The sequence below is a fragment of the Paenibacillus sp. FSL P4-0113 genome (genome assembly GCF_038009305.1).
Classification (GTDB): Bacteria; Bacillota; Bacilli; order Paenibacillales; family Paenibacillaceae; genus Paenibacillus; species Paenibacillus polymyxa_D.
The window spans coordinates 115,343-173,013 of sequence record NZ_JBBPAZ010000002.1; the positions used below are offsets into that span (position 1 = coordinate 115,343).

The window sequence follows — 57,671 nt, forward strand, 5'->3', positions numbered from 1 at the left end:
CGGATAATTATAAAGAGGCCAAGACCAAAGCTGAGCAAATTGGAACCCGGATGAAGCTTGTTCCGGTTCGCAAACTTGGCGATGCGCTGAATTATATGGAAAAGCTGCCCATCAAACCATAATGGGCGGTCGCAAGTAATCAGCATACATGTCGCGGATGGCGGGGCGTGGCATCCCGGCTGCATGTATGGCGGCTGCGGCTGTATCCCAGTCCAGATGAGGATGTGATCCGGTAGACAGCTTGACCCATACCGGAAGGGTAGCTGTCTGCTTCATACGTGCCAGCAGTTCGCGTCCAGCCCTGTTAAAGCCAAGCACGCGGATATAGCCCGGACCTTTCGCCAGCTCAGCCGGAGTCATATCGGCTTTGGCATGATTCAGCAAAATATGTGCACACATCCGCTGAAGCTTCGTACGAGTATAGCGCCTTGTCTTGATCGCGGCGAGCAGGGCCTCCACAGAGGGCTGGGGCAGCGTGTACAGCGATTGTCGCAGACGATGCTCCAGCCCTTCGGTGACCTCGTGCAGCTCCGCCAGCTGCTGCGAGCTACGTGTGATCAGGGCGTTCAGCAGCGGCTGGCTGAACGCTTCCCAATGCAGCGGTGCGCGTCCGGCTTGCCACTCGCGCCGCAAAATCCCCAGTGTCGCCGCAGGTATGTATGGCGACGCGGCCTCCGGCCCGCCGTCCAGCAGCAGACGGCGAATGGCCGTGGCACTGGCGATGACTCCGTCCGCAGGGGCCACGGCTTCATGGTAGCCCGATCCCGTGCGGGCTACCGTGAAGGGCTTGATTGTGCTGCCCAGCCGTTCCAGCGCAATCAAGTAATGCAGCCCCAACGTATTGTTGGGCTGCTGCATGAGGGCGGCGAGCGCAGCGCCGTCCGCTCCTTCGGCCGCGAGCGCGGCTGCGGCTCCCGCGTAGGCAGCGGGATAGCTCGCGCCGCTACTCAGGCGCTGCGCGATGCCGGCCTTGAGCTCGGCCGGCTCTGCCGCCAGCACGCGGGCCAGCGCGCGCAGCGGGGCGATGTCTCCGCTCTCGCTGCCGAAGCAGAGCGCGTCTACGATGCCTGTCGCATGGAGCAGGGCGATTGCTCCGCGGGCAAACCATTCTGCAGGCTGGACGGCATAGGCCACAGGCAGCTCCAGAACGAGGTCCACACCCATGGCGAGTGCCATTTCGGTGCGGGACCATTTGTCTGTAATCGCGGGTTCACCTCGCTGAAGGAAAGGACCACTCATCACAGCCACTGTGCGCTGTGCACCAGTGATGCGAAGAGATTCCTCCCAGTGATGGACATGTCCGTTATGCAGGGGATTGTACTCTACAATCATACCGAGTGTTTTCAAGACCGTATGTCGGCTCCTTTCTTATAGTAGCTTATTGGATAACTATTTTGACAATAATGGTTAAGTACCCGTGAATGATTGTTTTCAGGGCAGCTATACTGATTTTTCAGCATCGGCATGAACAAGACCATTGAGACCTGGACGAAAAAGCTTTATACTCGCATTATTGTACACGAAGAGTGGCGGGGGTACGAATACTCATCAGTACATGTTTAGCACAATGCATTTTTGCTTCTGCATAAAACTTGTCGAACCATTGGAAAACCGGTGGATTTGTGAGTGGTGTAAAGTGAAAGGTGTTGACAAACGACTCGATCAGTCGGTATAATAATTTTTGTTTGTTTGGAGTGATAGTGATGCAACTATTTTTTCGCAAAGTAGCAACAAGTGACGGTCCTTTTCCTATCCGTGAATCTCTTAATGTGAGTGAATTGGTGGATGATCGTGCTGATGTTACGGCCGTTTCCCCGCTGGAGGCCGACTTGGTCGCCGTTAGTCTGGGTCAAGGGTTGATGAGCGTGGAAGGCACGTTGACCGCAGGTCTGGACATGCTCTGCTCACGCTGTTTAAGCCCGATGCACGAGGATTTAAAGATTGAATTCCGTGAACGGTTCAAGCAAACCTCTTCGAGTGTTGAAGAGGAGGATGAAGATGGCGATTTTATCGCAGTGACGGAGGACTCCTTCGACATTGCACCGTATTGTGAAGAACTGTTTGTACTGCATGTGCCGTTTGCGCCTTTGTGCAGTGAGGATTGTCAGGGAATCGCACCAAAGACCGGACAAAACTGGAGTATTGGCTCCGATGACAGTAGCGATGGCGATACGGAAAAGATTGATCCGCGTCTGGCAGGGCTTAAGGATTTTTTTAAATGAGAATTGAGTTCAATTCTGAAAAATCATCATCCGCTTGTGCCGGAAAGTTACAGAACCGATGCGTGGATGTTGCAGGCTTGATTCACCGGCTGTAAGATAATTGCTTCTGGCATTTTCTTCAGTCTTGAATGAGATAAGAAGTCATACCCGTTATGCGGGGTTGATCTGGTTAAGGAGGTGGGAATAATGGCAGTACCTCAACGGAGAACATCCAAAACTCGTCGCGACAAACGTCGTACTCACTTTAAACTGGCAGTACCAGGTATGGTGAAATGCTCCGAATGCGGCGAATTGAAACTTGCTCACCATGTGTGCAAAGTTTGCGGAACGTACAAAGCTAGAGAGATCATCTCTCAATAATGTCCGATAAGCGGATTCTTTGGAATCTTCGCAGAAAAAGTAGCGCTTCACTTCAGTGAGGCGCTACTTTTTTTGTCTGCATGCTTCCTTTTTACGTCAGCATGCTATATACTGTTTTAGTACCAGGTTCTAAGAAAGAAGGGCCGAAGGGGTTCCTTTATACATACAAGAAGACAAATCGGCTTGAAGTTTCGCCGTTAGAAAGTGAAGTAAAGTAACCCGAACTGTCGTCTGAACGATGGTTTATTGTAGGGAAAGGAGGCGTCACTGACATCGAACGTTTGCCGAAGAGACAGAGACAGCAGCGGCTGACTCAATTAATTGATGATAATCCATTCGTAACGGATCAGGAATTGACAAGACAGCTGAAGGTGAGTATTCAGACTATTCGGCTGGACCGGATGGAGCTGGGAATCCCGGAATTGCGGGAACGGCTAAAGCTGATGGCTGAGCGCTCCTACGACCAGGTTCGTTCCTTGCCTTTGCATGAAGTGATCGGGGATATCGTTGATCTGCAGTTGGATCGAAGCGGTATTTCGATTTTTGAGATTAAAGAGGAACATGTTTTTTCGCGTACTGGCATTGCGCGGGGGCATTATGTATTTGCTCAGGCCAATTCATTGGCCGTTGCTGTGATTAATGATGAGATAGCATTGACTGCATCAGCGGATATACGCTTTGTCCGCCCGGTTCATTTAGGTGAAAAGTGCATTGCCAAGGCATATGTACGTTCAAATCCAGAACAAAAAGGGAAGGCTAAAGTGGAAGTTTTCGCCTACGTAGGAGAAGAAATGGTGTTCCAAGGCAACTTTGTCATTTATCGCTCCACGGAGGAAGAGTATAGCGAAGGAGGAAGTCAGCATGCGGATCGCCATTGATGCCATGGGGGGAGATAATGCTCCTGAGGCGACAGTAGAGGGCGCGCTATCTGCGGCGGCGGAATGGAAGGATACGGACATTACGCTGGTTGGTGACCGGGAACGAATTGAATCGGTTCTGAACGGTAGAGCGTTGCCGACGAACCTCAGCATTCGCCATGCATCCGAAACGATAGATGCGCAGGACGAGCCTGTAAAGGCAGTGCGCCGCAAAAAGGATGCTTCAATGGTCGTAGCTGGTCGAATGGTCAGAGAAGGCGAAGCGGATGCCATGATATCTGCAGGTAATACAGGCGCGCTAATGACCACGGGGTTGCTGGTGGTTGGAAGAATGGAGGGCATTGAACGTCCGGCTCTCGCGCCGATGATACCGACGATTGACGATCAGGGTATTCTGGCGCTTGACTTGGGAGCCAATATGGATGCCAAGCCTGAGCATCTTGCCCAGTATGCACTGATGGGGAGCTTGTATCGTCAGAAAGTTCACGGTGTGGCTTCTCCAAGGGTGGGTCTGCTGAATGTGGGGACCGAAGCTGGGAAGGGCAATGAACTGACGAAGTTGGCATTTCCACTTATTGAGCAGTTACCTGTCCATTTTGTGGGTAATGTTGAATCGAGAGATGTGTTAACTGGGAATTGCGACGTACTGGTGTGTGATGGATTTGCTGGAAATATCATGCTAAAATCACTAGAGGGTACAGCGGGGGCCATATTTTCTCTCTTAAAAGAGCAATTCACCAAATCCTTGAAGACCAAGCTTGCGGCAGCCTTGATTATGCCTGAGCTCCGCAGTCTGAAAGGTAAATTGGATTATAAAGAGCATGGTGGGGCTCCTTTGCTGGGTTTGAGTGGACTCGTCCTGAAAAGTCACGGTTCGTCTGACGGCGTTGCCGTCAAAAATGCGGTAAGGCAGGCTCGTACGGCCCTGCAAAACCGGTTGGTGGAAAGTATATCCAAGGAAATCAGCAGGAAGTGAGTGACGATATGAATAAATTACGGCCGGTTGGTGTTATCGGAACAGGGAAATACGTACCTGAGAAAATTCTGACGAATAAAGATTTGGAAGCAATCGTAGAAACAAGTGATGAATGGATTGTCAGCCGTACAGGGATTCAGGAGCGCCATATTGCAGCTCCAGAGCAGGCTACATCTGATTTAGCTTATGAAGCAGCAATTAAGGCGTTGGAGTCCGCGGGTATGACGGCACAGGATCTGGATTTAATTATTGTAGCTACGGTTACACCGGATATGGCGTTTCCGTCAACTGCCTGCATTCTTCAGGACAAACTGGGAGCCAAAGGCGCAGCGGCTTTCGATTTGTCTGCGGCATGCTCGGGTTTTGTATACGGACTGGCTACGGCAACGAGCTTCATTAAGACAGGTATTTATAATAATGCGTTAATCATTGGGGCAGACTGTCTTTCTCGGATTACAGATTATACCGACCGCAATACCTGTGTCCTATTCGGAGATGGTGCAGGAGCTGTAGTGATTGGCGAAGTGCCTGAAGGCAGAGGATTCCAATCCTTTGATCTCGGGGCTGAAGGTGCAGGTGGAACCTTGCTTAAGCTGGAAGCTGGTGGCTCGCGTTTGCCTGCGAGTGCAGACACACTGGAGAATAAACAGCACTATATTTACATGAACGGACGCGAAGTGTTCAAGTTCGCGGTTCGTGTTATGGGAACGGCAACGGTTGATGTGTTGGAAAAAGCAGGGCTGTCCAAAGATGATATTGATCTGTTCGTTCCACATCAAGCCAATGTTCGCATCATCCAATCGGCGATGCAACGTCTGGATTTGCCAGAGGAAAAGGTAGTTGTTAATGTTCATAAATATGCGAATACATCCGCAGCATCAATCCCTCTCGCCCTAGTAGAAGCAGCTGAGGAAGGCCGCATGAAGGAAGGCGACCGTGTATTAATGGTGGGCTTTGGCGGTGGCTTGACCTGGGGAGCGTCGGTTCTTGTCTGGTAATAAGATGGAATTTTTGATATAATATTGAATTTGTGTAGTGTTTTACAGGACAAGCATTGGATATAGAGAGGTGCATACACGATGGGCAAAACGGCATTTATATTCCCCGGTCAGGGTTCACAAGCTGTAGGTATGGCTAAAGATGCTTATGAAGCAGTTCCAGCTGCAACAGAAGTATTTCGCCAAGCGGACGAACGGTTAGGGTTCGCACTAAGCACACTGGTTTTTGAAGGGCCAGACACAGCTTTGAAGCAAACATCCAATACGCAGCCTGCACTGTTAACGGCGAGCATTGCGCTGTATGAAGCGTTCAAGGAAAAAATGGACATTCATCCCGATTATGTAGCTGGACACAGTCTAGGAGAGTACAGCGCGCTAGTTGCTTCAGGTGTCCTTGCATTTGCGGATGCGGTTGAGACTGTTCGTGCACGTGGTCAGTTTATGGAACAGGCTATTCCTGATGGACAAGGCGGTATGGCTGCTGTGTTGGGAGCTGATCGTGAAGCATTGACAGCATTGTGCCGTGATATTACGGAGTCTGGTCAACTGGTCGAACTAGCTAATATCAATTGTCCTGGACAAATTGTTGTATCTGGTACGAAGGAGGGCGTAGCTGCTGTCGCTGAACGTGTGAAGGAAGCAGGCGGCAAGCGTGCTATTACTCTGGAGGTTAGCGGTCCTTTCCACTCGTCATTGATGAAGGAAGCAGCGACCAAGCTCTCAGACAAGTTGGGGACTGTAACTTTCTCTGAAGCTCAGATTCCGGTGGTGGCTAATGTAACAGCTAAACCTGTACGTGAGGGGAGTGAAATCCGCCAACTGTTGGTGGATCAGGTCTATTCTCCGGTACTGTGGGAAGACAGTGTAGCATGGCTACTGGAACAAGGTGTTGACACTTTTGTTGAGTTTGGACCGGGAAGTGTTTTGACTGGACTGGTTAAAAAAATCGACAAAACGGTTAAGCTGTATAATATAAGTAGCCTGGAGTCGATTGCTTCTGTAACGGAAGCCTTGGAGGCCCGTTAAAAGTATAATCATTGCCTTAACGGGTTATATACTTGCAAGGGAGGACTATGATGTCTAAGCCATTAAGTGGAAAAACGGCGCTCGTTACGGGAGCGTCGCGCGGAATTGGCCGTAGTATCGCGCTGGCGCTGGCTGATGCAGGCGCTAATGTGGCGGTAAACTATGCTGGCAGTGAAGCGGCTGCGACTGAGGTAGCTGAGCAGATTCGTGCCAAAGGTGTGGAGGCTATTACAGTTCAGGCTAATGTCGGTCGCGCTGACGAAGCAGATCAGTTGATCAAGGATGTGATTGGCGCTTGGGGCAAGATTGACATCCTGGTGAATAATGCCGGCATAACAAGAGATAATTTAATCATGCGCATGAAGGAAGAGGAATTCGATCAGGTGATCGAAACGAATCTGAAGGGTGTGTTTAATTGTCTTAAGGCGGCAACACGTCCAATGATGAAACAGCGTTCTGGCCGAATTATCAATATCTCCTCCGTGGTTGGTGTCCTTGGCAACGCAGGACAAGCCAACTACGTTGCTGCTAAAGCAGGGGTGATTGGTCTTACCAAATCCTCTGCTCGAGAGCTTGCATCGAGAGGTATTACAGTGAACTGTGTAGCTCCCGGATTCATCGATACTGAGATGACACAGGTACTGGCTGATGATTTGCGTGACAATATGCTTAGCGGTATTCCGCTGGCCCGTCTTGGACGGCCTGAGGAAATTGCTGACGTGGTGCTGTTCTTGGCCTCGGATGCTTCCTCATATATGACGGGCCAGACTTTGCATGTGGATGGCGGCATGTATATGTAGTAGCATGTTGCCAATCTGCATGCCCCGATGAAGAGTTGTCAAAGAAAACTCTCTTCTATGGCATTTTAATTGTAATTTTCGTATAATACCTAAGAGGAGGTGAGCCGGATGTCCGATGTATTGGAGCGCGTAAAACGCATTGTCGTTGACCGTTTGGGAGCCGACGAAGCCGAAGTTACACTTGAAGCATCTTTTAAAGATGATTTAGGCGCTGATTCTCTCGATGTAGTTGAATTGGTAATGGAATTGGAAGATGAGTTTGATATGGAAATCTCTGATGAAGATGCAGAGAAAATTACAACTGTAGGTGAAGTTGTGAAGTACATACAATCTCATACCTAATTCATGTCATCAAAAGTCCCGTTCTGTTACAGGCGGGACTTTCTCCTAATTATACAGATTGAACTAAAGGCGGAATTGCTGCGTGTTTTTGAGTTTGGTTCAGCTTAACTTAGTCAAAGGCTGAGAAGTATGCCGCATTACTAACTTTAGTTGATTCTATATTATTTTTACGCACAAAAGTGTGCGGTCTTAAAATACAATATGCAGTAGACATAGAGGTGATTATCTTTGAAACAACGTGTTGTCATAACAGGAATGGGTGTAATCACTTCGCTGGGACAGGATTTGAACACACTATGGGATAATCTGATGGCCGGAAAATCCGGCGTCAGTGAAATCGAAGCTTTCGATACAAGTGAGTACACTACGAAAATAGCCGCTTCCATTAAAGATTTTAATCCAGAGGATTATATTGAACGTAAGGATGCGCGTAAAATGGACCGCTTTGTGCAGTTTGCGGTTGCTGCTAGTAAATTGGCGCTTGAGGACAGCGGACTTGTAATCGGAGAAAATGCTGAAGCTGAGCGTGTTGGTGTATCTGTCGGTTCCGGTATTGGCGGATTGGGAACTTGGGAAGATCAGCACAACGCACTGATTGAAAAAGGACCTAAACGCGTAAGCCCTTTCTTCATCCCGATGATGATTGCTAATATGGGTTCCGGTCAAGTGTCGATTTCGCTCGGTGCTAAAGGCCCAAATACATCACCAGTTACGGCTTGTGCCACGGGCAGTCATGCTATTGGCGATTCCTTCCGCATGATTCAGCGCGGTGACGCAGACGCCATGATTTGCGGAGGAGCTGAGGCGACTATCCGTCCGATTGGTATGGCTGGATTTTGTTCCATGCGAGCGATGTCCACGCGTAACGACGAGCCTGAAAAGGCAAGCCGCCCTTTTGATACCGAAAGAGACGGGTTTGTTATGGGCGAAGGCTCTGGTGTTCTTATTCTGGAATCGTTGGATCATGCTTTGAAGCGTGGTGCGCGTATTTACGGTGAAGTGATTGGCTACGGTCTTTCTGGCGATGCTCATCATATGACAGAGCCTGATCCAGAGGGAGCAGCACGCTGCATTAGAATGGCGATCCGTGACGCTGGATTGAATCCTGAAGAGATTGATTATATCAATGCACATGGTACGTCTACGCCAGTCGGTGATAAATCCGAAACGGAAGCAGTTAAGAAAACGCTTGGAGATCATGCCTATAAGGTAGCGATCAGCTCAACTAAGTCGATGACAGGGCATTTATTGGGTGCAGCGGGCGGCGTTGAAGCCGTGATCTGTGGTCTCGCCCTTCAGCATCAGACGATTCCGCCAACGATTAATTTGGATAATCAAGACCCGGCATGCGATCTTGATTATGTACCTAATAAGCCGAGAAAAGCGGAACTGAATGTGGTTATGTCCAATTCCTTTGGTTTTGGCGGTCACAATGCTACGGTTATTCTAAAAAAATATGAAGCATAAGGGGTCAGTTCGTTGAGTGGAGACTTGAAGCAATTACAGCAGAAACTTCATATTCAATTCAACAATCGGCAGCTTCTGAAGCAGGCCTTTACGCACGCTTCCTACGTAAACGAACATCGGTTCAGTCAGCATGCAGACAATGAGCGTCTTGAATTTTTAGGTGACGCTGTTCTGGAATTGACGGTGTCCGAGCAATTGTACAATCAGTACCCTAACCGACCCGAAGGCGAACTCACCAAGCTGCGTGCAGCTATTGTCTGTGAGCCTTCTCTGGTGAAGTTTGCTGTCGGGCTTGAGTTCGGGCAATATGTGCTGCTTGGAAAAGGTGAAGAGTTGACAGGTGGACGTACTCGTCCGGCTCTGTTGGCTGATGTATTCGAAGCGTTCGTAGGTGCGCTTTATTTGGATCAGGGTCTGGAGGCCGTCCGTTCGTTTCTGGAACATTATATTTTTCCTCAAATTGTATTAAATGGTAAACTTCAGATGAGTGATTTCAAAACAGAGCTTCAGGAACTGACACAGCATCATAACATGGGGATGCTTGAATACAAGATTGTAGAGGAGCGCGGACCAGCCCATGAGCGCGAGTTTGTAGCCGAGGTATATATGGACAGCGAACGGCTAGGGGCAGGTACGGGGCGCTCCAAAAAAGAAGCAGAGCAGCAAGCGGCGGCAGTAGCTTTAAACCGTTTGAAGCTGGCAGAATCGTAATCGGTACCTGAGCAGCCCGGACGGGTTACGCAAGCAGGGGGCACAAAGTAAGAGCAAAGGGCAGTCCGCGGGGAGTCCCGGCCCGTAATGGCGAATGGACTGCGTTTTGCTCTTTTTTCGTGGCTTGCTGGTGTAATGTGAGTGTTGGTACTGTGCTTTAAACAAGCTAGTTTATGCTACAATAGGGATAATTCATATCAATCAGGTAAACGGTGTTGTACAAGCATATTTGAAATGTTAGAGGTGAGATTGAGCATGTTTTTAAAGCGCATTGAGCTGGCGGGCTTCAAATCGTTTGCAGATAAAACGGAAATGGAATTTGTCCGCGGCATTACGGCAGTCGTCGGACCCAACGGAAGCGGAAAAAGTAATATTTCCGACGGGATTCGTTGGGTGCTGGGCGAACAGAGTGCCAAATCACTGCGTGGCGGCAAAATGGAGGACATTATTTTTGCAGGTAGTGATGCTCGTAAGGCTGTTAATTACGGTGAAGTATCGCTTACGTTGGATAATGAAGATCAGGCGTTGCCTCTGGATTTTGGTGAAGTTACGGTAACGCGACGTGTACATCGAAGTGGGGATAGTGAATATTTCATTAATCGGCAATCATGCAGACTCCGAGATATTACAGAGCTGTTTATGGATACAGGGATTGGTAAAGAAGCTTATTCCATTATTGGGCAGGGACGCATTGAAGAAATCCTAAGTACTCGATCTGAGGATCGTCGAGGTATTTTTGAGGAAGCCTCGGGTATCGTAAAATATAAATCCCGTAAAAAAGATGCGGTTCGCAAGCTGGATGAGACGGAGCAAAATTTGCTGCGTATTCACGATTTAGTTAGTGAACTGGAGGATCAGATTGGACCGCTTAAGGAGCAGTCAGAAAAGGCGATTCATTTTAAAGAGCTACGCGGTGAATTGAAATCAAAAGAAATCTCTATGTACGTCCATCAAATTGAACAAATTCATACTTCGTGGAGCGATGCGACTTCCAAATTAGCTTTGCTGCAGCAGGAGCAACTTCAGTTGTCTACGGTGGTCTCCCGCCATGATGCGATGCTGGAAAGCGACCGCAACGAATTACGCCAGCTGGAAGAGCAAGTAGAACAGTTGCAAAGGGATCTGCTGCAATACAGTGAAGCGACGGAGAAAAGTGAAGGCTACGGCGAATTGCTCAAAGAGCGCACACGCAATCTGGCGGCTAATCGGGAACAACTGATCTTATCACTTAGTACAAGCGAATCACGGCATTCCGAGCGCAAGAGTGAACTGGATCAGCTGAACGAAAAGCTGTCTGCACTGAATGTAGAGCTTGACGAGTTGCGTGCGCGGCTGTCTGACGAAGAGGCAAAACTGATTGGAGTTACAGGCGGAATCAGCCAGGAGCAGGAAGAAAGTCTAAAGGGTGGTCTGCTGGAGCTGATGAATCAGATGGCGCAGGCGCGTAACGAAATCCGTTATACAGACCAACAGAAGGAAGCATTGGAACGGCGTGTGACTCGCGTAAGTGACGAATCCGGCAAATGGGAAGCCCAGAAAGTACAACTTGAACAGCGCAAAAAGGGATTGGAAGCTGCGGTTCAGAAGCTGGGGCAGGAAATCAGTAGTTTGCGTAGTGGCTATATTCAGGGAAGTGAAAAGTACCAGGCCCTGCAAAAACTTTTGGAAGAAAACCAGGGTACAGTTCGTAAATGGGAACAAAAACGTGAGGCTCAAATTTCACGGCGAGATACAATGAAGGAAATGCAGGATGACTTTGACGGCTTCATGCTTGGAGTTAAAGAGGTATTGAAGGCTGCACGAAAAGAAACCTTGCACGGTGTGCATGGAGCGGTAGCAGAGCTGATTCGGGTGCCTGAGCATTTAGAGCAGGCGATGGAAACCGCTTTGGGTGCTTCAGTTCAGCATATCGTGATGGAAAATGAATCCGTATCCAGACAGGCAATTAGTTTTCTAAAGCAACGTCAACTGGGCAGAGCAACATTTTTGCCTATGGATGTTATCCGCCCGCGTCAAATCGGCGCAGGAGAACGCCAAATTGCAGAAGGAGCTGAAGGCTTTGTCGGGATCGGTGCTGATCTTGTTCAGTATGATGATCGATATGCCGGAATTGTAGGCAGTCTTTTGGGGAATGTGGTCATTGCTCGTACGTTGGAAGACGCAAACCGTATTGCGGCTCGTTGCCAATATAGATACCGCGTTGTCACTTTGGAAGGCGATGTTGTCAATGCAGGGGGTTCCATGACTGGTGGAAGCCAGTTCAAGAAAAATGCTAATCTGCTTGGACGCAAACGTCAGTTGGATCAGTTGGATCAAGACATTGTAGATACGGAGCAGCAAATTGCAAGGTTGCGCCAGAGTGCAATAGATACCAAACGCCAGTTGGAGGAGACACAGACCCGTCTGGACGAGCTGCGTCAGGGCGGCGATGTGAAGCGCGGTGAAGAGCAACAGATGGCAATGGAACTTAAGCAACTGGAGCATGAACTTCGTCATGTTCTGGAGCAGGTCGCTGCGTCTGGTCAGGAGAAAAAGGGCTTTGATCAGGAAATCAAGGAGCTGGAAACTTCCCGGGAAGAAGCGTTGGTAAAGTTAGCTGCGCTGGAGGAAGAAGAAAAGAAAACGCATCAGGCCATTCACGCTGCTGAATTCGCCCGTAAAGCCAACGAATCTGCCAAAGAGCAGTTGCAGGGAGAGCTCACGAATCTCAAAGTAAGAGAAGGAAAGCTGGACCAGGAACGCTTTTCATTGGAAGAGCAGTTGCGCAGATTGCGTGGGGATTATGATACTCTTGGTAAGGATTCAAGACAAAACAAAACGTTACTAGCTTCCATTGAAGCAGATTTGCTGACCAATGAGCAGGAGACTGTGAAACAGATTGAAAATCTCAATCAATACCGTTTGAAAAAAGAAGAAGCTGCACAACAACTGGAATTCAAGCGGGCTGCACGCAGCAGCTTGTCCAAAAAGCTTGAAGTGGCTGAAAACGATACAAAAGAACAGCGAATTCAGCTCAAGTCAGTGGAGGAGTTGCTTCGTCAAACGGAAATTGGAGTAAATCGACTTGATGTGGAACTGGAAAACGTTCTGAAAAAATTAAGTGATGATTATGAACTCAGTTATGAGTTAGCCAAGCAGCGTTACCCTATACCGGAAGATATTGAAGGTACGCAGAGCGAGGTGGAAAGGCTCAAACGTGGTATTTCCGCGTTGGGTGAGGTGAACCTGGGCGCCATTGATGAATACCAGCGTGTGCATGAGCGTTATACGTTTCTTGATGAGCAAAAGTCTGATTTGGTGGAGGCCAAGACAACACTTTATCAGGTTATTCGTGAAATGGATGAAGAAATGTCCAAACGCTTTAAGACTACGTTCGATGCTATTCGGCGCGAATTTGGAACGGTATTCTCCAAGCTGTTCGGAGGCGGACGTGCTGATCTCGTGTTACTTGACCCGGAACGCTTATTGGAGACGGGAATTGACATCGTAGCTCAGCCACCGGGCAAAAAACTGCAAAACTTGCAGCTACTGTCGGGCGGTGAGCGTGCGTTAACAGCGATGGCGTTACTATTTGCCATTTTACACGTTAAACCTGTTCCATTCTGTGTACTCGATGAAGTAGAGGCTGCATTGGACGAAGCAAACGTGGTGCGTTTTGCCCAGTATTTACGAGAATTCTCGGAGCAGACACAGTTCATTGTAGTCACACACCGCAAGGGCACAATGGAAGAATCTGATGTGCTGTACGGGGTTACGATGGAGGAAGGCGGGGTTTCCAAACTCGTATCTGTCAAGCTGGACAACGATGAAGCTGAGATTGCCTGACATTAAACAACATACTTTCAGACCAACGGAGGGAATCCATGAGTTTCTTTAGGAAATTGAAGGAAAGCATTGCAAACAAAACTGAATCGGTCACAAAACAGTTCAAAGATGGATTGGAAAAAACACGTAAAGGTTTTGTTGAAAAAGTAACGGACTTGATGATTCGCCGCAAAAAGATTGATGAGGAATTTTATGAGGAACTGGAAGAAATTCTGATCGGAGCGGACGTAGGCGTCAACACGGTTATGAACCTCATTGAAGACCTGCGAGAAGAAGTGAAAAAGCGCAAAATTGAAGATGCATCCGAATTACAGCCTGTATTGTCGGAAAAGCTGTCCGAGTTGCTGCGGGGGAATGACAACAGTCAGCTCAAAATGAGTCCTGACGGAATTACAGTCATTCTATTCGTGGGAGTCAATGGCGTCGGCAAAACGACAACCATTGGCAAGTTAGCTCATCGTTTTAAACAAGAGGGAAAAAAAGTATTATTGGCTGCCGGAGATACGTTCCGGGCGGGTGCGATCGAACAGTTGGAGGTATGGGGCGAGCGGGCAGGTGTAGAGGTTATTAAGCAGCAATCCGGTTCCGATCCGGCTGCAGTTATGTTTGATGCCGTACAGGCTGCCAAGCAGCGACAAGTGGATGTTTTGTTGTGTGATACCGCAGGACGTCTTCAGAATAAAAGCAATCTGATGGAGGAACTGAACAAAATTTTCCGTGTGATTCAACGCGAGATTCCAGATGCTCCTCATGAAGTGTTGTTGGTACTTGATGCGACGACTGGACAAAATGCACTTAACCAAGCCAAGCTGTTTGGTGAGAAAAGCGGTGTAACCGGGCTAGTACTAACGAAGTTGGATGGTACAGCGAAGGGCGGGATTGTTGTGGCCATCCGTCAGGAGCTGAATTTGCCTGTTAAGCTGGTGGGCTTAGGTGAAAAAGTGAATGATCTTCAACCGTTTGATTCCGAGCAATTCGTTCATGCGTTGTTCGCGGGGTTGATTCAGGAAGAGACGGTCGAAGCAACTGCTACAGGCGAGGAAGAACAGAACTGATACGTTTAAAGTGGGCTTTCATGCTACGTTTGGGATAACTAAGTAGCCATCCTGTTGCTGTTCAAGTTTGCCCAGATGTATAATGAAAGCAAGAGGTCTGTCGATGTCGTATATGTAATGTATCTTGTATGTAAAATATAAATCAGGAAGCCGGGTGAAAAACCGATGGCAAACACCTATACCTACTCCCGACGGGAAGAAGTAGCCAACGCCATTACACATGGAATTGGAGCCGTTTTAAGCGTGGCAGCGCTTGTGTTGCTTATTGTTTTTGCTAGCATGAAAGGAACCACTTGGCATGTCGTCAGCTTTACGATTTACGGGATTACGATGCTGCTGTTGTACACTAATTCAACGTTGCTTCATAGCCTGCGTGAAGGAAAAATGAAGGATTTGTTCGAAATATTCGATCATTCTTGCATTTACCTGTTCATTGCAGGTAGCTACACCCCGTTTATGCTCGTTGCACTGCGAGGTACTCTGGGATGGACACTGTTTGGAGTGATTTGGGGGATTGCACTGTTCGGTGTGTTGTTCAAGGCGTTCTTCACCAAGCGCTTCCTGTTTATGTCTACCGTGTTTTACATTGTGATGGGCTGGCTCATCACCATTGCCTGGAATCCTCTGGTTGCGACTGTTCCCGCCGGAGGGATGACGTTATTGTTCGTAGGTGGCCTTATGTATACGTTGGGCACGATTTTCTATGTGTGGCGGGCATTTCCATATCACCATGCGATCTGGCATCTGTTTGTTCTGGCAGGCAGCATACTTCATTTTCTGGCTGTTCTGCTGTATCTTACTCCAGTAAGGGTTTAAGTAACAATGTGTAAAAAGTCGATCCGTACTTCCGTTTAAGGACAGTGGATCGGCTTTTTTTTGTATGACAAGGGATAACGCTTGACATCTTCTTTTCTTTTAGGTATCATAAGGAACGTTGAAAAGAACTGTAAAGTGTTTTTCCTTGACGATGGAGGTATACAAGATGAGTCAGGAGAATCGGCTGGAAAAGACAAACCGGATTAACCGACTGTTTGACTTCTATGAACCTCTGCTTACAGAGAAGCAACAGATGTTTTTAAAATATTACTTCCATGATGATTTTTCTTTAGGGGAAATTGCATCGGAATTTCAAATTAGCCGTCAGGCAGTATATGAACATATTAAACGTGCTGAACAGGTATTGGAAATGTACGAGGAAAAGCTTGGTTTGCTAAGTAAGTATGAGCGCAGAATCCAAGATCTCGATGAATTAAATAAGACGTTGTATGAGGCATTCGGTAAAATCAGTGAGTCCGATGAAGGTACTCTGCAACATGTCCATCAAATTGTAAATCGCCTGCAGGAACTGTAGGACATATAGATTAAGAACAAACAACCCTGGTAGACAAGGAGGTGCGAAAGTATGGCATTTGAAGGATTATCGACTCGCTTGCAAAATGTATTCAGTAAACTGCGCGGTAAAGGAAAAGTGTCTGAGGATGATGTAGCTCAGGCGATGCGCGAAGTACGATTAGCTTTGCTTGAGGCGGACGTTAACTTCAAGGTTGTAAAGGACTTTATTGCCAAGGTAAAGGAGAAATCCGTTGGTAAGGAAGTGATGGACAGCTTTACGCCAGGCATGGTCATCATCGACATCGTGAACAAGGAACTGACCGAGTTGATGGGTGGCAGTCAGGCCAAGCTTGCCAAAGCAAACAAACCGCCTACGGTCATTATGATGGTGGGTCTCCAGGGCGCAGGTAAAACGACGACATCTGGTAAACTGGCGAAATTGCTGCAAAAGCAAAATCATCGCCCATTGCTTGTAGCTGGTGATATTTATAGACCAGCCGCGATCAAGCAGCTTCAGGTTCTTGGGGAGCAGATTAATACTCCTGTATTTACTCTGGGAGATCAGACAAGCCCAGTGGAAATCGCAAAACAGGGTTTGCAGCATGCTAAGGATAATGGAAATGACTACGTTATTATAGATACTGCCGGTCGTCTTCATGTTGATGAAGAGCTCATGGAAGAGTTGCGCCAGATTCATACCAACGTCAACCCGGATGAAGTTTTACTGGTTGTAGATAGCATGACGGGGCAGGACGCGGTTAACGTTGCGGAGCACTTTAATACTAGCCTAGAGTTAACGGGAGTTGTACTGACAAAGCTGGATGGCGACACTCGTGGTGGTGCAGCTTTATCGGTTAAAGCTGTAACGGGATGTCCGATCAAGTTTGCTACATTGGGTGAAAAGCTGGATGCGATGGAGCCGTTTCATCCTGAACGGATGGCTTCACGGATTTTAGGTATGGGTGACATGTTGTCCCTGATTGAAAAAGCGCAGTCCAATATCGACGCCGATAAGGCGAAGGAAATGGAACGGAAAATGCGTAATGCCGAGTTTACTTTCGAAGATTTTCTGGAGCAAATGGATCAAGTTAAGAAGCTTGGCCCAATCGACCAGATTCTTGATATGATTCCCGGTATGGGCAACATGAAGCAAATGAAAGATATCAAAGTGGATGACAAACAGATGGGCCGAATTGAGGCTATCGTTCATTCTATGACCACACAGGAGAAGCAAAACCCAGACATGATTAATCATAGCCGTCGCAAACGTATTTCTGTAGGCAGTGGAACATCACTGGCTGAGGTAAATCGTCTGATAAAGCAATTTGACGAAATGCGTCGCATGATGAAGCAGTTCTCAGATATGATGGGACCTAAGGGTGGCAAAAACAAGGCTATGAAGCAGTTGAAGAGTATGGGTAAAGGTATGAAGTTTCCTTTCCGCTAAGGCCAATAGGCCCTTGGAATTATGGATAACAATATACAGTCTACTTTTTGAAGGAGGTGAATTTTCGTGGCAGTTCGTATTCGTCTGAAACGTATGGGTGCACATAAAGCTCCTTTCTATCGCGTCGTGGTATCTGATTCTCGTTCCCCGCGTGACGGTCGTTTTATCGAAGAAATCGGTTACTACAACCCAATCACAGTACCAGCGGTTGTAAAAATTGATGAAGATAAAGCGCTGAAATGGTTGCAAGATGGTGCACAAGCATCCGACACAGTCCGTAACTTGCTTAGCAAAGCGGGCGTAATGAAAAAGTTTCATGAGTCTAAACTACAGAAATAAGGTGCTGATACGGAGGGTCAACCATGGAAGAATTAGTGATAATCATTGCTAAGGCTTTAGTCGATCATCCGGAAGATGTAACCGTGAAGACCTTGGAGAAGGATCGGCTTGTTGTATATGAGCTTAGTGTACATCCTGAGGATGTAGGCAAGATCATTGGTAAGCAGGGTCGTATCGCCAAGGCGCTTCGCACTGTGGTTGCATCAGCAGCCGTTAAGATGGATAAACGGGTTACCGTAGACATCATATCTTAAAGATATACGAAAGTGGGTTAGGATGTATGTCCTAACCCTTTTTCGTACATGATGAAGATGATATGGAGCGGGACCGATTACAAGCAGGAGGAACACGATGCAACAATTGTTTAATGTCGGAAAAATTGTGAACACCCATGGAATCCGTGGGGAGCTAAAAATATTAACGACGACAGATTTTCCAGAGGATCGCTTTGCAAAAGGCAGTGAGCTTTTGATTGTTCCGGCTGAAGGTAAAGCACCGATCCCCGTAACTGTTGAAACAGCGCGTTTTCAAAAAAATATGGTTGTCGCTAAATTTAAGGAATATCACAATATTAATGAAGTTGAAAAATATAAAGGTACATTGTTGAAGGTATCTGCTGAGCGGTTAGGCGAATTGGAAGAAAATGAATTCTATTTTCATGAAGTAGTCGGCATGGAAGTGGTGACCGAGGACGGAAATGAGCTCGGCGTGGTCAAGGAAATTTTGACTCCGGGAGCCAATGACGTATGGGTAGTCAAAATGCCTAAAGGCAAGGAACTGCTATTGCCGTATATAGAAGATGTTATTTTGGATGTAAACGTGCGTGAAAAACGAGTTACGGTACGGTTAATGGAAGGTCTGCTGTAATGCGGGTGGATGTGCTGACCCTGTTTCCAGAGATGTTTGATGGAGTATTTAATGCAAGCATTCTGGGAAAAGCAAGGGATAAGGGAATTGTATCACTGCAAGCGGTTAATTTTCGTCAGTATGCCGGCAACAAACACGGACAAGTGGATGATACGCCCTATGGCGGTGGGGGCGGCATGGTTTTGAAGCCTGACCCTATTTTTGCTGCTGTGGAAGCGCTGTTGGATAAATCAGAGCAACCAACATTAGAGACTGCCGATGAAGTTAACCAACTTGAAGGGGTAGAACGTAACACAGACATAAAATCTCCGCGTATCATTTTGATGTGTCCACAAGGCGAGACTTTTACGCAAAAGAAAGCGGAAGAGCTGGCTAAAGAGGACCATCTTATTTTTATATGTGGGCATTACGAGGGTTATGATGAGCGTATTCGAGAGCATTTGGTGACGGATGAGCTTTCTATCGGAGATTATGTATTGACTGGTGGTGAGCTTCCAGCCATGACCGTCATTGACAGTGTGACACGGTTGCTTCCAGGAGTTCTGGGGAACGAAACGAGTGCGGTAACGGACTCGTTTAGTACGGGGCTGCTGGAATACCCCCATTATACCCGGCCTGCGGAGTTTCGGGGCTGGAAAGTACCCGATGTACTCCTGTCAGGGCATCACGTCAATATTGATTCTTGGAGACGACAAGAGGCGTTACGTCGCACGATGGAACGCCGACCGGATCTATTGGAACAAGCTGAACTGACAGGCAAGGAGCGTGTGTGGATTGAGGAGCAACGCAAAGCTGAATTTTTGGAAGACAAGCATTAAAACGCTTTAAACATGAGTGGATTTGAAAGCAGGCAGTGACCTGTTCTATAATAAAGTCAATTAAATAATGTTTGGTCAAATCCCTTTTTGTTGTTGCAATGCGGTATCCTCCATGATACAATACATCTGTTGTGTGTAATACGGTGGTCCTCTGTGGATGATGAAGGAAACGGTTGTGTTTCCAGAAGAAGCATGAACACCTGTACGGAAGGAGGGAGTCATAGATGAATATCGTCCAAGCGATCACTGAAGAACAACTGCGTAAAGATTTGCCTAACTTTCGTCCTGGTGACACTTTGAAAGTGCACGTGAAAGTTATTGAGGGAACTCGTGAGCGTATCCAGTTGTTTGAAGGTGTTGTAATTAAACGCCGTGGTGGTGGAATCAGTGAGACTTTTACAGTTCGTAAAATTTCTTACGGTGTAGGTGTGGAAAGAACTTTCCCGCTTCATTCCCCGAAAATCGATAAAATCGACGTGGCTCGCCGTGGTAAAGTGCGTCGTGCGAAGCTTTATTATCTTCGTGAACTGCGCGGTAAAGCAGCGAGAATTAAAGAAATTCGTCGTTAATACAACGAATAACGAAAGGGGCTTGGTTACAAGCTCCTTTCGTTTTTTCTACGTACATAGGGAACTGTGGATTATTGACCGTAAAGAGAGGACAGTGAGCTATGGAGCAAGAAGTAGGACAAGGAGCTGTACAGCAGCCAACTGATCAGGATGGTACGCCCAAGCGTAAACCAAAAAATGAGATTTTTGAGTGGCTCAAGGCCATCATTATTGCGTTAGTGCTTGTCTTTTTAATCCGCTGGCTTCTCTTTAAGCCGTTTATTGTGGATGGCCCGTCGATGCAGCCTAACTTTCATACCGGAGAACGCGTCATTGTGAATGAGATTTTGTATGATTTCCGTGCCCCTAGACCAGGCGAAGTGATCGTGTTTCATGTGCCGGAGGAAGGAAGAGACTTTATCAAACGCGTCATTGCCGTTGAAGGAGATACGGTCAAGGTAGAAGGTGACACAATTACAGTAAATGGCAAGCCGATTCAGGAATCTTACCTGAAAGCTCCTTTGGAAGAAGCGCATCAAAATGGCGAGCTTTACAACAAGTTTACAAATTTTCCAAATGAGAAGTTTAAGGATGGAAAAGTTCCGGCTGGGCATATTTTTGTAATGGGAGATAACCGTTCCAATAGTACAGACAGTCGGATGATCGGATATATTGATTTGAAAGAAGTCGTGGGTCGGGCTGACGTTATTTTCTGGCCGGCGAAAGATATGCAGTGGATTAACCACTAGAATAACTAATAAGCAGCATAGCTGCCGTAATCCTAACTAAGAGCCTAAGAGTAAAAGTTGGAGTTACGCACAATGGGGTGATGACGGTGACGATTCAATGGTTTCCTGGTCACATGACCAGAGCGCGCCGCCAAATTGAAGCAAAATTAAAGCTGATTGATTTGGTTATTGAGCTGATTGATGCTCGATTGCCGCTCTCCAGCCGAAATCCAATGATTGATGATATTTTGCAAGGCAAGCCGCGAATGATTATATTGAATAAAGCAGATTTGGCGGACCCCGTAGTATCACAGCAATGGATTGCCTACTTTAAGGAGCAGGGGCATGTGGCCTTACCAGTAGATGCCACAACTGGAACGGGGCTAAAAGAAATCCCGATTCAGGCTAAGCTGTTGCTTAAGGAAAAGATAGATCGGCAGATTCGGAAGGGAATGAACCCGCGTCCTATGCGTGGGTTGATTGTTGGTATTCCGAATGTCGGTAAATCGACATTGATCAACCGAATGGCGGGACGTAATATTGCAGCTACGGGTGACCGTCCAGGGGTAACGAAGGCACAGCAGTGGATCAAGATCGGTGAAATTGAATTGCTGGATACACCAGGTATTCTATGGCCTAAATTCGAGGATCAGAATGTAGGCTATCGTCTGGCTGTTACAGGTGCGATCAAGGAAGAAATTCTGAATGTCGAGGATATTGCTTTTTTTGCGACTAAATATTTGGTCCAGTACTATTGGGATGTAATGGCAGAGCGCTTTGAGCTCACCAAACGTCCTGAAGATACAGAAAATCCTGATGAAATTGTCAACGTCATGGAAGCGATCGGACGTAAACGCGGCTGTATTGTTAGCGGCGGACGTGTGGATCTTGAAAAGGCGTCAAAAATCATTTTGCGTGAGCTGCGTGCAGGGAAGCTGGGACGGTTCAGTCTGGAAGCTCCTTACTGATTCTACAGGTACACCGATACAGAACACAGCATTTTGTAGCAAGGAAGAACCTTCCCCATCTCTCCGGAGAGGAGGAAGGTTTTTTTTGGTATTTGAAGGCAGTTAGAAAAGGGTTTTGGACGGTGAAGGTCTGTGGTAAGCTGAATTCAATCGCTAGAGCTACGGCATGAATGACGCGTTAAACTATATATAGATGGGAAGGTATTGAATATGGAAGATAAAGAGATTGTAGTGAAGGACATGCTACATTATGAAAAAAAATGCTGGGAGCAGTCTTGTGAGCGGATTGCAGGTATTGATGAAGTAGGTCGTGGATGCCTGTTTGGTGATGTTGTGGCCGCAGCAGTCATTTTACCAGTGGGTGAGTTACTGGAAGGTGTGGATGATTCCAAAAAATTGACGGATAAGAAGAGAGAAGCGTACTACGAGCTGATTATGGAGAAGGCCATTGCTGTAGGAGTTGGCTATGTAGATGCGCAGACGATTGATGATATCAATATTAAGCAAGCAGCTCGTTTGGCTATGAAGCAGGCTATTGAGGCTTTACATGTGTCTCCTGATTATTTACTGGTGGATGCAGAAAAGGTAGATGTGCCTATTCCTCAGCTCGCTATTATTAAAGGAGATGCGAATAGTCAGTCTATTGCGGCGGCCTCTATCATCGCCAAGGTAACCCGTGATCGGCTGTGCAAAGGTGAATGGGATGCGAAGTATCCGGAATATGGGATCGGTATACATAAAGGTTACGCTACCAAGTTGCATAGGGAACAAATTTTGGCGCTAGGACCTACAAAGATGCATAGACGCAGCTTTCTGGGCAATCTGTTGACGGAGCAACCGACGCTGTTTGATCTGTGATTACTTATTATGAATCGGGACAATGCCGATATAAAGGATAACTAATACCATAAGCCCCTTTGAATGGGGGAGAGTGAGAGGAGGGGCGATATGAACATCGGATCTGTATTTCGTGGATTACTTGGAGATGTGAAGGCTGGAGAGGCTAAAAAGCTTGATATGCAGCCAGGTCAGGTCGTACGAGGAGTCGTGCTAAAGGTGTCTGAGGACGGCGGCGAGGCTGTGTTGCAAATACAAGGTTCTCAGGTCAGGGCAAAGCTGGAGACCCCTCTTCAACCTGGGCAGACTACAACGTTTCAGGTTCAACCGGCTTCCCCCAGCGGAATGACGGTGCTTAAACCTTTGAACGATGTGGCCAATACACCACAGCAAACCGTAGCGCTGACAGATGTATTGGAATCGGTGGGACTGCCGGATACAGCTCAGAACAGGGAGCTTATACAGGCAATGCAAAAGAATGGTGTGCCGTTGACATCTGAAAATGCGGCTTCTTTGCGAGAAGCTATGGCGAAGCAAAGTGGCAATGTACAGTTGGGAACGTTTGTGCAGGCGGCGGCAGTTGCTTTTCAGCGGGGACTTCCATTGACGGCAGAAAGCATAAACGGATTGCGTCAAGCGATGTTTGGGCCCCCTTTAAATGATCTGTTGTCTTCGCTGGAGCAAGAACTTGAAGCGGTGTTAAAGCAGCAAGGACAGGGAACGCCTACTGACCGTTCAGTAGGGGAAGCAAGCACAATAAAAAGCACTGACCGAACGTCAGTTAGTCCAACAGGCACTTCTTCTGTGGTGATTGCAGATGGACAGGAAGGCCAAGCTTTAACATTGTCCAAGGATGCTTCTGCCTCTGCTGCTACAAAACAGGCAGAAACAGGACAACAAGCCACAGGTGGCAAGGAATTGTTAAAAGGGACTCAGGCAGCCAATCTCGCTGCTACAGTAAGCGAAGCGAGTGTTTTGACTACAGATTCGGATACTTCGGCGGGATCTACTGCATTTGCATCCAACGGGACTGCTTCAGAAGAACCGCAAGCAGTTAGCGGGCGAGGAGCGACAGTGGTATTGGATGCTGGTGCCAATGCGGCTGAATCGGGCGCTGCTGATGCATTAAACGGCTCCCGCGTCAAAGCGGAGCAACAACAGCAAGCTACTGCGGCAGGTACGCAGCTTAAGGATGCCGATGGTGCTCCAACTCCGGCCACGGCAGAGCCTACGGGGACGAAGTCTGCCTTAAACGCAGTCATGGCAGACCGTCCTTCCGCACAGCAAGCCGCTGGCTCTACGCTACCATCCGCGGCGAACAACGTTACTGCGCCAGAGGCGCCGCTCCAGCGGCTGCGCCTCCTGCTGCAAGAGCTGCGTGCAGCCGTGCCACCCGAACTGAGCACGGCTGCACCAGACCAGTCCACGGGAGAGGTAGCGCAGCCGGCGGTTGGCGCCTCGCGGACTGCGGATGCCGCTGCTTCACAGCCTGCGGCATCCAGCCCGCAGCTCACCCCCACGGAGGATCCGTGGGTGGGCCGCGTACTGAAGCTGCTCGGTGCAGAGCATGAGCAGCAAGTGCACCGCGCGACTACACAGGTCGCGCAAGGGGCGACGGCACGTATGGGGTCGCCAGAGGGAATGCCCCAGACACTGCCGGGATTAGCGGCTACGTCAGGCGACACAGTGTCAGCAGACGCAGCCACCGTAAAAGGTGCGCTGCTCCAGCTGATGAGCAGTGACGACCTGCCGCCCGCTTTGAAAGAGGCGGCTCAGCAGGTTGTACAGCACCTGACAGGTCAGCAGTTGCTGCTCAATACAGACCGAACGGCGCCTTTTGCACAAGTACACATGTTTATACCGTTCGTTGGACCGGACGGTCGTGAAACAGCTACGATCCAGATTCAGTCTCGCCGCGGCAAACGGGGAGAACTGGACGCCTCCAACTGTCGTCTTTGGTTTGATTTGGACATGAAGGGGCTTGGACGGACCCTGGTAGATGTCCAGGTTGTAGATCGGATTGTAAGTGTCAAGCTCCATAATGATCATGAATGGGCGGCATCGTTGTTAACCAGTGGGCGTGAGTCCATTCACACAGCATTGGAGTCACTAGGATACCAACTTCTATCGCTTCGTACCGAGCCCATGCCTATAAGGACTGAACAGAACAGCCTCGTCTCTTCTGAAGTACAAAGCTATGTACCTCAGCCGTATAAAGGAGTCGATCTTAAAATATGAAAGAGCCGTTGGAGCCTCCTTCTCCTTCCATAAAGAAGGCGGTCGCCCTTAAATATACGCCTGGTGAGAGCGAAGCACCGATTGTCGTTGCCAAAGGGAGCGGCCGTATTGCGGATAGCATTTTAGAAAAAGCTAAAGAACATGGTGTTCCGGTACAGGAGGACGCTGCGCTGGTTGAAGTACTATCCAAACTTGATTTGGACGAACAAATCCCTGCTGAGCTCTATCAGTTGGTGGCAGAGGTGCTTACCTATATTTATCAAATGGATCGACTTGCATCAAGGGATGACTGGTGATGAGGAATGAGATGAAGGCTGGAGGCAAGGATCAACGGAAAGCCAAAGGAGCGATGGGCGAAGAGGCAGCGGCTTTGTTTTTAGAAAACTTGGGTTACCGTATCATAGAGCGTAATTGGCGATGCCGCAGTGGTGAAATAGATCTGATTGCCAAGCAGGAGCATACATTCGTGTTTATTGAGGTACGTAGTCGTAGTAGCTCCAAATATGGAACGCCAGCAGAATCAGTTACTGCGCGTAAAATAGCCCAAGTTCGCCAAACAGCTGCTGTATATTTGCATATGAATGGGATTGGAGATGCTCCAATCCGCTTTGACATGATTTCTGTACAATTAACTGACGAAAAGGCAGTTGTTACGGACCATTTAATAGGTGCATTTTAAAAGAGTAAGAGCTTTTGCGAAGGTAAGAGTGCGGGACTGAATTCAAATGTGCAGGTTGACAGAAAGGAAAGCTACAGGTATATTTTATTGAGAATAGTTATCATTTTCATCTTAAAATGAATATCGAGAAGTTGTACCTGTGAAGGAGGATTTACGTGACAAAGCATACCTTTAGTGAACATGTCATAGATGTAATTCAGGAACGTCGAACGATTAAACGATTTAAATCCGACTCCATTCCGGTAGATACAATTAAAGAACTGTTGGACGTCGCTGTGTGGGCTCCTAATCATAAAATGCGTGAACCGTGGCGTTTTTTGTTGTTTGCTGGCGAAGGACGGAAAAAGCTTGCAAAAGCCATTGCAGCCGATATTGGTAAAGACAACAAGTTTGAGAGTGGAATTCTGCACAACCCGATTCAGCTTTTAGTGGTGATGGAAGAAGATCCGCGTCAAGCGGTTTGGGATGAGGATTTTGCAGCAGTAAGCGCGCTTGTTCAAAACTTTATGCTTGCTGCATGGAGCAAAGGGATCGGAACGTTTTGGGTGACAAAGCCATTTTTATACTCGCCTAAGTTCCGTGAACATTTGGGAATCCAACCGGGTGAGAAGGTAATAGGAATGATATATGCAGGCTATCCTGACGTTATCCCAGAATCAAGGCCACGTACTCCGGCAGCCGATAAGCTGACCTTGTTTGACAAATAATCTTTCGTTAGATAAACTTAGTCAAGAATTTTGAAAGCATGTTCGGAGCTAAAATTAGAACATTATATTTGCAATAAATGAAAATTTGGAAGCACCTTTTTTCATATAGGCAATGATTCCCGAGAGGGACATTTCAATATGAGGAGAGGTGCTTTTTTGATATGTATGGAAAATTACATGGAGCTTGCCTATATGGGATAGATGGCGTTCTGATCGAAGTTGAGACTGATTTGTCCAATGGCTTGCCTCAGACCGCAATTATCGGATTGCCAGATTCAGCGATTCGAGAGGCAGTAGAGCGTGTGAGAGCAGCAATCAAAAACTGCGGTTTCAAATATCCGTCCCAGCGTGTCACGATTAACTTAGCTCCTGCAGATTTGCGTAAGGAAGGCTCATCTTTTGATCTTGCTATCGCTTTAGGCTTGCTGACAACCAGCGGACAGGTTGTTTTACCAGTAGGGGAACGAACGCTGTTTATTGGCGAGCTGGCACTGGATGGCAGCATTCGTCCTGTAAATGGGGTGTTGTCTATGGTTGATCTGGCCAAGCGAGAAGGATTTGATTCCGTGCTGCTTCCTCAAGAAAACGCAAGCGAGGCTCGTCTAATTGCGGATATACGTATTTACGCTATACGCCATCTGGTGGATCTTATCCCGGTTAATGAGCATGTACAAGACACCCCGGACGGCCAAGTGACCAATCAAAATTGTACTGCCAGTAAACAAGTTATAATCCATTCCTATGACCATTTATCCCAAGCAGAGCATATAGCGTTGTGCGAGCAAGAGGAACTAGCCAGTAATATGGAGGATTACAGCGATGTGCTGGGTCAGCTACACGCCAAACGTGCGTTAGTTATTGCTGCAGCAGGAATGCATAATATTTTGCTTATGGGGCCGCCGGGTGCTGGAAAAACGATGCTCATCCGCAGATTGTCCTCTATCCTGCCGCCTTTGACTGAAAAGGAGTCGCTAGAAGTGACCAAGGTATACAGCGCAGCTGGAAAATGGAAGAAGTCATCGCCCCATCTCATGCATGTTCGTCCCTTCCGTTCGCCTCATCATACGATCTCTGCTGCTGGATTGGTAGGCGGAGGAGGCATACCCAAACCAGGAGAAATCAGTCTTGCACACCGAGGGATTTTATTTCTGGATGAACTGCCTGAGTTTAGCCGTCATGTACTAGAAGTACTGCGCCAACCTTTGGAAGACCACAATGTCACGATCAGTCGTTCACGTGCTGTTTTTAAGTATCCGGCGCATTTTTTACTTGCTGCCTCTTTAAATCCGTGCCACTGTGGCTTTTTCGGAAATGATACGGAACATCAGCGCTGTACCTGTTCACCTGCAGCAGTAGCCCGCTACCGTTCACGTATTTCCGGTCCACTGCTGGATCGGATCGATCTTCAGCTTGAAGTATCGCAGCCGAAGGATTGGCGGGAGGAAAAAGAATCACTGTCGTCTGCTGATATGAGAAAGCAGGTGTTGGCTGCTCGAGCAATACAAATCCGCAGATACAGCAAGCTTCCTTTTTCATGGAATAGTGAGCTGTCCGGTCAGCTGCTGCGTAAATATGCGGTATTAGAACAAAATGCAGCGGAGTTGCTTGACCAGACGATGGATGCACTTGGTTTAAGCATGCGTGCGTATGATCGAATTCTCAAGCTGTCCCGCACCATTGCAGACTTACATGAGTCAGAGAAAATTACGACTTCACATGTGGCTGAAGCTATTCAATACCGCCAGATGGATAGAGCAAATTCCAATTTTCCCGAAATGTAAAAAGGCGATAAAATTAGCAGATACAGCACGATCATTTTTATGAAAAAGTTTTTCCAAAGGATATGTATACGAGAGAAAACGGAAATAAGGACAAAAAAAAGCTCCAGGCAAAAAGACCTGGAGAAGCAAAAAAGATTATGACAATAGTGATTATACTATGAGTATATCAATTTCGTATATACGATTATGCATCATCTCCCATGTTACTTGATGGAAAAACAACAAGCCCCTCGACCAATACGGTTCAGGGGCTTGTTGTGAAATTCATTCTAACTCTATGTTACAAAACGTTCAGTTTCACTTCAATATTTCCGCGGGTAGCGCGGGAGTATGGACATTGTTCGTGCGCGCCTTCCACCAGTTTTACTGCAGTTTCATGATCGACGCCTTTGACCAGTATGTCGAGGTTTACTCCGATTCCGAAACCACCGTCTTCCACTTTGCCGAAATGGACCGTAGCCGTTACTTCAGTACCTTCATGCTTAACACGTTGCATGCGGGCAACCATATTTAAGGCACTATCAAAGCAAGCGGAATAGCCTGCTGCGAACAATTGCTCTGGATTCGTACCAGCACCGCCTGCGCCGCCCATTTCTTTTGGGGTATCAATATCTAAACGAATTTCAGGGGAAGAAGACTCGATATAACCGTTACGTCCACCAACCGCTTTTACTGTTGTTTCATACATTTTTTGTTGAATGGTCATCATAATCCAATCACTGCCTCTCGCTTAACTTATATTTTACACAATTTAATTTATCAAAATAATTATTGTTTGTAAAGTATTTTATGCAATTAGAATGTACTTTGCTATATAATGTGCTAAAATAATGACGAAAGTAGGTGACTAGACAGTATGGAAAATAACTTCAATGAACACGCAGCGTTGAAACTTGATAATCAGTTATGCTTTGCCATATATGCATGCTCCAGAGAGATTACGAAGCTATACCAGCCTTATCTGGAAAAGCTCGGTGTGACGTACTCACAATATTTGGTGCTAATCGTGCTCTGGGAGCGTGAAGAGTGTACAGTGAAGGAATTAGGTGAGGCACTATATTTGGACTCCGGCACACTAACTCCGCTATTGAAGAGATTGCAGAACGCCGGGCTGATCGATCGAAAGCGTTCCACTCAGGATGAGCGTAAGGTGCTGATTTCTTTGACGACAGAGGGAATCGCATTACGGGAAAAAGCTCTGTCTGTACCTGGATGCATCCAGGAAAAAACAAGTATGACCCATGATCAATTTGGGTCGCTTCTGCTCCAATTCAATGATCTGCTCGATCGTGTTCATCAAGCGAATGTACAAATCGAAAAATCATAAGGTATTTTCAGTTGCTCTGCGAATCTTACGGCATGAGTTAATCTCCACTGAAAGAAAAAATACCTAATCATGCTTGAAGAAATAAAGTGCCTCTTAATGCGGATTAGTAATCCCATATTGTAGAGGTGCTTTTTTTGTGTGAATTTGTATTATATATAATATCCAATAATATCCAAACATTCGATTTTGGGAATGATAATGATATCAAAATACTGTAATTCATAAGGTTAAATTATAAGGAAAGCGTTTTAAAAACATGTTACAATGATGTAGGTTTAGTATAGATTTCCTTGTGAACCGCCCTTGTTGCAGTCATGTTGATAGGAGGATTCCAGAATGAATATCCATGAATATCAGGGTAAAGAAGTATTGAAACAGTACGGAGTGGCTGTACCGAACGGTAAGGTTGCCTATACGGTGGAGGAAGCCGTTGCTGCGGCAGAATCGCTTGGGAGCGCTGTTACGGTGGTAAAAGCACAAATTCATGCTGGTGGACGCGGTAAAGCGGGTGGCGTGAAAGTTGCCAAAGGTTTGGATGAGGTGCGGACTTTTGCTGCTGAAATTTTGGGTAAGGTGCTGGTGACGCATCAGACTGGACCTGAAGGTAAAGAGGTCAAACGCCTTTTGGTTGAGGAAGGCTGCGATATTCGTAAAGAATATTACGTCGGTGTTGTCGTAGATCGTGCGACTGGACGTATCGTAATGATGGCCTCAGAAGAAGGTGGTACGGAAATCGAAGAGGTGGCTGCAGCTACTCCGGAGAAGATTTTTAAAGCGGTTGTTGATCCAGCGATTGGGCTTCAGGTGTATCAGGCCCGTAAGTTGGCGTATGACATTAATATTCCTAATGAACTGGTAAACAAAGCGGTCAAGTTTATGTTGGCACTATACGAAGCTTTTGTGGACAAGGACTGTTCGATTGCAGAAATCAATCCCTTAGTCGTTACGGGTGATGGGAATGTACTGGCGTTGGATGCCAAACTGAATTTTGATTCTAATGCATTGTTCCGTCACAAGGATATTTTGGAACTGCGTGATTTGGATGAAGAGGATGAGAAGGAAATTGAGGCATCTAAATACGATCTAAGCTATATCGCTCTGGACGGAAATATTGGTTGTATGGTCAATGGTGCGGGTTTGGCGATGGCAACCATGGATATTATCAAATATTACGGTGGCGATCCGGCCAACTTCCTGGACGTGGGGGGCGGTGCGACGACGGAAAAGGTAACCGAAGCGTTCAAAATCATTTTGTCCGATCCGAAGGTAGAAGGTATTTTCGTGAACATTTTCGGCGGAATTATGCAGTGTGACATCATTGCGAACGGCGTCGTGGAGGCTGCCAAACAGTTGGGGCTGACTCGCCCGCTTGTTGTCCGTCTTGAAGGGACGAATGTTGGGCTCGGTAAACAGATTTTAGCGGAATCCGGTTTGAATATCGTGGCAGCCGATTCTATGGCGGATGGCGCCCAAAAAATCGTCGAACTTGTTCAATAGCCTGTTTGCATTCCGATATGCCGAATAAACGATAGGGGATGTGAAGATCGTGAGTATTTTGGTCGATAAGCATACAAAGGTGATTACACAGGGGATTACGGGAAAAACGGCGTTGTTTCATGCCAAGGGTGCACTTGATTACGGTACACAAATGGTAGGTGGCACCTCTCCAGGTAAGGGGGGCACCGAGGTAGAAATTACACTGGAGAACGGACAACAGGTCAAATTGCCAGTGTTTAACACAGTGAGCGAAGCCAAGGAAGCTACTGGCGCAACAGCGAGCGTGATTTACGTGCCACCGGCTTTTGCAGCAGATTCCATTTTGGAGGCTGTAGATGCGGATTTAGATCTCGTGATTTGTATCACGGAGGGCATTCCGGTGCTTGATATGATTAGGGTCAAACGTTTTATGGAAGGTAAAAAGACCGTTCTGATTGGCCCTAACTGTCCAGGTGTTATTACACCAGGAGAATGTAAAATCGGTATTATGCCAGGTTACATTCATCTACCAGGTCATGTAGGCGTTGTGTCACGTAGTGGCACTTTGACCTATGAAGCAGTGCATCAGTTAACGACCCGGGGTATAGGACAATCTTCCGCTGTTGGTATTGGCGGTGACCCCGTTAAAGGTTCGGAATTCATTGATATTTTGCAACGTTTCAATGAGGACCCCAACACTCACGCTGTCATTATGATTGGAGAAATTGGGGGTACAGCCGAGGAAGAGGCTGCTGAGTGGATCAAGGACAATATGACGAAGCCGGTGGTTGGTTTTATCGGCGGTGTGACTGCGCCTCCGGGCAAACGGATGGGGCATGCTGGTGCCATTATTTCTGGCGGAAAAGGAACGGCTAAAGAGAAAATCGCCACGCTTGAAGCCTGCGGGATCCAGGTGGCACCGACTCCTTCCGAAATGGGCTCGACACTGGTAAGTGTGCTGGAAGCACGTGGTATTTTGAATTTGTGCACGACACATTAAATCGTGTTCCTTCATTAATATACAGGCCATAAAACGCATCGAAATTTGCCGCAGGCTAGTGTATAATGAAAGAAAGGTAAGCAACCTTTTTATCTTCTGAAACAGGGGATGAAAAGGTTGCTTTTTTTGCGTTAAGACAGGCTTATCAGGGAAACGCTTGCAAAATGACTCATTGTGCCACAAAATAAGGGAGGGTTCACTCTTCCGTGAATGGGGGAACCATAGTTTGGAAGAAAGATGGCTTTTGTTAGGCTTACATGAGTTAGAGGGAATCGGAAGAAAAACAATCCAGCGTATTTGGTCGAGTGACTATCAATTGCATGAGCTACTGCATTTTAGCGAACAAAAATGGATTGAGATAGGGTTAAGCCCTGCTCAGGCACGCATTGCGGCCCAGTGTTACGATGAAGAATGGGTGCATGAACGATATCAGCGAGTCCAATCCGGTGATATTGGAACGGTAACTTATGTGGACGAGGATTATCCCCTATTAATGAAGGAAACAGTTGATCCACCCTGGGTAATGTATACAATAGGGGATAAATCACTTTTGCATACATGTTCTGTAGCCATGGTAGGAACTCGCGTTCCCACCGCTTATGGACGTAGAGCAGCGGAGATACTAACAGAGGGATTATGTAATGCAGGGATTACAATAGTTAGCGGATTGGCGAGAGGCATTGACAGTATTTGTCACGAAACAGCCCTGCGCCGGGGAGGAAACACGATTGGTGTACTGGGAACAGCGATCGATCAAATTTATCCTCCCCAAAATGCGTCTTTATTTGCAGAGCTGGCTAGCAAAGGCTTGATCGTATCAGAGTATCCTCCAGGCACAAGGTCGCATCCGGGAATGTTTCCACAACGTAATCGGATTATAGCCGGCCTAACGAAGGGAACGCTTGTCGTCGAAGCAGATGCAAGAAGCGGTTCTTTGATTACAGCTGATGCTGCGCTAGAGGCAAATCGAGATGTGTTTGCTGTTCCCGGACCCATTACGTCACCGAAGAGTAGAGGCACGCTGAGCTTGATTAAGCAAGGAGCCAAAACAGTCACTGAAGCTTCGGATATTATTGAGGAGTATGAAGCGGATTTGCGTACAAGGGAGGTTTCTTCATACAATAGAGAGCAGAGTCCTAATCTGAAGGAGGTCTCCAAATTGCCAGAAAGTGAGACTTCTGAGGAAAACCGTGTCATACTGTTGCTCGAACAGGGAACCATGACTCTGGATGAACTGCTCGATGCTACGGCATGGGATTTTGGACTTTTACACGCAGTTCTGTTATCGTTAATCATAAAAAAAAGGATCGCCCAGCTAGCGGGCACAAAATACAAGCTTATTTAGTAGTTGTTTTTGCAAAGTCCTTAGTAAATGCACAAATTTAATTTTAAACATCAGGTGGAGGGCAGTATGGCATTTATCCGCGCCGCGGATTCCTACTCCTTCCCCACTTCCTGAAATGTGTTGAATTTATAGCTCGTACTAGTGAAGCGTTGGATTTGAACTTGGAAAAGCGACAGCGTTCGCCTTTGTAATGGAATTCTAACTTTATCGAAGGTTTATAAAATCTAAGAATTCCGTTACAAACAGCAATTGTAAGATCAATTCCATCGTGTAGCTTCTCTACGAACTATAGCTCACCACATTTCAGGAAGTCTATCATACTCATGTGTGTAATTGAGAGGAGGAAGAGCCTATGGCGGATTCACTCGTCATCGTGGAATCGCCTTCCAAGGCGAAGACGATCGGCAAATACTTAGGCAGCAAATATATCGTCAAGGCTTCCATGGGTCATATCAGGGATTTACCGAAGAGTCAGATCGGCGTAGAGGTCGAAAATGATTTTAATCCCAAATACATTACCATTCGAGGTAAAGGCTCAATTCTAAAAGAATTAAAGGATGCCCGAAAAAAAGTGAAAAAAGTATATCTGGCGGCTGACCCGGATCGCGAAGGTGAGGCTATTGCCTGGCATCTAGCGCATGCGCTGGAACTGGACGATACGGCAGATTGCCGTGTGGTATTTAATGAAATTACAAAGCAGGCTGTCAAAGATGCTTTTAAAACACCCCGTAAAATCAATATGGATTTGGTCAATGCTCAACAGGCACGACGGATACTGGATCGACTTGTAGGCTACAAAATCAGCCCGTTGCTCTGGAAAAAGGTGAAAAAGGGCCTATCCGCTGGGCGTGTGCAGTCGGTTGCGGTGAAAATTATTCTGGACCGGGAAAACGAGATCAGTGAGTTTGTACCAGAAGAATACTGGACGATTACAGCTAAACTAGCTATTAAAGACAGCACCTTTGAAGCGAAATTTCATAAGCTGCGCGGTGAAAAGAAAGAACTCTCCAGCGAAGCGGATGTACAAGAAGTGTTGGAAGCTATCGGAAAATCGTCTTACAAGGTGCGCGATGTGAAAGAGAAAGAGCGTTTACGCAATCCTTCTCCTCCATTCACAACAAGTTCCTTGCAGCAGGAGGCGGCTCGGAAGCTCAACTTCCGTGCTTCTAAAACGATGTCTGTAGCTCAGCAGCTATATGAGGGTGTGGATTTAGGTAAAGAAGGGACCGTGGGTCTAATTACGTATATGCGTACGGATTCCACACGGATCGCCGCTTCAGCTCAAGAGGAAGCGAAAGAATTAATTATTCAAAAATATGGCGAAGCTTTTGTACCTGAAACTCCTCGTCAATATTCAAAAAAAGCGGCCAACGCCCAAGATGCGCATGAAGCGATTCGCCCAACCTCTGCGTTACGCGAACCGGAAACAGTTAAACCGTTTATGAGTCGGGATCAGTTCCGTTTGTACAAATTGGTATGGGAACGTTTCATGGCCAGCCAGATGGCTTCTGCTATTATGGATACTTTGTCCGTAGATATTGAAGCGGGTGAGACGATATTCCGGGCAGCAGGTTCGAAGGTTCGTTTTCCAGGTTTCATGAAAGTGTATGTAGAGGGAAATGACGACGGTAAAACCGAAGAAGATAAACTGCTGCCACCACTTCAACCAGGCGATAAATTAAAAAAAGAAGCAGTTGAGCCGAAGCAGCATTTTACACAACCGCCTCCCCGTTATACGGAAGCGCGACTTGTTAAGACGCTGGAAGAACTGGGTATAGGACGTCCAAGTACGTATGCGCCGACGCTGGAAACCATTCAGAAACGTGGGTACGTTGCTATTGAAGAGAAGAAGTTTTTCCCTACAGAGCTGGGCGAATTGGTCATCGAACAGATGGAGGAGTTCTTTCCAGAGATTTTGAATGTGGAGTTTACAGCTCATATGGAAGGTGATCTTGACCACGTCGAAGAAGGCGAAGGTAATTGGGTCAAAGTGTTGAGTGACTTTTACGAGTCATTCGAGAAGCGACTTGAAGTGGCTGAAGAAGAAATGAAAGAAATTGAAATAAAAGATGAAGTATCCGATGTTATTTGTGATAAGTGTGGCAGCCAAATGGTCTATAAGCTTGGCCGATTTGGTAAATTCCTGGCCTGTTCTGCTTTTCCAGATTGCCGTAACACAAAGCCAATTGTTAAGGATATCGGGATTGATTGTCCTACATGCGGTGAGGGACATGTTGTCGAACGACGAAGTAAAAAGGGACGTATCTTTTACGGATGTGACCGCTACCCGGAATGTGATTTTGTATCCTGGGATAAACCGTCCATTAAGCCTTGCCCAAGTTGCAGTAGCCTAATGGTTGAAAAACGTACGAAACAAGGAACGAAGCTCAACTGTACTGTCTGCGATCACAGCGAAATGCTGGAAGAGAGCGATGAGAGTGTAGAGACTTCTTAAGAACAACATTAGCAGGGGGATTTAAACGTGAGTGAACTACAAAAGGTAACGGTCATCGGAGCAGGCTTGGCGGGCAGCGAAGCTGCCTGGCAAATTGCAAGCCGTGGAGTGCCAGTCAAGTTATATGAAATGAGGCCGGTTGTAAAAACACCAGCACATCATACAGATAAATTTGCCGAACTGGTATGCAGTAATTCCTTGAGGGCAAACGGCCTAACGAATGCAGTAGGCGTACTGAAGGAAGAGATGAGAATACTGAACTCCTTGATTCTGAGCGCAGCAGATCGTCATGCTGTTCCGGCTGGCGGTGCATTGGCAGTAGATCGTGACGGATTTTCCGGTCATATTACTGATACGCTTCATCAACATCCTTTGATCGAGGTTGTTAATGAAGAGCTTCAGGAAATCCCACAGGACGGTATTGTGGTTATTGCGACGGGGCCTTTAACTTCTCCAGCTTTGTCGGAACAGATTAAATCACTGATGGGAGAGGAGTATTTTTATTTTTACGATGCGGCGGCCCCGATTGTGGAAAAGGACTCTATCGACATGAGCAAGGTTTATCTGGCTTCCCGTTATGATAAGGGAGAAGCAGCGTACTTGAATTGTCCGATGAACGAAGCGGAATTTGATGCTTTTTATGAGGCTCTGATTACGGCTGAGGTAGCGCAAGTCAAGGAATTCGAAAAAGAAATTTATTTTGAAGGCTGTATGCCCATCGAAGTGATGATGCAACGTGGGAAACAAACGGCATTGTTCGGACCTATGAAACCTGTGGGTCTCGTAAATCCGCATACAGGTGAACTGCCTCACGCAGTTGTTCAGCTTCGGCAGGACAACGCTGCAGGAACGCTGTATAATCTGGTTGGTTTCCAGACTCACCTCAAATGGGGGGAGCAAAAGCGTGTATTTTCAATGATTCCGGGTCTTGAAGAGGCAGAGTTTGTACGTTATGGTGTGATGCATCGCAATACCTTTATTAATTCACCGCAGCAACTTCATCCAACCTATCAGTTCAAGGGAAGAAGTAATCTATTCTTCGCCGGACAAATGACCGGTGTAGAGGGATATGTGGAGTCGGCAGCTTCTGGTCTGCTGGCCGGGATGAATGCGGCACGAGCAGCACGTGGACAGGAAATGTTTGTATTTCCTGCAGAAACGACATTAGGCAGCATGGCGCGGTATATTACGACCGCTGATTTTAAACATTTTCAACCGATGAATGCAAACTTTGGTTTGCTTCCAAAGTTGGAAAAACGGATTCGTAACAAAAAGGAAAAGAATGAAGCTCTCGCTAGTCGCGCGTTGGAAAGTTTGCGCGGTTATATCAATGAAACGGGAGTTATATCAGCTGAAGTACAGGCATAGGGATGAAGGAAAAGGAGGAGCGCGTTATGGATATGTCCTTTCATGCTACCACCATCTGCGCTGTACGCCACAATGGCAAAGGAGCTATTGCGGGTGATGGACAGGTAACGTTCGGTAACAGTGTTGTAATGAAGCAGACGGCAAAAAAAGTACGCAGATTGTATCGTGGTCAGGTCGTTGCAGGATTTGCGGGTTCGGTGGCCGATGCTATCACGTTATTTGAAAAGTTTGAAAATAAGCTAGAGGAACACCACGGAAATCTTCAAAGAGCAGCCGTGGAACTGGCCAAGGACTGGCGTCAGGATCGTATCCTGCGTAAACTGGAAGCGCTTATGATTGTGATGGACTCTTCCGGGATGCTGCTCATTTCTGGAGGCGGCGAAATTATCGAGCCGGATGATGATGTGCTTGCCATTGGCTCAGGTGGCAATTTTGCATTGGCTGCTGCCCGCGCTTTCAAACGCCATGGCTCTGGCATGGAAGCAAAGGACATGGCACGGGAAGCGCTAGAGGTTGCTTCGGAAATATGTGTGTATACGAACAATCAGATTATCGTGGAAGAACTGTAAATCGGCTCTGAGTATTCAAGGGTGGAGGAGTGCAAAATGAATAATCAATCGTTGACGCCCAGACAAGTGGTATCCGAGCTGGATAAGTATATTGTCGGACAAAAGGAAGCAAAAAAATCTGTTGCTGTTGCCTTGCGCAACCGCTATCGGCGTAGCAAGCTGCCGGATGACATACGGGATGAGATTGTGCCTAAAAATATTTTGATGATCGGACCGACTGGTGTGGGTAAAACTGAAATTGCACGTAGACTTGCACGGCTCGTGGGGGCTCCTTTTGTCAAGGTAGAGGCGACCAAATTTACAGAAGTAGGTTACGTCGGTCGTGATGTGGAATCCATGGTGCGTGATCTGATGGAAACCTCCATTCGCATCGTCAAGTCGGAACGAACAGAGAATGTGAAGGACAAAGCGGAGGACATGGCAAATGAACGGATTGTCAGCATCCTTGTACCTGCAGAAAAGTCAAACAAATCGCAACGTAATCCCTTTGAAATGCTGTTTGGCAATAACACGGGAACTTCGGTAGAAGAAGAACCACCACAACAGGATGGATCTTTGGCAGAAAAGCGCCGTAAGGTTAAATTCGATCTGTTGTCCGGTAAGCTTGAGGATGATGTCATAGAGATTGATGTGGAGGATACTGCACCCAATATGCTCGATATGTTTGCTGGGCAAGGGAATGAACAAATGGGTATGAATATGCAGGAGATGTTCGGAAGTTTTCTGCCCAAGCGGACGAAGAAGCGCAAGCTGCCAGTCAAGGAAGCTCGCAAGGTGTTGATTCAAGATGAAGCCGCCAAATTGATCGATATGGACGATGTGATTCAGGAGTCTGTGAAGCGTGCTGAGCAATCGGGTATTATTTTTATCGATGAAATAGATAAGATTGCCAGCCAGGGTAAGGGGAGTGGCCCCGATGTGTCGAGAGAAGGCGTCCAGCGCGATATTTTACCTATTGTCGAGGGATCTACCATCATGACCAAATACGGTCCGGTAAGAACAGATTACATTCTGTTTATTGCTGCAGGAGCTTTTCATGTTGCAAAACCATCTGACCTGATCCCTGAGCTTCAGGGCCGTTTTCCAATCCGTGTGGAATTAAGTAGCCTGACTTTGGATGAGTTTGTGTCGATACTGACGGAGCCTAAAAATGCGCTGACCAAGCAATACACTGATCTACTCCGTACCGAGGAGATTGAAGTCGAATTTTCTGCGGAAGCGATTCGTGAGATTGCCAGTATTGCTGAGTCTGTAAATCGCAACACCGAAAATATTGGCGCACGTCGTTTGCATACCATTCTAGAAAAGCTGCTGGAGGATCTGTCGTTTGAAGCACCAGAGCTTACATTGGATCGTATGATCATTACCCCGGAATATGTACGTGAGAAGCTGGGAGATATTGCCCAAAACAGGGACCTTAGTCAGTATATTTTATGAATAGGGTTTTCTAAAAATAGGGTGTGTGGTCCAGAATAACACTATCTTGCACCGTCATTTAGACCTAGATGATGGTCAAGTTGATGATTTTTCTGTCTATTCCAAAAGTAGGACGTATAATCTTTTACAGGTGTAAAGTGCTAAGAAAACATTCATTTTCTTGAAAAAAACCTGAAAAATTTAACAATTTATGCATCTAAAGCCCTCTTTTTTTAAAAAGATAGGGCTTTTTTCTTATTGTAATTAGGTCCCAACTCTACGAAACTTAGAATATATGACAGAAAGTTATTATTTTCTACTTAAGACCTAAAAGAAATGTATAATTATGAAATTTTATTGTCGAAAAAAAGTGAAAAATCTTGTTTTATTGAATCTTACTTTGGAGTAGACGCTGGGAGGGAGGAGCTAAATGAATCTGCTGGGTGATATGAGCTTTCAAAAGCTTCAGGCAGGTGTACAGGCGGCAAATACGAGACAACGTGTGATGGCTGACAATATTTCCAATGCGGATACCCCGTATTTTAAGCGTTCGGAGGTTTCATTTGAAGAACTGCTTCAGCAGCAAATGGACGGGGATGTCACACCACTACGTGGAAAAGTAACCAATTCAAGACATTTTCAAATAGGACCTGTGAACTCCATTCCAGATGCCACGGTCACCAAAGATGGGTACTCAGTCATGAATAACAATATGAACAACGTAGATATCGACAGAGAAATGAGTCTTATGGCTGAAAATCAACTAAGATATAATACCTACATCCAAGAAATTAATGAGCGCATCAAGATGATGAGAACAGCGGTAGAAGGGAGATAGGAATAGGTGAAGATTAACAACGGCTTTGATATTAGTGCGTCTGCTCTTACTGCCCAACGGTTGCGGATGGACGTTATATCTAGCAACATTGCCAACGCAGAGACAACTCGGGCGAAAGTAGAGAATGGACAAGCAGTTCCATATCGGAGAAAAACGGTTGTTTTGGAGCCGAACCAATCTGGCTTTGCCGATGTTTTGAAGGCTCAAATGGAAGGAAGTAGAACTAGCGCTGCTGGCGTTAAGGTTTCGCAAATTCAGGAAGATCAGTCACCTTTGAAGCCTGTGTACAATCCGGGTCACCCGGATGCTGATAAAGATGGCTATGTATATATGCCTAATGTAGACATTATGAAAGAAATGGTCGACATGATTTCCGCAACACGCTCATACGAAGCCAATGTAACAGCTCTGAATGCATCAAAGGCTATGGTTTCCAAAGCGCTTGAAATCGGTCGCTAAGCTCTAGGACTACTAATTACTTAATAGGGAGAGTAAAACATGATTCAGAACGCCATGTTTAATGTACAGACACCGGTAATACAGCAGATTCAATCGCCTAACAATGAGTTGGCGAAAGCGACGCCTTCCGAATCCTTGAAGGACTTTGGTTCCTTCCTAAAGGATGCTCTCAATGAAGTAGGGCAGCAGGAAGCCGCTACGCACCAGATGTCCGACCAATTCATGGCAGGCAAAGTTGATGTAGATCAGGTCATGATCACTTCCCAACAAGCGCTGCTTTCCCTGCAGCTTACTACACAGGTCCGAAACAAAGCGATCGAAGCCTATCAGGAGATCATGCGTACACAGATGTAAAGAGGGTTTAGCAAAGTTTCGGATGGGGTGACGGAGTGAACGAGAGAATCGCCCAATATCGGGATAAGATTTCCGGGTATTGGAATAATTTTAGCAAAAAACAGAAGATATTACTTGTTTCGACATTAGCATTCATCATTATCGCTGTTGTAGTGCTAACGATGCAGTTTACCAAAACCGAGTATGAAGTGGCTTTCCGAGATTTAAATGCTAACGATGCTGCCGGAGTCATTAAATATCTCGATTCTGCGGGTATACCGTATCAACTTAATGCTGGTGGGACACAAATCTCAGTCCCAACCGCTAATGCGGATAAGGCGAAGGTAGATGTTGGGTCTCAAGGCCTGATTCAGAAGGGTTCAATCGGCATGAGCGCTTTTGACCAGTCCTCCTCTGCCATTGGCATGACGGAGAACGAGTTCAATGTGAAGTACAATAATGCATTGAACGGCGAAATACAGCAACTGTTGGAACGGATGGATGGTGTCCAAAGCTCCAAAGCTGTCATTAATATGCCAAAGGAAAACATTTTTGCCGGACTTGAGGAAAAGGACAAAGCCTCCGCTTCGATTCAAATGGAATTCGAGCCTGGCTTTACTCCAAATCAGCAGGCGATCGATGGATACTTTAATCTGGTAAAAACGGCAGTACCGAATCTTCCAGTGGAAAACATTACGATCACTAATAAGGAATATGAGTTGATTCCAACGGCCAAGGGCGGCCAAGGTGGGCTCACTAGTGGTGTTCAAGAAAACATGGCTCTACAGAAGAAGTTTGAGAGCGATGTAAGGAATAATGTTCAACAATTTTTGTCGAAAATTGTTGGAGACGACAAGGTAAATGTACTTGTGATGTCCCAGCTAAATTTCGACAAAGTAACATCAAAGGAACAAATGGTCACACCTGTTGACCAAACGAAAATGAAGGGTATTGAAATTAGCGCCCAACAAATTCAGGAAAGCTATACAGGTAGTAGTGGACAAACCGGAGGAGTTGCAGGAACAGGAACACAGGATGTTCCGGGCTACCCCGGAGGAGCTAATTCCGGCAATACCAGCTCAGATAAGAGCTCAAGTACGATTAACTACGAAGTTAACCGAATTGCAAGGGATATTATCCAAAGTCCGTATACTGTAAAAGATTTAACCATTAATGTAGCAGTTGAACCACCAACAGGTCAGCAAACGTTGGATACTGCAACTCAGACAGCAATTCAAAATATTTTGGTTAATATCGTAAGAGCGTCGTTGGCGAATTCTGGTACTACAATTACAGACGCTGATTTGGCTAAGAAGGTTTCGGTGTTCTCACAAGCAGTTCCGGCGCCTGCGAGCACAAATACATTCTTCTCAGCTTCCAACCCTTGGCTATGGGGCATCGGAGCTGCTGTTCTGGCACTGCTGGCGGGTGTAATCTTCCTCATCGTACGCGGTCGTCGTAAGCAGGAAGAAGAGTTGGATGAAGAATTGCAACTTATGCCAACGCCGACGGAGTTCCCGTCTATTACCATGGAAAGTGTGACAAATGAAAGTCAAGTGCGTAAACAGCTTGAAAGTCTGGCGAAAAAGAAACCCGACGAATTCGTCAATCTGCTTCGTACATGGCTGGCTGACGAATAGAGGTGAGTTCATTGGCAAAGGCAAGCAGTCAAGGTTTAACGGGAAGACAGAAAGCAGCTATACTTCTGATCACAATGGGACCAGAGGTATCTGCTCAAATATTCAAGCATTTGCGTGATGAGGAGATCGAGCAACTTACATTGGAAATTGCCAATGTGCGGAAGGTCGATGCCATTGAGAAGGACTCCATCATGGCCGAGTTTCATCAAATTTGTTTGGCTCAGGAGTACATTTCCCAAGGCGGTATTAATTACGCTAAAGAAATATTGGAAAAAGCACTCGGATCGCAAAAAGCAGTTGAGGTCATTAACCGTCTAACAGCGACGTTACAGGTAAGACCCTTCGATTTTGCCCGCAAAGCTGATCCAAACCAGATATTGAATTTTATACAGAATGAGAATCCGCAAACGATTGCTCTCGTGCTTTCGTACTTGCAATTCGAGCAGGCGGCTGCAATTCTGTCGTCTCTGCCACAGGAAAAGCAGGCAGATGTGGCCCGGCGTGTCGCTGTCATGGACAGTACATCTCCGGAAGTTATTTCCCAGGTGGAACGAGTGTTGGAGCAAAAGCTGTCTGCAACCGCGACGCAGGATTATACGAATGCAGGTGGTATCGAGTCCATTGTTCAGATTTTGAATGGCGTAGACCGCGGAACCGAACGTACGATTCTCGACTCGCTTGAAATTCAAGATCCAGAACTGGCTGAGGAAATTAAGAAAAGAATGTTCGTGTTCGAGGATATCGTCAATGTGGACAACCGTTCCATTCAGCGCATTGTCCGCGATATCGACAATGCAGATTTGCAATTGGCGCTTAAAGTATCCAGTGAAGAAGTACGTGATGTGATTTTCCGAAATATGTCGAAACGTATGGCAGAAACCTTCAAAGAGGAAATGGAGTACATGGGACCGGTGCGGTTGCGTGATGTGGAAGAAGCACAGACACGTATCGTATCGACGATCCGCAGATTGGAAGAGGCCGGTGAGATTATAATCGCACGCGGCGGAGGAGATGACATCATTGTCTAACTTGATCAAATCTTTCCAATATGTTCCTGTAGAGGCTTTGAAAACAATTGATGTGGCACATACGTATGCGCCAGAAACGACGGACGAAGAAATCACAACTGAATATACGGAGCCGGAGCCTCAGCGAGATCATGAGGCTGAACGGCTACGGGATGAAATGCTGAAAGATGCTAAGGATTTTGCCGAACGTCAGGTTCGCGAGGCAGCTGAAGAAGCGGAACGGATGCTTCAGGAGGCGCAGCAGCAGATTGAAGCCTGGTGGCAGGAGCGACGCGAGCATGACGATCAGCTGACTCAGTCGTTAAAGGCTGATGGGTTTCAGCAAGGATATGAAGAAGGTCAGAAGCTGGCTGAGGCCGAGCTTCAGACGAAATCAGAGCAGATGATGGAAGAAGCACAGGATATTCTACGTCAGGCCTATGAGATAAAGGAACAACTAATTCAGGAAGCTGAGCCTTTTCTGGTTGAACTGAGTAGTGCTATTGCTGAGAAGGTCATTGAGAAACAGCTTAGCCTTGAGCCGGACTACACGATAGAATTAATTCGTAAAAATTTGGCTCGTAAGCGGGAAAAAGGAACCATTACATTGTGTGTGTCGCCTCAGCATTTCGCATTTGTGCAAGGTGCACGAGAAGAATTGTCATTAACTGTCGATTCGCAGGCAGAACTGCAAATTATTCCTGATGGTACCGTGAAAGATCGCGGTTGTGTTATCCGTTCTTCTTTTGGGAGCGTGGATGCGCGGATTGATACGCAATTAGCTGAGATCAAAAAGGAACTACTGCGTCTGGCACATGAGAATGAGGAGCGAAGACATGAAGGGGCTTAATACGCAGCGCTACATGGATCATTTGCGCCAGCTGGACCCGGTTCGGGTAAATGGCAAGGTTACGCAGGTTATCGGCCTGATGGTTGAATCGGAAGGTCCAGATGCCAGTATCGGGGATGTTTGTTACATTTATCCGGGTAAAACGGCAAAGCCGTTGCAAGCGGAGGTTGTAGGCTTCAGGGACAATAAAGTGCTTCTAATGCCACTTGGAGAACTGCAATCCATTGGTCCCGGTTGTGATGTAGTAGGAACAGGGAAGCCGTTGAATGTGCAGGTCGGGTCGGAACTGTTAGGCAAGGTGCTGGACGGCTTGGGTCAGCCTCTGGATGGCTCATTGATTCCCTCGCGAATGGCGAGATATTCAACCTTCAATATTCCGTCCAATCCGCTGAATCGTCCGCGTGTGCAGGAACCAATCAGTATCGGGGTGCGCGCTATTGACGGGTTGCTTACTATCGGTAAAGGACAACGGGTTGGTATTTTTGCAGGTTCGGGTGTAGGTAAAAGTACCTTGATGGGAATGATTGCCCGTAATACGGAAGCTGATGTGAATGTAATCGCCTTGATCGGGGAACGTGGACGCGAGGTGCTGGACTTTATTGAACGGGATTTAGGTCCGGAGGGACTAGAACGTTCCGTGGTCATTGTGGCAACTTCCGACCAACCTGCGTTAATCCGTATTAAGGGTGCACTTATTGCAACGACGATCGCGGAATATTTTCGGGACCGCGGGTTGAATGTCATGCTGATGATGGATTCAGTTACCCGGTATGCGATGGCCCAACGTGAAGTCGGCCTAGCCGTAGGGGAGCCACCGGCAATGAGAGGGTACACACCTTCCGTGTTTGCTAGTCTACCTAAGCTTCTAGAACGTGCAGGGACAGGCCCTACTGGCTCCATAACCGCTTTCTATACGGTACTGGTCGATGGTGATGATATGAACGAGCCCATCGCGGATGCGGTGCGCGGGATTTTGGATGGACACATTGTCTTGAATCGTGGAATTGCGAACAAAGGACATTTTCCGGCAATCGATGTGTTAGCGAGTATTAGCCGGGTTATGAAGGATATCGCACCACGAGATCAGATAGACGCTGCCGAGAACATTAAGCGCTTGATGGCCATTTACAAAGATTCGGAGGACCTGATTAATATTGGGGCCTATCAGCAGGGTTCAAATGCAGAAATTGACGAATCCATGGAGCGTATACGGGATATATGGGATTTTACAAGACAAAGAACAGATGAAAAGGCTGAGCTGGACGAGGTAAGAGAGCGTTTGATTTCTGAATTTACGAGGAGATGAAGGTTGAACGATGAGATTTCAGTATTCCTTTCAGAAAGTTGTAGACTTGAAAACCAACGAAAAGTCACAGGCCGAATGGTTGCTTTCCAGTGCTGTTGGACAATTGCAGGCTGAGGAGCAGACATTAACACAGCTTGTAGGCGAAAGGAATCGAGTCATATCAGCCATTCAAAAGGCTGCCGAGGATTGCGCACCACTCTCTACCATTCAGGAATTACAGGCTTATGTTAATCATCTGGACCAATGTATTACACGCAAGCATAGGGATGTTCAATATGCGCAGCAAAATGTGCAAAGCAAACAAACCGTTTTGACCGATAAAATGCTGGATGAACAGGTTTGGCTGAAAGCGAGAGAGAAGGCCAACGTGAAATTCCAACAGGAAGTGCTCCTGCGCGAGCAGAACGAGCTGGATGAAATGGCTTCCGTGCGATTTGCCATGAAAGCCCGGTAAGCGGAAAGTCATAGGATACGCATATCAGCTGCCTGAGGAGGAAGACGATGGCACAGAAGTTAGCAGAAAATGAACTGGATATGGATTTAGGAAAAGAATCAGGCGGGGGATTTGAACGGTTTATGTTTTTCCTGATTCCGATTGTGTTCACAATCGTTCTGGTCGGGGTCCTGCTTACATTGTTCAATATGGACTTCAGAAGCGAAATGATTTCATTAGGGAACAAAATACCAGTTGTTAAAAATTGGGTACCTGAACCGAAAGATAAGGCTACACAGACGAAAGAGGCAGATCAAAAGGCTCAGTCCGAAAGTTCTGAAGCAACCATTCAGCAGTTAAAGGCAGATCTAGCCAAGCAGACGGAGGAGCTTAAAAAGGCTACCGCTGCTAAGACGACACAAGATAAAAAGGTTACTGAACTGCAGAATCAGGTCAATACGCTCCAAACGCAACAGGAACAGCAGCCACAGGCCAGTCAGCAGGGACAGGCTGGTACGCAAACTACAGGTGGAACAACAAATGAAGATCCTTATGTAAAACAGGCCAGAGATCTTGCTAGTATGTATGAAGGAATGACAGCTAGTAAAGCGGCACCGATTATGGAGAATCTGACTACGGAAGAGACTGTGCAGCTGCTAAGCTACATGGACCCTGCCAACAGTGCGAAGATTTTGCAAAAGATGGACGCTAAAAAAGCAGCCGATATTACTATGGCTCTGAAAAACGTAACGCCATCTACGGATTTGTCAGTTGCTGCGTTGCAGTCTCGTCTGAAAAAGGATCAAGGTACCACAGCTGGCACGACGAGTAAGAGTTTGCAAAGCACTCAAATCAGTAGCACATTTGCTTCCATGGACAAGAAGAGCGGTGCCGAACTTATTTTGCAAACTTACAAAATCAGTCCAGACAAGGCATTAAACATATTAAATACAGTAGATGATTCGACACGTGGTTCTTTACTACAAAATATGTCTGCCAAGGATGCGGCTCAGACCGCAAAAATTTTAAACAAACTGATGGGCAGTAAGTAATTTAAATGAAGGGAGGTGAAAAATAAATGACCCTTATTTCTCAAAGTGTATCGCTCGGCTCCAGTCAGACAGCTAGCAGTACAACGGCCTCAACAACGACTACAGCCACAGCTGCTGGAGCAACCACGGGTGCTTTTAATCAAACACTTACGCAAATGATGACAGGCGGGCAAACGGGCTCAGCAGGCACAGATGCGAACGGTTCTCCATTAGTTATGGTACTCCCGCTTATTGCGACTGGAGAATCCACGGAAGCTCCAACGGAGTCGCTGGTCGAAACACTGGCTCCTTTGCTGCAGAATCTCGAAAAGTTGGATGATCAAGTAGCTGCCGATCCTGCTCTGCTTGCAACTCTGCAAGCTTGGATTCAGCAAGTACAACAGTTTTTGCAAGGCGACGGAACAAATCAACAGTTAAACGGTGGAGAAACGACAGAGGCGACAGGCTTAACAGCCTTGGCAGCCAACCCGGCTACTCTTCGATTTGCATTGCAGGACGCTTTGTCACAACTTGCCAATGTAGCAGAGCAGGCTTCTGGAGACCAAAAGTCCCAGGTGACACAGTTGCTACAATCGCTCCAAAGCGCAACGGCAGGTACGGGAGCAATTTCCGATGAGCAGTGGAATGGTGTAATGAAAGCTGTGGAACTTGCTGATGGTGGGGATTCACAAGCAGTTCAGCCTTCTGCAAATCGAACAAATGGTACTCAGACCGTAGCTACAGCCACTACAGACAAACAGGTTGTTGCTTCTCAGCAGCAAGCTAGTCAAGGCAAAACTAATCAACAAGGTTCAGAAGGGCAACGTTCATCAACTAATATTCTCGTTCAGTCTGCAGTTAAGACGACTGCAACGGATGAAGCGAGTGCATTCGTAGATGCAACTGAGCAAGCGGATTCGACAGCAACTGACAATCAGACTCCAGTGATCACGACTGCGGGACAGCTTTCGGTACAAACGCAAGGAACAACACCTTCGGCTCCGGCTCAACCAGTCGTACATGTGCGGCAATTTGCCAAGGAGATGACCGAATTTGTAGTGCAGAAACTTGACATTGTAAAACACACTGGCTTGACGGAAGCGACTATCATGCTTCGTCCAGATCATCTGGGCCAGCTGGAGGTTAAGCTGACAATGCAAAATGGTCATCTGGTTGCCCAGTTCATGACTGAGCATAGCGGAGCGAAGGATTTGCTGGAACAGCAAATGTCGCAGCTGCGTTCGAGTCTCCAGAGCCAAGGTATCCAGGTGGATAAGGTAGAAGTCACGCACAATGAGTCGCTTTCCTCCCATATGTATCAGGATGGGCGCGGATCTGGAGCTAATCAGCAGCAGCAGCAATCCAATCAACGTTCCAAAGCTCGTGGTAGAGAAGAGAGCGAAGATGCTATCAAGGTAGCTGAAATGGCAGAGGAACTCCGTAACTGGACAGCAGAACAACGTGCAGATGATATAAATCGGACAGGCTCCTTTACAGCACAAGCGTAATGATGGAGGTGAGAACACAATGACGACGACAGACAACAATGTATCCACCAGCAACGTCTGGCCGAATTACAATGTGAACAATGTCAAAACGGCGAGTGCTAAGGATACTAAGACTATGGGTAAAGATCAATTTCTGAAAATTTTGATCACCCAGCTACAAAATCAGGATCCGATGCAGCCTTTGGAGGATAAAGAATTTATCGCTCAAATGGCCCAGTTTTCCTCAGTGGAACAACTGATGAACATTTCTACGCAGTTGAATGCATTGGGACAGTCTTTGGGTACGGCTTCCGGTTTGATAGGAAAAGAAGTCAGCTGGATTGAGGCAGGTAAAAAAGACTCCATCACAGGTGAAACAGGTGCGGGTACCGTAAAAAGTGGAATCGTGGATTCTATCGTTATTCGCGACGGTGTGCAGTATGCCAAAATGGGAGCGGCTGAGGTGGCATTAAAAGATGTAACATCAGTGAGTCAGGCTAATACAACGACTCCCGCTACAAATACATCGGATACTTCATCTTCTTCCTCTACTGGAAGCGGTGAGAACTCATGAATGATAGAATGACGGTCGGACGCCTTTTTCCCGCCAACGTGCCCCCGGCAGCAATCTCACAAAACCGAGTAAATTCGGTATCCAAGGATGCCAGACCGTTCGGTCAGGTGTTGCAGGAACAGGTGCTCAAGCTGAGCAACCATGCAGCCAAGCGTCTGGAGCAGCGGGGAATAGAGTTGAGAAGTGACCAAATGGCGAAAATCAACTCTGCTGTGGATAAAGCAGCTGCCAAAGGCGCCAAAGAATCATTGATTTTAATGCAGGATATGGCTTTGATTGTAAGTGTACCTAATCGAACAGTTGTTACCGCGATGGATAAGAAGTCCATGGAGGATAACGTATTTACGCAGATAGATAGTGCTGTAATTATTTCATAAAAATGTATATGGAGTGGCTGGCCCGAATAGGAAAGCCATGAAAAAGCCGCGGATCGACTGATGCGGTCAACTAAGCAACCAATCAGAGGAGGATTTATACTCAATGTTGAGATCAATGTATTCAGGTGTATCGGGCATGAAGGGCTTTCAAACAAAGCTGGACGTTATCGGTAACAACATTGCAAACGTAAATACTACAGGCTTCAAGTCCAGCCGAGTGATGTTCAAAGATATCTTGAGCCAAACCAGTTCGGGTGCAAGTGCGCCTGACGCTACGACAACTGCAGGTCAAAATGCCAAGCAGGTTGGTCTAGGGGTGTCCGTCAGCTCAATTGATACCCTGCACCTTCCGGGTAGTGCAATGACTACCAATAATCCGACGGATTTGCGGATTAACGGTGACGGATTTTTCCTGATCAAAATGAATGATGCACAGGAAGTCCCTTATCTGACTCGTGCGGGTGATTTCCACATAGACGCAAACCGAAATCTGGTTACTGCAGATGGATTTTTTGTAGGAGATGCGGGTGGAGATCCAATCACACTTGCTGACAATGTTACGGCAGTCTCTATCTCGCAGGATGGTACGATTGTACAGCAGCTGGATGATGGTACAGTAGATAATGGCACGCAAATTGGTATAGCCAGAGTTACAAACCCAGAAGGTTTGGAGAAAATTGGAGGCAGCCTGTATCGTACAACGGTCAACTCCAACATTGATGCCATTGAGCCAGGAGCAGCCAACTCAGAGGGCCGTGGAGCTATTATCGCGGGTCAGCTGGAAATGTCCAACGTTGATCTGACAGGCGAATTTACCGAAATGATCGTAGCTCAGCGCGGATTCCAAGCGAACTCGCGTATCATTACGACCTCGGATGAAGTGCTTCAGGAAGTTGTAAACTTGAAACGATAATCTCATTTAAACGCGGAGGAGTAGAGGCTCCTCCGCACCTATCAGGAGGTTGGTATTACGATGATCCCGTTAACGCGGCTGAACGGCTCGCCTATGTGGCTTAATGCGCTGCTCATTGAGACTGTGGAGGAAACACCGGATACATACGTCACTTTGGTGACGGGGAAACGGTTGATTGTATTGGAAAAAGCGGCAGATGTCGTCTCCTTGATCAAGGGTTACAGCCGTGAAATCGGCATGCATGCCGCCACGATAAAAGTGCAACAAATGGAGGAAGACGAATGAAGAAGATGCTGCCATGGCTCATTACAATTTTACTCGCGATTACTTTGATTGCAGGCGCGGCCTTTGTACTTATACCAGCGCTTAGCGGGAAGAAGTCGGAAGTCATACCGAATGCGCAAGCTGCTCAGGCAGAACAACTTCCAAGATTGTCAGCAGATGAATTGGTGGAAGTGAGCTCTGAAATTACCGGTATCAAAACAAATCTGGCAGACGCAGATTACATTGTTCAGATGAACCTATCTTTTCAATTGAACGATGCCAAAGCAAAAGAATCTTTTGAAAAAATCAAAGACATCAGTATTAAGCCCATCGTTATTCAATTACTTGCAGACACCAAACCTGATGAGCTCAGAACGGCTAAAGGCCGGGACCAGTTCAGTGACAAGCTGACGGATCTCATCAACAAGTCGCTCCCTGAAGGTCACCTGGGGAACGCCAAAATTACAGACTTTTTGCTGGCAGCCATTTGATTCCAGGTGAACTTGTCAGGAACACGTAAGGGGGTGAATAACATTGGTGGATGTACTGTCACAAGGGGAAATTGATGCCCTTTTAGCAGCTCTTTCGTCCGGTGAAATGGATGCGGAAGAACTTAAAAAGGAAGATACCCAAAAGAAAGTTCGCGCTTATGATTTCAAAAGAGCGCTTAGGTTTTCCAAGGATCATATACGGAGTCTGACGCGGATACACGAGAACTTTGCACGGTATCTGACCACATATTTTTCAGCGCAGCTTCGTACTTTTGTCCAAATTAATGTCGTTCAGGTGGAGCAACTTCCTTATGATGAATTCATTCGCTCCATTCCGAAAATGACCATTCTAAACATTTTTGAAGCTGAACCGCTGGAAGGCCGTATGGTGCTTGAGGTTCACCCGAACGTTGCTTATGCCATGTTGGACAGGCTTCTCGGAGGAACAGGTTCGGCACCGTCAAAGGTTACTGCGTTGACCGAAATCGAGACGACGATTATGGAGCGAATTTTCAGTCGTACCTTTGATAGCCTGCAAGAGGCTTGGAAAACGGTACTGGACATTGAACCGCGCCTAGAGGCGATGGAAACAAATCCGCAGTTCATGCAGATTGTCTCGCCGAATGAAACGATTGCTCTGATTTCGCTTAGTACCAAAATTGGTGATACCACAGGGATGATTAACCTCTGTATCCCGCATGTGGTATTGGAACCTATTATGGCTAGACTGTCCACGCACCAGTGGTTTACATCCGAAAAGAAATCAAGGGCGCCCGAAGAGATTGACGCCTTGAGATTACGGGTCACCAAAGCAGAGCTCCCTATTATTGCGGAGTTGGGTGAATCCCGGATAAATGTAGCCGAGTTTCTGGGTCTTTCGGTCGGGGATGTCATTTCATTGAACAAACCTGTCAAAGAAGGACTATCCATCCGGGTAGGCGAGAAATTGAAGTTTATGGGAAGTCCCGGCATGGTAAGAGATCGTGTTGCCGTACAAATTGATGAAATTGTCAACGAAGGAGTTGAAGAAATTGACGAGTAAAGACTATTTGTCCCAGGAGGAAATCGATGCCTTGCTGAAACAGTCTGAAGCGGGGACGGATTCTACTCCCGCAGGCAAGACCGTTGACGATTTTCTGACTCCTCTGGAGCAGGATGCTCTCGGGGAAATCGGTAATATAACGTTCGGCAGCGCAGCTACGGCTCTTTCCACACTGCTCGGTCAAAAGGTGGATATTACGACACCTAAAGTTTCAATTATTACCCGTTCTGAATTTGAAACTGCATTTCCAAAGCCACACGTAGCTGTACATGTAAATTATGTCGATGGATTCGAGGGTATTAACTCACTCGTAATCAAAAAGCGTGATGCACAAGTGATAGCGGACTTAATGCTTGGTGGTGAAGGAAACCCAGCAGATGAAGAATTGAATGAAATCCACATTAGTGCTGTGCAGGAAGCGATGAACCAGATGATGGGATCGTCGGCGACCTCAATGTCTACTATGTTTAATCGTTTTGTTAATATCTCTCCACCGGGGATTGATATTTTGGATCCTATGCACGGTGATGGAGTATCCAGTCTGCCGGATGAAGAGACGCTCATCACAGTCTCCTTCCGGTTATTGATCGGGGATCTTATTGACTCTACGCTGATGCAACTGTTACCTGTTAATTTCGCCAAAAAAATGGTGAGCATCCTAATGAATGGCGGAGAGGATGAAGAACAACCGCAAGCGTCTGCACAGCAGGTAGCTGCAACAGCTGCTCCCGAAGTGCCGCAACAAGCTAGCGTTCCGCAGCAACCGCCTGCACCAGCCTATCAACAGCCACCTGCAGCCGCGCAGGCGCCGCAAGACGCAGGCTATGGACAACAACCGCCAATGTATCCTCAAGACCCGGGATATGGGCAGCAGGGCGCTCCAGGCTATGGAACACCGGGTTATGGAATGCCAGCTGGTGTACCGCCGCAAGCTCCTTACGGAACGCCTCATCACTACGGCGCAGTACCGGGACGTAATGTAAATGTACAACCTGTACAATTTTCTAACTTGCAGTCCGGTGCATTTGCGCAAGTGGATGAAAACAATTTAAATTTATTGATGGACATTCCCCTTAGAGTCACCGTAGAATTAGGAAGGACCCAAAAGCAAATTAAAGATATTCTGGAGCTCTCACAAGGTTCAATTATTGAACTAGACAAGCTTGCTGGGGAGCCGGTGGACATTTTGGTAAACAACAAACTGATTGCCAAGGGCGAGGTTGTCGTAATCGACGAGAACTTTGGTGTGCGCGTAACAGATATTGTAAGTCAATGGGACCGTATTCAAAAATTACAATAAAAGCATAATTTAGGGAGGATTTATTTCAGATGGCAAACCGTATTTTGATCGTGGACGATGCTGCATTTATGAGAATGATGATTCGGGACATCCTGTCCAAAAATGGATTTGAGGTAGTAGGAGAGGCCCAAGATGGATCACAGGCCATTGAAAAATTCAAGGAGCTTCGTCCGGACCTGATTACGATGGATATCACGATGCCTGAAATGGACGGCATTGCCGCTCTGAAGGAAATCAAACAAATTGACGCGAATGCAAAGGTTATCATGTGTTCCGCGATGGGTCAGCAAGCAATGGTTATTGATGCCATTCAAGCTGGCGCAAAAGATTTTATCGTTAAGCCTTTCCAATCGGATCGGGTTATCGAAGCCATCAACAAAACACTGGGTGTCTAAGGCGCACCCAGTATGGATACACAACAGGGTGCCTCTGACGCATTGAGTACATCCAGCAATATAGGCAACATTGCCTGGGTCCTTTTCGTGCTAATCTTTATCATCGTACTGATCGTGTACTTGATACGGTTTTTAAGTAAAAGAAATCAGAGCTGGTTCAGCAACCGCTCCGTTCGCATACTGGGAGGCGTGGGACTGGGTCCCAATAAATCCCTTCAGCTTGTTGAAGTAGGTAGCAGTGTGTACCTCATTGGTGTGGGAGAAGATATCCAGCTTGTTGACAAAGTATCCGATCCTGAAGAAGTGGAGCAAATTTTGGCCGCACTGGAGCAGGAAGCTTCTCTGCAGCGCGGCCCGATTGCCCCGCTATTCGCTAAAATTGCGGATAAGCTTCGCCGGAACAACGCGGCACAGCAGCAGCCTGAAGAGGAGACATCTTTTCACGAGATGTTTGAATCCAAGCTTCGGCAAATGCCGAATCGCAAGGATAAACTTGAAAAGCTGCGCAATGAGGAGAATACTACAGATCGGTCGGGAGATTCATGAGAAAAAAGATTATACTTGCATGTTTGCTGCTTGTCTTGTTCAGCTTCATTTCGGTGACGGCGGCCTCTGCGGAACCGATTCCGAACATTGATATTCAAGTCGGCAATTCGGACAAAGGACAGCCCGGTGCCACCTCGCTGTCTATTATTTTACTTATTACTGTCATTAGTGTAGCGCCCGCGTTGCTTGTACTTATGACAAGTTTTACGCGAATTGTGATTGTGCTTGGCTTTGTGCGAACTTCGCTGGGAACCCAGCAGATGCCGCCTAATCAGGTGCTTGTTGGACTGGCTTTGTTTCTCACTTTATTCATTATGGCACCGACGTTCTCAGCTATGAATGAAACTGCGCTTCAGCCGTATCTCAAGGGGGATATAACACAGTCTCAGGCGCTGGACAAGGCATCGGTACCGATCAAGACCTTTATGTTCTCTCATACACGTGAGAAGGATCTACTGCTCTTTATGAAATACACCAAGATGGAAAAACCAAAGAATTATCAGGATATTCCACTAACGGTGATGGTTCCGGCTTATGCAATCAGTGAGTTGAAAACGGCCTTTCAGATGGGCTTTATGATTTTCATACCATTTTTAGTTATAGACATTGTAGTGTCGAGTACACTCATGGCTATGGGGATGATGATGCTACCACCGGTAATGATTTCACTTCCTTTTAAAATACTGCTCTTTGTACTTGTAGATGGTTGGTATTTGGTAGTCAAATCGTTGCTTCTAAGTTTTAACACATGAGTACTTCATGCAAGGACAGCAATCAAGGAGGACGGCAATGACTTCGGAGTTTATTATTTCCCTGGCTGGGCAAGCGGTGTACATTGTACTCAAGGTGAGCGCTCCGATGCTGATTTTGGGGCTAGTCGTGGGTTTGATTATCAGCATTTTTCAGGCGACAACCCAAATTCAGGAGCAGACACTGGCCTTTGTTCCGAAGATTGTCGCCGTATTGCTGGCATTGCTTTTGTTCGGGCCTTGGATATTGACCACATTAGTGGACTTTACGTATAACATTCTGGACAATTTGTACAAATATATAGGTTAGGCTGAATGTTATGAACATATTGTTACAAAGTTTTCCTGTTTTTTTGCTGATTTTTTGTCGGATTACCTCATTTTTTGTAGTAGCGCCTATTTTTTCGACCCGAGGTGTACCTAATATCTTTAAGGTCGGAATTTCAGGATTTCTAGCTTTGGTCGTGTATCTTACATATGGTACGCATCAACAGGTACCGACCGATGTAGCGTATGTGCTGTTAGTGGGCCGTGAAGTGCTGATTGGGTTGTTATTGGGATTTACTGCATATCTGTTCATGACAGCGATCCAAACCGCAGGTTCATTTATAGATTTACAGGTGGGGTTCGGAATGGCAAGTGTGTTTGATCCCATGACAGGGGCTTCAACGCCTTTAACAGGGAATTTTAAGTTTGCCATAGCTGTATTGTTCTTTTTAAGTATAAATGGGCACCATCATCTGCTAAATGCTATCTTATACAGCTATGATTGGGTACCGTTGACAAATGATTTTTTTGTAAAGCTGTATGGTGGCAGTGTAACTGAATTTCTGGTACGTTCTTTTGCGGAATCATTTATGCTGGCCTTTCAAATTGCTGCCCCCATTGTAGTAGCTACCTTTTTAACGGATGTGGGACTCGGTTTTTTAGCTAAAACAGCGCCACAATTCAACATTTTTGTCATTGGTGTACCTCTTAAAATTATTGTGGGACTGTTCATGTTACTGCTTCTCATGCCAAGTTTTGCTTTTATATTCGAAAGATTGTTTTCTGTGATGTTCGAATCCATGCGCAACTTGTTGGATATTATGGGTAATCGTCCTTAATGTCTGGTCTGGAGGAACGTAGTTTGTCATTTAAATATGCTATGAACCTGCAGTTGTTCTCAGGGGAAAAAACGGAAAAAGCTACACCCAAAAAGAAACAGGATGCAAGACAAAAAGGGCAGGTTGCCAAAAGCATGGAGTTGCCCGCCGCTGGTGTCCTGTTGGTTACGTTTTTTTGCCTCATGATTTTCGGCGGGTATTTTAAGGACCATGCGGTTCGACTATTTCGAGATATTTTTGTGAATCGGCTTTCTATGGAGGTAACGCCGAACACAACGCTGCTGATGATGGGCGAATATGGCGTGCAAATCTTAATTATGCTGGCACCTATTTTTATTGGGGCCATTGTCATTGGGATAGCAGCGAATTACATGCAGATCGGTTTTTTATTAACCGGAGAGGGCATTACGCCCAAGTTTAGCAAGCTTGATCCGATTAAAGGATTCAAAAATATTTTTTCCATGAGGTCATTGGTTGAATTCCTGAAATCTGTTTTAAAGATGACCGTAATTGGTTATCTGGTGTACAGCGTACTCTGGAAAACAAAGGCTGACCTACCCAAACTGGCTGAAATGTCCGGCGATCAGATGTTGAGCTTTACAGCTTCATTAACGATGGAACTGGGGCTCAAAATTGGTGTGGTGCTGTTCGTTTTAGCGGTATTGGACTATATGTATCAACGTTATGAGCATGAGAAAAACCTGAAAATGTCCAAACAGGACATCAAGGATGAATACAAGAAAATGGAGGGTGACCCGCTGATCAAAGGGAAAATTCGCGAGCGTCAGCGCCGTATGGCTATGCAGCGTATGATGCAGGAGGTTCCTAATGCAGATGTCATCATTACCAACCCTACGCACTTTGCTGTGGCTTTGAAATATGACGGTTCGGAGATGGAAGCGCCGCAGATTATTGCGAAAGGGCAAGATTACGTTGCGCTCCGAATTAAAGAAATTGCCAAGCAAAACGGCGTTATAACGATGGAAAACAAGCCGCTGGCGCGGGCGCTGTTTCAAAGAGCCGAAATCGGGGATGCGATACCAGCTGATCTGTTCCAGGCCGTTGCCGAAGTGCTGGCGTATGTATATAAATTAAAAGGTAAAGTGAAATAAAGGGATCGGAGGGCTAGAGACCCGTGAAAATAAAAGAAATAACTGTCCTTGCAGGCGTCATCGGTATCGTTCTTATGATGATTCTCCCGATCCCATCATGGCTGCTGGATATCCTACTCGTCATTAATATTTCTATTGCTTTAATGATTCTACTCGTTTCTATGAATACGAAGGAAGCTTTACAGTTCTCTATTTTCCCTTCATTGCTGCTCATTACAACGTTATTTCGTTTGGCACTTAATATCTCTACAACCAAACTTATTTTAGGTGAGGGCCATGCAGGGGAAGTAGTTGCTACGTTTGGTAGTTGGGTTGCAGGAGGGCAAATTGCCGTCGGTTTTGTTGTCTTTCTCATTCTCGTGGTCGTACAGTTCATTGTTATCACTAAGGGATCTGAGCGGGTTGCTGAGGTAGGCGCACGGTTTACATTGGATGCAATGCCGGGTAAACAAATGAGTATTGATGCGGATCTGAATGCAGGTTTGATCAATGAGCAGCAAGCCCGTGAACGAC

At 46.6% G+C, this 57,671-nt stretch carries 63 protein-coding genes (2 of these 63 running past the window's edge); 61 read left to right on the plus strand and 2 right to left on the minus strand.

Going from position 1 to position 57,671, the window contains the following annotated elements; translation table 11 throughout:
* Positions 1 to 122, plus strand: the final stretch of a protein-coding gene (locus MKX46_RS25085; protein ID WP_165147634.1) for a YlbL family protein. The gene continues 910 nt to the left of window position 1, outside the view; only the last 122 of its 1,032 coding nucleotides appear in the window; its start codon lies beyond the left edge, outside the window; its stop codon occupies positions 120 to 122.
* Here the strand turns inward: MKX46_RS25085 and MKX46_RS25090 are convergent.
* On the minus strand, positions 112 to 1,347 hold the full coding sequence (locus tag MKX46_RS25090) for a nucleotidyltransferase (RefSeq protein ID WP_341071972.1): 1,236 nt from the start codon (positions 1,345 to 1,347) through the stop codon (positions 112 to 114). The genes MKX46_RS25085 and MKX46_RS25090 overlap by 11 nt on opposite strands.
* 356 nt (positions 1,348 to 1,703) lie before the next feature.
* Here MKX46_RS25090 and MKX46_RS25095 point away from each other — a divergent pair, with 356 nt between their 5' ends.
* The 28 genes from MKX46_RS25095 (at position 1,704) to MKX46_RS25230 (ending at position 27,949) form a co-directional block, all read left to right on the plus strand.
* Complete coding sequence (locus MKX46_RS25095; protein WP_340885077.1) at positions 1,704 to 2,222, plus strand: YceD family protein; 519 nt, start codon at positions 1,704 to 1,706, stop codon at positions 2,220 to 2,222.
* Positions 2,223 to 2,408: 186 nt separating this feature from the next.
* On the plus strand, positions 2,409 to 2,582 hold the full coding sequence (rpmF, locus tag MKX46_RS25100) for a 50S ribosomal protein L32 (RefSeq protein ID WP_007429979.1): 174 nt from the start codon (positions 2,409 to 2,411) through the stop codon (positions 2,580 to 2,582).
* Between the two features lie 281 nt (positions 2,583 to 2,863).
* Positions 2,864 to 3,460, plus strand: a complete 597-nt coding sequence (gene fapR / locus MKX46_RS25105; RefSeq protein ID WP_039274761.1) for a transcription factor FapR — start codon at positions 2,864 to 2,866, stop codon at positions 3,458 to 3,460.
* Positions 3,444 to 4,436, plus strand: coding sequence for a phosphate acyltransferase PlsX (gene plsX / locus MKX46_RS25110; protein ID WP_029515010.1), 993 nt, complete (start codon positions 3,444 to 3,446; stop codon positions 4,434 to 4,436). Before fapR ends, plsX begins: the two co-directional genes overlap by 17 nt.
* Before the next feature lie 8 nt (positions 4,437 to 4,444).
* Positions 4,445 to 5,434 (plus strand): beta-ketoacyl-ACP synthase III, encoded by a 990-nt coding sequence (locus MKX46_RS25115; RefSeq protein ID WP_029515009.1) that lies wholly within the window; start codon positions 4,445 to 4,447, stop codon positions 5,432 to 5,434.
* Between the two features lie 81 nt (positions 5,435 to 5,515).
* On the plus strand, positions 5,516 to 6,460 hold the full coding sequence (gene fabD, locus MKX46_RS25120) for an ACP S-malonyltransferase (RefSeq protein WP_165147628.1): 945 nt from the start codon (positions 5,516 to 5,518) through the stop codon (positions 6,458 to 6,460).
* A 50-nt stretch (positions 6,461 to 6,510) separates the two neighbouring features.
* Positions 6,511 to 7,260 carry a 3-oxoacyl-[acyl-carrier-protein] reductase gene (gene fabG / locus MKX46_RS25125; protein ID WP_039274753.1) on the plus strand — a complete coding sequence of 250 codons (750 nt, stop codon included), beginning with the start codon at positions 6,511 to 6,513 and terminating at the stop codon, positions 7,258 to 7,260.
* Positions 7,261 to 7,368: 108 nt separating this feature from the next.
* Positions 7,369 to 7,602 carry an acyl carrier protein gene (locus tag MKX46_RS25130; protein ID WP_007429985.1) on the plus strand — a complete coding sequence of 78 codons (234 nt, stop codon included), beginning with the start codon at positions 7,369 to 7,371 and terminating at the stop codon, positions 7,600 to 7,602.
* Positions 7,603 to 7,830: 228 nt separating this feature from the next.
* Positions 7,831 to 9,069, plus strand: a complete 1,239-nt coding sequence (gene fabF, locus MKX46_RS25135) for a beta-ketoacyl-ACP synthase II (RefSeq protein ID WP_029515005.1) — start codon at positions 7,831 to 7,833, stop codon at positions 9,067 to 9,069.
* A gap of 12 nt (positions 9,070 to 9,081) precedes the next feature.
* On the plus strand, positions 9,082 to 9,780 hold the full coding sequence (rnc, locus tag MKX46_RS25140) for a ribonuclease III (protein ID WP_029515003.1): 699 nt from the start codon (positions 9,082 to 9,084) through the stop codon (positions 9,778 to 9,780).
* A 255-nt stretch (positions 9,781 to 10,035) separates the two neighbouring features.
* A complete protein-coding gene (gene smc, locus MKX46_RS25145) occupies positions 10,036 to 13,605 on the plus strand; it encodes a chromosome segregation protein SMC (protein WP_165147625.1) in 3,570 nt (1,189 codons plus the stop codon).
* A 38-nt stretch (positions 13,606 to 13,643) separates the two neighbouring features.
* The gene (gene ftsY, locus MKX46_RS25150; RefSeq protein ID WP_025721714.1) at positions 13,644 to 14,660 is read left to right on the plus strand and encodes a signal recognition particle-docking protein FtsY; all 1,017 of its coding nucleotides are present in this window, start codon (positions 13,644 to 13,646) and stop codon (positions 14,658 to 14,660) included.
* Positions 14,661 to 14,825: 165 nt separating this feature from the next.
* Positions 14,826 to 15,476, plus strand: a complete 651-nt coding sequence (gene trhA / locus MKX46_RS25155; protein WP_025721713.1) for a PAQR family membrane homeostasis protein TrhA — start codon at positions 14,826 to 14,828, stop codon at positions 15,474 to 15,476.
* Between the two features lie 166 nt (positions 15,477 to 15,642).
* Entirely contained in the window at positions 15,643 to 16,011 is a 369-nt protein-coding gene (locus tag MKX46_RS25160) for a putative DNA-binding protein (RefSeq protein ID WP_029514999.1), read from the plus strand.
* Between the two features lie 51 nt (positions 16,012 to 16,062).
* Complete coding sequence (gene ffh / locus MKX46_RS25165; protein ID WP_069011393.1) at positions 16,063 to 17,439, plus strand: signal recognition particle protein; 1,377 nt, start codon at positions 16,063 to 16,065, stop codon at positions 17,437 to 17,439.
* Positions 17,440 to 17,505: 66 nt separating this feature from the next.
* Complete coding sequence (gene rpsP, locus MKX46_RS25170) at positions 17,506 to 17,778, plus strand: 30S ribosomal protein S16 (protein WP_013309862.1); 273 nt, start codon at positions 17,506 to 17,508, stop codon at positions 17,776 to 17,778.
* Positions 17,779 to 17,801: 23 nt separating this feature from the next.
* On the plus strand, positions 17,802 to 18,032 hold the full coding sequence (locus MKX46_RS25175; RefSeq protein WP_013309863.1) for a KH domain-containing protein: 231 nt from the start codon (positions 17,802 to 17,804) through the stop codon (positions 18,030 to 18,032).
* Positions 18,033 to 18,129: 97 nt separating this feature from the next.
* Entirely contained in the window at positions 18,130 to 18,645 is a 516-nt protein-coding gene (rimM, locus tag MKX46_RS25180) for a ribosome maturation factor RimM (protein ID WP_013309864.1), read from the plus strand.
* Complete coding sequence (trmD, locus tag MKX46_RS25185; RefSeq protein WP_209948026.1) at positions 18,645 to 19,463, plus strand: tRNA (guanosine(37)-N1)-methyltransferase TrmD; 819 nt, start codon at positions 18,645 to 18,647, stop codon at positions 19,461 to 19,463. Before rimM ends, trmD begins: the two co-directional genes overlap by 1 nt.
* 224 nt (positions 19,464 to 19,687) lie before the next feature.
* Positions 19,688 to 20,032, plus strand: coding sequence for a 50S ribosomal protein L19 (gene rplS, locus MKX46_RS25190; protein ID WP_010346403.1), 345 nt, complete (start codon positions 19,688 to 19,690; stop codon positions 20,030 to 20,032).
* A gap of 101 nt (positions 20,033 to 20,133) precedes the next feature.
* Positions 20,134 to 20,760, plus strand: coding sequence for a signal peptidase I (gene lepB / locus MKX46_RS25195; protein WP_029514995.1), 627 nt, complete (start codon positions 20,134 to 20,136; stop codon positions 20,758 to 20,760).
* Positions 20,761 to 20,846: 86 nt separating this feature from the next.
* Positions 20,847 to 21,707 (plus strand): ribosome biogenesis GTPase YlqF, encoded by an 861-nt coding sequence (gene ylqF / locus MKX46_RS25200; protein WP_029514994.1) that lies wholly within the window; start codon positions 20,847 to 20,849, stop codon positions 21,705 to 21,707.
* 210 nt (positions 21,708 to 21,917) lie between these two features.
* Positions 21,918 to 22,565, plus strand: coding sequence for a ribonuclease HII (locus tag MKX46_RS25205; RefSeq protein ID WP_318626675.1), 648 nt, complete (start codon positions 21,918 to 21,920; stop codon positions 22,563 to 22,565).
* A 90-nt stretch (positions 22,566 to 22,655) separates the two neighbouring features.
* Positions 22,656 to 24,782 carry a DNA ligase gene (locus MKX46_RS25210; protein ID WP_341071973.1) on the plus strand — a complete coding sequence of 709 codons (2,127 nt, stop codon included), beginning with the start codon at positions 22,656 to 22,658 and terminating at the stop codon, positions 24,780 to 24,782.
* Complete coding sequence (locus MKX46_RS25215; protein WP_023988176.1) at positions 24,779 to 25,078, plus strand: EscU/YscU/HrcU family type III secretion system export apparatus switch protein; 300 nt, start codon at positions 24,779 to 24,781, stop codon at positions 25,076 to 25,078. The genes MKX46_RS25210 and MKX46_RS25215 overlap by 4 nt, the downstream gene beginning before the upstream one ends.
* Positions 25,078 to 25,461: a YraN family protein gene (locus tag MKX46_RS25220; RefSeq protein WP_039274735.1), complete on the plus strand. Its 384-nt coding sequence runs from the start codon at positions 25,078 to 25,080 to the stop codon at positions 25,459 to 25,461. The genes MKX46_RS25215 and MKX46_RS25220 overlap by 1 nt, the downstream gene beginning before the upstream one ends.
* A gap of 155 nt (positions 25,462 to 25,616) precedes the next feature.
* Positions 25,617 to 26,168: a nitroreductase family protein gene (locus tag MKX46_RS25225; protein WP_134904001.1), complete on the plus strand. Its 552-nt coding sequence runs from the start codon at positions 25,617 to 25,619 to the stop codon at positions 26,166 to 26,168.
* 161 nt (positions 26,169 to 26,329) lie between these two features.
* Positions 26,330 to 27,949, plus strand: a complete 1,620-nt coding sequence (locus tag MKX46_RS25230) for a YifB family Mg chelatase-like AAA ATPase (RefSeq protein WP_445671749.1) — start codon at positions 26,330 to 26,332, stop codon at positions 27,947 to 27,949.
* 280 nt (positions 27,950 to 28,229) lie between these two features.
* On the opposite strand, the gene MKX46_RS25235 is transcribed toward MKX46_RS25230, so the two are convergent.
* The gene (locus tag MKX46_RS25235; RefSeq protein WP_209948033.1) at positions 28,230 to 28,658 is read right to left on the minus strand and encodes an organic hydroperoxide resistance protein; all 429 of its coding nucleotides are present in this window, start codon (positions 28,656 to 28,658) and stop codon (positions 28,230 to 28,232) included.
* Positions 28,659 to 28,805: 147 nt separating this feature from the next.
* On the opposite strand from MKX46_RS25235, the gene MKX46_RS25240 reads away from it, so the two are divergent.
* The 32 genes from MKX46_RS25240 to flhA all read left to right on the plus strand — a co-directional run.
* A complete protein-coding gene (locus MKX46_RS25240; RefSeq protein ID WP_209948035.1) occupies positions 28,806 to 29,276 on the plus strand; it encodes a MarR family winged helix-turn-helix transcriptional regulator in 471 nt (156 codons plus the stop codon).
* A gap of 336 nt (positions 29,277 to 29,612) precedes the next feature.
* Positions 29,613 to 30,773: an ADP-forming succinate--CoA ligase subunit beta gene (gene sucC, locus MKX46_RS25245; protein WP_029516982.1), complete on the plus strand. Its 1,161-nt coding sequence runs from the start codon at positions 29,613 to 29,615 to the stop codon at positions 30,771 to 30,773.
* 49 nt (positions 30,774 to 30,822) lie between these two features.
* Positions 30,823 to 31,752: a succinate--CoA ligase subunit alpha gene (gene sucD / locus MKX46_RS25250; protein WP_029516983.1), complete on the plus strand. Its 930-nt coding sequence runs from the start codon at positions 30,823 to 30,825 to the stop codon at positions 31,750 to 31,752.
* A 226-nt stretch (positions 31,753 to 31,978) separates the two neighbouring features.
* Positions 31,979 to 33,097 (plus strand): DNA-processing protein DprA, encoded by a 1,119-nt coding sequence (gene dprA, locus MKX46_RS25255; protein WP_029516984.1) that lies wholly within the window; start codon positions 31,979 to 31,981, stop codon positions 33,095 to 33,097.
* 352 nt (positions 33,098 to 33,449) lie between these two features.
* Positions 33,450 to 35,552, plus strand: a complete 2,103-nt coding sequence (topA, locus tag MKX46_RS25260) for a type I DNA topoisomerase (protein WP_029516985.1) — start codon at positions 33,450 to 33,452, stop codon at positions 35,550 to 35,552.
* A gap of 27 nt (positions 35,553 to 35,579) precedes the next feature.
* Positions 35,580 to 36,920, plus strand: a complete 1,341-nt coding sequence (trmFO, locus tag MKX46_RS25265) for an FADH(2)-oxidizing methylenetetrahydrofolate--tRNA-(uracil(54)-C(5))-methyltransferase TrmFO (protein WP_039274718.1) — start codon at positions 35,580 to 35,582, stop codon at positions 36,918 to 36,920.
* Between the two features lie 26 nt (positions 36,921 to 36,946).
* Positions 36,947 to 37,489, plus strand: a complete 543-nt coding sequence (gene hslV / locus MKX46_RS25270; RefSeq protein WP_013309881.1) for an ATP-dependent protease subunit HslV — start codon at positions 36,947 to 36,949, stop codon at positions 37,487 to 37,489.
* 36 nt (positions 37,490 to 37,525) lie between these two features.
* Entirely contained in the window at positions 37,526 to 38,926 is a 1,401-nt protein-coding gene (gene hslU / locus MKX46_RS25275; protein ID WP_029516987.1) for an ATP-dependent protease ATPase subunit HslU, read from the plus strand.
* Between the two features lie 409 nt (positions 38,927 to 39,335).
* Positions 39,336 to 39,743: a flagellar basal body rod protein FlgB gene (flgB, locus tag MKX46_RS25280; RefSeq protein ID WP_013309883.1), complete on the plus strand. Its 408-nt coding sequence runs from the start codon at positions 39,336 to 39,338 to the stop codon at positions 39,741 to 39,743.
* A 6-nt stretch (positions 39,744 to 39,749) separates the two neighbouring features.
* A complete protein-coding gene (gene flgC, locus MKX46_RS25285) occupies positions 39,750 to 40,202 on the plus strand; it encodes a flagellar basal body rod protein FlgC (protein WP_029516988.1) in 453 nt (150 codons plus the stop codon).
* A 39-nt stretch (positions 40,203 to 40,241) separates the two neighbouring features.
* Positions 40,242 to 40,556: a flagellar hook-basal body complex protein FliE gene (gene fliE / locus MKX46_RS25290; RefSeq protein ID WP_029516989.1), complete on the plus strand. Its 315-nt coding sequence runs from the start codon at positions 40,242 to 40,244 to the stop codon at positions 40,554 to 40,556.
* A 35-nt stretch (positions 40,557 to 40,591) separates the two neighbouring features.
* Complete coding sequence (gene fliF / locus MKX46_RS25295; RefSeq protein WP_013309886.1) at positions 40,592 to 42,175, plus strand: flagellar basal-body MS-ring/collar protein FliF; 1,584 nt, start codon at positions 40,592 to 40,594, stop codon at positions 42,173 to 42,175.
* An 11-nt stretch (positions 42,176 to 42,186) separates the two neighbouring features.
* Entirely contained in the window at positions 42,187 to 43,203 is a 1,017-nt protein-coding gene (gene fliG / locus MKX46_RS25300) for a flagellar motor switch protein FliG (RefSeq protein WP_013309887.1), read from the plus strand.
* Positions 43,196 to 44,032: a FliH/SctL family protein gene (locus MKX46_RS25305; protein ID WP_029516990.1), complete on the plus strand. Its 837-nt coding sequence runs from the start codon at positions 43,196 to 43,198 to the stop codon at positions 44,030 to 44,032. Before fliG ends, MKX46_RS25305 begins: the two co-directional genes overlap by 8 nt.
* The gene (fliI, locus tag MKX46_RS25310) at positions 44,019 to 45,338 is read left to right on the plus strand and encodes a flagellar protein export ATPase FliI (protein WP_029516991.1); all 1,320 of its coding nucleotides are present in this window, start codon (positions 44,019 to 44,021) and stop codon (positions 45,336 to 45,338) included. Before MKX46_RS25305 ends, fliI begins: the two co-directional genes overlap by 14 nt.
* A gap of 10 nt (positions 45,339 to 45,348) precedes the next feature.
* Complete coding sequence (gene fliJ / locus MKX46_RS25315) at positions 45,349 to 45,792, plus strand: flagellar export protein FliJ (RefSeq protein WP_029516992.1); 444 nt, start codon at positions 45,349 to 45,351, stop codon at positions 45,790 to 45,792.
* Between the two features lie 47 nt (positions 45,793 to 45,839).
* Complete coding sequence (locus tag MKX46_RS25320; RefSeq protein ID WP_023988189.1) at positions 45,840 to 46,823, plus strand: magnesium transporter MgtE N-terminal domain-containing protein; 984 nt, start codon at positions 45,840 to 45,842, stop codon at positions 46,821 to 46,823.
* A 26-nt stretch (positions 46,824 to 46,849) separates the two neighbouring features.
* Positions 46,850 to 48,310: a flagellar hook-length control protein FliK gene (locus MKX46_RS25325; RefSeq protein WP_340931963.1), complete on the plus strand. Its 1,461-nt coding sequence runs from the start codon at positions 46,850 to 46,852 to the stop codon at positions 48,308 to 48,310.
* Between the two features lie 19 nt (positions 48,311 to 48,329).
* The gene (locus MKX46_RS25330; RefSeq protein ID WP_318626667.1) at positions 48,330 to 48,863 is read left to right on the plus strand and encodes a flagellar hook capping FlgD N-terminal domain-containing protein; all 534 of its coding nucleotides are present in this window, start codon (positions 48,330 to 48,332) and stop codon (positions 48,861 to 48,863) included.
* On the plus strand, positions 48,860 to 49,240 hold the full coding sequence (locus MKX46_RS25335; RefSeq protein ID WP_039274704.1) for a TIGR02530 family flagellar biosynthesis protein: 381 nt from the start codon (positions 48,860 to 48,862) through the stop codon (positions 49,238 to 49,240). Before MKX46_RS25330 ends, MKX46_RS25335 begins: the two co-directional genes overlap by 4 nt.
* Positions 49,241 to 49,343: 103 nt before the next feature.
* On the plus strand, positions 49,344 to 50,153 hold the full coding sequence (gene flgF / locus MKX46_RS25340) for a flagellar basal-body rod protein FlgF (protein ID WP_318626666.1): 810 nt from the start codon (positions 49,344 to 49,346) through the stop codon (positions 50,151 to 50,153).
* 60 nt (positions 50,154 to 50,213) lie between these two features.
* The gene (locus tag MKX46_RS25345) at positions 50,214 to 50,438 is read left to right on the plus strand and encodes a flagellar FlbD family protein (protein ID WP_013309896.1); all 225 of its coding nucleotides are present in this window, start codon (positions 50,214 to 50,216) and stop codon (positions 50,436 to 50,438) included.
* Positions 50,435 to 50,908, plus strand: a complete 474-nt coding sequence (locus MKX46_RS25350) for a flagellar basal body-associated FliL family protein (protein ID WP_023988194.1) — start codon at positions 50,435 to 50,437, stop codon at positions 50,906 to 50,908. Before MKX46_RS25345 ends, MKX46_RS25350 begins: the two co-directional genes overlap by 4 nt.
* Positions 50,909 to 50,951: 43 nt before the next feature.
* Positions 50,952 to 51,950, plus strand: coding sequence for a flagellar motor switch protein FliM (gene fliM, locus MKX46_RS25355; protein WP_029516998.1), 999 nt, complete (start codon positions 50,952 to 50,954; stop codon positions 51,948 to 51,950).
* The gene (gene fliY / locus MKX46_RS25360; RefSeq protein WP_029516999.1) at positions 51,940 to 53,250 is read left to right on the plus strand and encodes a flagellar motor switch phosphatase FliY; all 1,311 of its coding nucleotides are present in this window, start codon (positions 51,940 to 51,942) and stop codon (positions 53,248 to 53,250) included. Before fliM ends, fliY begins: the two co-directional genes overlap by 11 nt.
* Positions 53,251 to 53,279: 29 nt before the next feature.
* Positions 53,280 to 53,645, plus strand: coding sequence for a response regulator (locus MKX46_RS25365; protein ID WP_010346372.1), 366 nt, complete (start codon positions 53,280 to 53,282; stop codon positions 53,643 to 53,645).
* Between the two features lie 12 nt (positions 53,646 to 53,657).
* Positions 53,658 to 54,191: a flagellar biosynthetic protein FliO gene (locus MKX46_RS25370; RefSeq protein WP_029517000.1), complete on the plus strand. Its 534-nt coding sequence runs from the start codon at positions 53,658 to 53,660 to the stop codon at positions 54,189 to 54,191.
* Positions 54,188 to 54,943, plus strand: coding sequence for a flagellar type III secretion system pore protein FliP (gene fliP / locus MKX46_RS25375; RefSeq protein WP_013309901.1), 756 nt, complete (start codon positions 54,188 to 54,190; stop codon positions 54,941 to 54,943). Before MKX46_RS25370 ends, fliP begins: the two co-directional genes overlap by 4 nt.
* 37 nt (positions 54,944 to 54,980) lie before the next feature.
* Entirely contained in the window at positions 54,981 to 55,250 is a 270-nt protein-coding gene (fliQ, locus tag MKX46_RS25380) for a flagellar biosynthesis protein FliQ (RefSeq protein ID WP_007430038.1), read from the plus strand.
* A 10-nt stretch (positions 55,251 to 55,260) separates the two neighbouring features.
* Entirely contained in the window at positions 55,261 to 56,046 is a 786-nt protein-coding gene (fliR, locus tag MKX46_RS25385) for a flagellar biosynthetic protein FliR (protein WP_023988198.1), read from the plus strand.
* Positions 56,046 to 57,158 (plus strand): flagellar biosynthesis protein FlhB, encoded by a 1,113-nt coding sequence (gene flhB / locus MKX46_RS25390; RefSeq protein WP_250272108.1) that lies wholly within the window; start codon positions 56,046 to 56,048, stop codon positions 57,156 to 57,158. Before fliR ends, flhB begins: the two co-directional genes overlap by 1 nt.
* Positions 57,159 to 57,181: 23 nt before the next feature.
* Positions 57,182 to 57,671 carry the 5' portion of a flagellar biosynthesis protein FlhA gene (gene flhA, locus MKX46_RS25395; RefSeq protein ID WP_341071974.1) on the plus strand. Its footprint extends 1,544 nt past the window's final position, so 490 of the gene's 2,034 nt are visible here — the first part of the coding sequence; it begins with the start codon at positions 57,182 to 57,184; the stop codon falls past the right edge of the window.

Coding starts and splice junctions, on each gene's coding strand:
- MKX46_RS25095 (WP_340885077.1), top strand. CDS start 1,704: ATGCAACTATTTTTTCGCAAAGTAGCAACAAGTGACGGTCCTTTTCCT.
- rpmF (WP_007429979.1), top strand. CDS start 2,409: ATGGCAGTACCTCAACGGAGAACATCCAAAACTCGTCGCGACAAACGT.
- plsX (WP_029515010.1), top strand. CDS start 3,444: ATGCGGATCGCCATTGATGCCATGGGGGGAGATAATGCTCCTGAGGCG.
- MKX46_RS25115 (WP_029515009.1), top strand. CDS start 4,445: ATGAATAAATTACGGCCGGTTGGTGTTATCGGAACAGGGAAATACGTA.
- fabD (WP_165147628.1), top strand. CDS start 5,516: ATGGGCAAAACGGCATTTATATTCCCCGGTCAGGGTTCACAAGCTGTA.
- fabG (WP_039274753.1), top strand. CDS start 6,511: ATGTCTAAGCCATTAAGTGGAAAAACGGCGCTCGTTACGGGAGCGTCG.
- MKX46_RS25130 (WP_007429985.1), top strand. CDS start 7,369: ATGTCCGATGTATTGGAGCGCGTAAAACGCATTGTCGTTGACCGTTTG.
- smc (WP_165147625.1), top strand. CDS start 10,036: ATGTTTTTAAAGCGCATTGAGCTGGCGGGCTTCAAATCGTTTGCAGAT.
- ftsY (WP_025721714.1), top strand. CDS start 13,644: ATGAGTTTCTTTAGGAAATTGAAGGAAAGCATTGCAAACAAAACTGAA.
- trhA (WP_025721713.1), top strand. CDS start 14,826: ATGGCAAACACCTATACCTACTCCCGACGGGAAGAAGTAGCCAACGCC.
- MKX46_RS25160 (WP_029514999.1), top strand. CDS start 15,643: ATGAGTCAGGAGAATCGGCTGGAAAAGACAAACCGGATTAACCGACTG.
- ffh (WP_069011393.1), top strand. CDS start 16,063: ATGGCATTTGAAGGATTATCGACTCGCTTGCAAAATGTATTCAGTAAA.
- MKX46_RS25175 (WP_013309863.1), top strand. CDS start 17,802: ATGGAAGAATTAGTGATAATCATTGCTAAGGCTTTAGTCGATCATCCG.
- rimM (WP_013309864.1), top strand. CDS start 18,130: ATGCAACAATTGTTTAATGTCGGAAAAATTGTGAACACCCATGGAATC.
- trmD (WP_209948026.1), top strand. CDS start 18,645: ATGCGGGTGGATGTGCTGACCCTGTTTCCAGAGATGTTTGATGGAGTA.
- rplS (WP_010346403.1), top strand. CDS start 19,688: ATGAATATCGTCCAAGCGATCACTGAAGAACAACTGCGTAAAGATTTG.
- lepB (WP_029514995.1), top strand. CDS start 20,134: ATGGAGCAAGAAGTAGGACAAGGAGCTGTACAGCAGCCAACTGATCAG.
- MKX46_RS25205 (WP_318626675.1), top strand. CDS start 21,918: ATGGAAGATAAAGAGATTGTAGTGAAGGACATGCTACATTATGAAAAA.
- MKX46_RS25210 (WP_341071973.1), top strand. CDS start 22,656: ATGAACATCGGATCTGTATTTCGTGGATTACTTGGAGATGTGAAGGCT.
- MKX46_RS25215 (WP_023988176.1), top strand. CDS start 24,779: ATGAAAGAGCCGTTGGAGCCTCCTTCTCCTTCCATAAAGAAGGCGGTC.
- MKX46_RS25220 (WP_039274735.1), top strand. CDS start 25,078: ATGAGGAATGAGATGAAGGCTGGAGGCAAGGATCAACGGAAAGCCAAA.
- MKX46_RS25230 (WP_445671749.1), top strand. CDS start 26,330: ATGTATGGAAAATTACATGGAGCTTGCCTATATGGGATAGATGGCGTT.
- MKX46_RS25235 (WP_209948033.1), bottom strand. CDS start 28,658: ATGATGACCATTCAACAAAAAATGTATGAAACAACAGTAAAAGCGGTT.
- MKX46_RS25240 (WP_209948035.1), top strand. CDS start 28,806: ATGGAAAATAACTTCAATGAACACGCAGCGTTGAAACTTGATAATCAG.
- sucC (WP_029516982.1), top strand. CDS start 29,613: ATGAATATCCATGAATATCAGGGTAAAGAAGTATTGAAACAGTACGGA.
- topA (WP_029516985.1), top strand. CDS start 33,450: ATGGCGGATTCACTCGTCATCGTGGAATCGCCTTCCAAGGCGAAGACG.
- hslV (WP_013309881.1), top strand. CDS start 36,947: ATGGATATGTCCTTTCATGCTACCACCATCTGCGCTGTACGCCACAAT.
- hslU (WP_029516987.1), top strand. CDS start 37,526: ATGAATAATCAATCGTTGACGCCCAGACAAGTGGTATCCGAGCTGGAT.
- flgB (WP_013309883.1), top strand. CDS start 39,336: ATGAATCTGCTGGGTGATATGAGCTTTCAAAAGCTTCAGGCAGGTGTA.
- fliE (WP_029516989.1), top strand. CDS start 40,242: ATGATTCAGAACGCCATGTTTAATGTACAGACACCGGTAATACAGCAG.
- fliI (WP_029516991.1), top strand. CDS start 44,019: ATGAAGGGGCTTAATACGCAGCGCTACATGGATCATTTGCGCCAGCTG.
- fliJ (WP_029516992.1), top strand. CDS start 45,349: ATGAGATTTCAGTATTCCTTTCAGAAAGTTGTAGACTTGAAAACCAAC.
- MKX46_RS25320 (WP_023988189.1), top strand. CDS start 45,840: ATGGCACAGAAGTTAGCAGAAAATGAACTGGATATGGATTTAGGAAAA.
- MKX46_RS25325 (WP_340931963.1), top strand. CDS start 46,850: ATGACCCTTATTTCTCAAAGTGTATCGCTCGGCTCCAGTCAGACAGCT.
- MKX46_RS25330 (WP_318626667.1), top strand. CDS start 48,330: ATGACGACGACAGACAACAATGTATCCACCAGCAACGTCTGGCCGAAT.
- MKX46_RS25335 (WP_039274704.1), top strand. CDS start 48,860: ATGAATGATAGAATGACGGTCGGACGCCTTTTTCCCGCCAACGTGCCC.
- flgF (WP_318626666.1), top strand. CDS start 49,344: ATGTTGAGATCAATGTATTCAGGTGTATCGGGCATGAAGGGCTTTCAA.
- MKX46_RS25345 (WP_013309896.1), top strand. CDS start 50,214: ATGATCCCGTTAACGCGGCTGAACGGCTCGCCTATGTGGCTTAATGCG.
- MKX46_RS25350 (WP_023988194.1), top strand. CDS start 50,435: ATGAAGAAGATGCTGCCATGGCTCATTACAATTTTACTCGCGATTACT.
- MKX46_RS25365 (WP_010346372.1), top strand. CDS start 53,280: ATGGCAAACCGTATTTTGATCGTGGACGATGCTGCATTTATGAGAATG.
- MKX46_RS25370 (WP_029517000.1), top strand. CDS start 53,658: ATGGATACACAACAGGGTGCCTCTGACGCATTGAGTACATCCAGCAAT.
- fliP (WP_013309901.1), top strand. CDS start 54,188: ATGAGAAAAAAGATTATACTTGCATGTTTGCTGCTTGTCTTGTTCAGC.
- fliQ (WP_007430038.1), top strand. CDS start 54,981: ATGACTTCGGAGTTTATTATTTCCCTGGCTGGGCAAGCGGTGTACATT.
- fliR (WP_023988198.1), top strand. CDS start 55,261: ATGAACATATTGTTACAAAGTTTTCCTGTTTTTTTGCTGATTTTTTGT.
- flhB (WP_250272108.1), top strand. CDS start 56,046: ATGTCTGGTCTGGAGGAACGTAGTTTGTCATTTAAATATGCTATGAAC.